At 66.2% G+C, this 57,671-nt stretch carries 50 protein-coding genes (1 of these 50 running past the window's edge); 23 read left to right on the top strand and 27 right to left on the bottom strand.

From position 1 onward, the window contains the following. On the top strand, positions 1-701 hold the final stretch of the coding sequence (locus tag BM125_RS11375) for a choice-of-anchor Q domain-containing protein (protein ID WP_175498042.1). Its footprint begins 817 nt before the window's first position; only the last 701 of its 1,518 coding nucleotides appear in the window; its start codon lies beyond the left edge, outside the window; the stop codon is at positions 699-701. A 65-nt stretch (positions 702-766) separates the two neighbouring features. Here the strand turns inward: BM125_RS11375 and BM125_RS11370 are convergent, their stop codons facing one another. From BM125_RS11370 to BM125_RS11355, 4 genes are all read right to left on the bottom strand, one after another. Further along, positions 767-1,414 (bottom strand): hypothetical protein, encoded by a 648-nt coding sequence (locus BM125_RS11370; RefSeq protein ID WP_092408036.1) that lies wholly within the window; start codon positions 1,412-1,414, stop codon positions 767-769. A gap of 19 nt (positions 1,415-1,433) precedes the next feature. Further along, entirely contained in the window at positions 1,434-1,802 is a 369-nt protein-coding gene (locus tag BM125_RS11365) for a hypothetical protein (RefSeq protein ID WP_092408034.1), read from the bottom strand. After that, a complete protein-coding gene (locus tag BM125_RS11360; RefSeq protein WP_092408032.1) occupies positions 1,799-2,458 on the bottom strand; it encodes a sigma-70 family RNA polymerase sigma factor in 660 nt (219 codons plus the stop codon). The genes BM125_RS11365 and BM125_RS11360 overlap by 4 nt, the downstream gene beginning before the upstream one ends. A 103-nt stretch (positions 2,459-2,561) precedes the next feature. Continuing rightward, positions 2,562-3,176, bottom strand: coding sequence for a hypothetical protein (locus BM125_RS11355; RefSeq protein ID WP_092408030.1), 615 nt, complete (start codon positions 3,174-3,176; stop codon positions 2,562-2,564). A gap of 139 nt (positions 3,177-3,315) precedes the next feature. Here BM125_RS11355 and BM125_RS11350 point away from each other — a divergent pair, with 139 nt between their 5' ends. Beyond that, positions 3,316-3,915, top strand: coding sequence for a YceI family protein (locus tag BM125_RS11350; protein ID WP_092408028.1), 600 nt, complete (start codon positions 3,316-3,318; stop codon positions 3,913-3,915). Positions 3,916-4,135: 220 nt separating this feature from the next. On the opposite strand, the gene BM125_RS11345 is transcribed toward BM125_RS11350, so the two are convergent. Together BM125_RS11345 and BM125_RS11340 are read right to left on the bottom strand one after the other, a co-directional pair. Beyond that, a complete protein-coding gene (locus BM125_RS11345; protein WP_139224968.1) occupies positions 4,136-4,867 on the bottom strand; it encodes a carbohydrate binding domain-containing protein in 732 nt (243 codons plus the stop codon). 338 nt (positions 4,868-5,205) lie between these two features. Beyond that, positions 5,206-6,774 carry a long-chain-fatty-acid--CoA ligase gene (locus BM125_RS11340; RefSeq protein WP_092408024.1) on the bottom strand — a complete coding sequence of 523 codons (1,569 nt, stop codon included), beginning with the start codon at positions 6,772-6,774 and terminating at the stop codon, positions 5,206-5,208. A 253-nt stretch (positions 6,775-7,027) separates the two neighbouring features. On the opposite strand from BM125_RS11340, the gene BM125_RS11335 reads away from it, so the two are divergent. Then, entirely contained in the window at positions 7,028-7,465 is a 438-nt protein-coding gene (locus tag BM125_RS11335) for a DUF3592 domain-containing protein (protein ID WP_092408022.1), read from the top strand. Positions 7,466-7,671: 206 nt separating this feature from the next. Here BM125_RS11335 and BM125_RS11330 read toward each other — a convergent pair whose 3' ends face one another. Next, positions 7,672-8,550, bottom strand: coding sequence for an energy transducer TonB (locus tag BM125_RS11330; protein ID WP_139224967.1), 879 nt, complete (start codon positions 8,548-8,550; stop codon positions 7,672-7,674). Positions 8,551-9,020: 470 nt separating this feature from the next. On the opposite strand from BM125_RS11330, the gene BM125_RS11325 reads away from it, so the two are divergent. Beyond that, positions 9,021-11,111, top strand: a complete 2,091-nt coding sequence (locus BM125_RS11325; RefSeq protein WP_092408018.1) for an Ig-like domain-containing protein — start codon at positions 9,021-9,023, stop codon at positions 11,109-11,111. Positions 11,112-11,666: 555 nt separating this feature from the next. Then, a complete protein-coding gene (locus BM125_RS11320; protein ID WP_139224966.1) occupies positions 11,667-14,012 on the top strand; it encodes a hypothetical protein in 2,346 nt (781 codons plus the stop codon). 53 nt (positions 14,013-14,065) lie between these two features. On the opposite strand, the gene BM125_RS11315 is transcribed toward BM125_RS11320, so the two are convergent. Then, a complete protein-coding gene (locus tag BM125_RS11315) occupies positions 14,066-15,967 on the bottom strand; it encodes a gamma-glutamyltransferase family protein (RefSeq protein ID WP_092408014.1) in 1,902 nt (633 codons plus the stop codon). 400 nt (positions 15,968-16,367) lie between these two features. Here BM125_RS11315 and BM125_RS11310 point away from each other — a divergent pair, with 400 nt between their 5' ends. The 9 genes from BM125_RS11310 (at position 16,368) to BM125_RS11275 (ending at position 26,098) form a co-directional block, all read left to right on the top strand. Beyond that, the gene (locus tag BM125_RS11310; protein ID WP_092408012.1) at positions 16,368-17,489 is read left to right on the top strand and encodes a DUF2855 family protein; all 1,122 of its coding nucleotides are present in this window, start codon (positions 16,368-16,370) and stop codon (positions 17,487-17,489) included. Between the two features lie 86 nt (positions 17,490-17,575). Further along, complete coding sequence (locus BM125_RS11305) at positions 17,576-18,013, top strand: hypothetical protein (protein ID WP_092408010.1); 438 nt, start codon at positions 17,576-17,578, stop codon at positions 18,011-18,013. Next, entirely contained in the window at positions 18,003-19,616 is a 1,614-nt protein-coding gene (locus BM125_RS11300) for a bifunctional AfsR/SARP family transcriptional regulator/alpha/beta hydrolase (protein ID WP_092408008.1), read from the top strand. The genes BM125_RS11305 and BM125_RS11300 overlap by 11 nt, the downstream gene beginning before the upstream one ends. Positions 19,617-19,824: 208 nt before the next feature. Next, positions 19,825-20,049: a hypothetical protein gene (locus BM125_RS11295; RefSeq protein WP_092408006.1), complete on the top strand. Its 225-nt coding sequence runs from the start codon at positions 19,825-19,827 to the stop codon at positions 20,047-20,049. Between the two features lie 74 nt (positions 20,050-20,123). Beyond that, the gene (locus BM125_RS20815; RefSeq protein WP_281243947.1) at positions 20,124-20,252 is read left to right on the top strand and encodes a hypothetical protein; all 129 of its coding nucleotides are present in this window, start codon (positions 20,124-20,126) and stop codon (positions 20,250-20,252) included. 129 nt (positions 20,253-20,381) lie between these two features. Further along, complete coding sequence (locus BM125_RS11290) at positions 20,382-21,629, top strand: choice-of-anchor Q domain-containing protein (RefSeq protein ID WP_092408004.1); 1,248 nt, start codon at positions 20,382-20,384, stop codon at positions 21,627-21,629. Positions 21,630-21,650: 21 nt separating this feature from the next. Continuing rightward, positions 21,651-22,562 carry an alpha/beta fold hydrolase gene (locus tag BM125_RS11285; RefSeq protein WP_092408002.1) on the top strand — a complete coding sequence of 304 codons (912 nt, stop codon included), beginning with the start codon at positions 21,651-21,653 and terminating at the stop codon, positions 22,560-22,562. Between the two features lie 268 nt (positions 22,563-22,830). Next, a complete protein-coding gene (locus tag BM125_RS11280; RefSeq protein ID WP_092408001.1) occupies positions 22,831-24,999 on the top strand; it encodes a tetratricopeptide repeat protein in 2,169 nt (722 codons plus the stop codon). Between the two features lie 76 nt (positions 25,000-25,075). After that, the gene (locus BM125_RS11275; protein WP_092407999.1) at positions 25,076-26,098 is read left to right on the top strand and encodes a DsrE family protein; all 1,023 of its coding nucleotides are present in this window, start codon (positions 25,076-25,078) and stop codon (positions 26,096-26,098) included. Positions 26,099-26,116: 18 nt separating this feature from the next. Here BM125_RS11275 and BM125_RS11270 read toward each other — a convergent pair whose 3' ends face one another. The 7 genes from BM125_RS11270 to BM125_RS20240 form a co-directional block, all read right to left on the bottom strand. Next, positions 26,117-27,799 (bottom strand): Mur ligase family protein, encoded by a 1,683-nt coding sequence (locus tag BM125_RS11270; protein ID WP_245778895.1) that lies wholly within the window; start codon positions 27,797-27,799, stop codon positions 26,117-26,119. A gap of 77 nt (positions 27,800-27,876) precedes the next feature. After that, positions 27,877-30,675 (bottom strand): cyanophycin synthetase, encoded by a 2,799-nt coding sequence (gene cphA, locus BM125_RS11265; RefSeq protein WP_092407995.1) that lies wholly within the window; start codon positions 30,673-30,675, stop codon positions 27,877-27,879. 5 nt (positions 30,676-30,680) lie between these two features. Further along, on the bottom strand, positions 30,681-31,523 hold the full coding sequence (locus BM125_RS11260) for a cyanophycinase (RefSeq protein ID WP_092407993.1): 843 nt from the start codon (positions 31,521-31,523) through the stop codon (positions 30,681-30,683). After that, a complete protein-coding gene (gene iadA, locus BM125_RS11255; RefSeq protein WP_092407991.1) occupies positions 31,524-32,744 on the bottom strand; it encodes a beta-aspartyl-peptidase in 1,221 nt (406 codons plus the stop codon). A 94-nt stretch (positions 32,745-32,838) separates the two neighbouring features. Further along, entirely contained in the window at positions 32,839-33,744 is a 906-nt protein-coding gene (locus tag BM125_RS11250; protein ID WP_175498041.1) for a CPBP family intramembrane glutamic endopeptidase, read from the bottom strand. Between the two features lie 167 nt (positions 33,745-33,911). Then, positions 33,912-35,072 (bottom strand): AraC family transcriptional regulator, encoded by a 1,161-nt coding sequence (locus BM125_RS11245; RefSeq protein WP_175498040.1) that lies wholly within the window; start codon positions 35,070-35,072, stop codon positions 33,912-33,914. Between the two features lie 55 nt (positions 35,073-35,127). Beyond that, positions 35,128-35,280: a hypothetical protein gene (locus BM125_RS20240; RefSeq protein WP_175498039.1), complete on the bottom strand. Its 153-nt coding sequence runs from the start codon at positions 35,278-35,280 to the stop codon at positions 35,128-35,130. A 189-nt stretch (positions 35,281-35,469) separates the two neighbouring features. Here BM125_RS20240 and BM125_RS11240 point away from each other — a divergent pair, with 189 nt between their 5' ends. Continuing rightward, complete coding sequence (locus BM125_RS11240; protein ID WP_092407985.1) at positions 35,470-37,032, top strand: M20/M25/M40 family metallo-hydrolase; 1,563 nt, start codon at positions 35,470-35,472, stop codon at positions 37,030-37,032. Here BM125_RS11240 and BM125_RS11235 read toward each other — a convergent pair. From BM125_RS11235 to BM125_RS11225, 3 genes are all read right to left on the bottom strand, one after another. Then, entirely contained in the window at positions 37,029-37,862 is an 834-nt protein-coding gene (locus BM125_RS11235; protein WP_092407983.1) for a DODA-type extradiol aromatic ring-opening family dioxygenase, read from the bottom strand. The genes BM125_RS11240 and BM125_RS11235 overlap by 4 nt on opposite strands. A 111-nt stretch (positions 37,863-37,973) precedes the next feature. Then, entirely contained in the window at positions 37,974-38,561 is a 588-nt protein-coding gene (locus BM125_RS11230) for a TMEM175 family protein (protein ID WP_092407981.1), read from the bottom strand. Between the two features lie 140 nt (positions 38,562-38,701). Next, positions 38,702-39,568, bottom strand: coding sequence for a pirin family protein (locus BM125_RS11225; protein WP_092407979.1), 867 nt, complete (start codon positions 39,566-39,568; stop codon positions 38,702-38,704). A 207-nt stretch (positions 39,569-39,775) separates the two neighbouring features. On the opposite strand from BM125_RS11225, the gene BM125_RS11220 reads away from it, so the two are divergent. Next, entirely contained in the window at positions 39,776-41,239 is a 1,464-nt protein-coding gene (locus BM125_RS11220) for a sensor domain-containing diguanylate cyclase (RefSeq protein WP_092407977.1), read from the top strand. A gap of 25 nt (positions 41,240-41,264) precedes the next feature. On the opposite strand, the gene BM125_RS11215 is transcribed toward BM125_RS11220, so the two are convergent. The 3 genes from BM125_RS11215 to arfB all read right to left on the bottom strand — a co-directional run bounded on the left by BM125_RS11215 (position 41,265) and on the right by arfB (position 42,915). Continuing rightward, positions 41,265-41,828 (bottom strand): NADPH-dependent FMN reductase, encoded by a 564-nt coding sequence (locus BM125_RS11215; protein WP_175498038.1) that lies wholly within the window; start codon positions 41,826-41,828, stop codon positions 41,265-41,267. A gap of 68 nt (positions 41,829-41,896) precedes the next feature. Continuing rightward, positions 41,897-42,454: a 1-acyl-sn-glycerol-3-phosphate acyltransferase gene (locus BM125_RS11210; protein ID WP_092408091.1), complete on the bottom strand. Its 558-nt coding sequence runs from the start codon at positions 42,452-42,454 to the stop codon at positions 41,897-41,899. Between the two features lie 35 nt (positions 42,455-42,489). Further along, the gene (arfB, locus tag BM125_RS11205) at positions 42,490-42,915 is read right to left on the bottom strand and encodes an alternative ribosome rescue aminoacyl-tRNA hydrolase ArfB (protein ID WP_092407975.1); all 426 of its coding nucleotides are present in this window, start codon (positions 42,913-42,915) and stop codon (positions 42,490-42,492) included. Between the two features lie 378 nt (positions 42,916-43,293). Between arfB and BM125_RS11200 the strand changes: the two genes are divergently transcribed. The 7 genes from BM125_RS11200 to BM125_RS11175 all read left to right on the top strand — a co-directional run bounded on the left by BM125_RS11200 (position 43,294) and on the right by BM125_RS11175 (position 50,242). Further along, the gene (locus BM125_RS11200; protein ID WP_139224964.1) at positions 43,294-44,073 is read left to right on the top strand and encodes a hypothetical protein; all 780 of its coding nucleotides are present in this window, start codon (positions 43,294-43,296) and stop codon (positions 44,071-44,073) included. Beyond that, on the top strand, positions 44,074-45,333 hold the full coding sequence (locus BM125_RS20810; RefSeq protein WP_281243946.1) for a collagen-like domain-containing protein: 1,260 nt from the start codon (positions 44,074-44,076) through the stop codon (positions 45,331-45,333). A gap of 201 nt (positions 45,334-45,534) precedes the next feature. Further along, entirely contained in the window at positions 45,535-45,828 is a 294-nt protein-coding gene (locus BM125_RS11190) for a cupin domain-containing protein (protein ID WP_092407971.1), read from the top strand. Positions 45,829-45,923: 95 nt separating this feature from the next. Beyond that, positions 45,924-46,448: a hypothetical protein gene (locus tag BM125_RS20235; protein WP_175498036.1), complete on the top strand. Its 525-nt coding sequence runs from the start codon at positions 45,924-45,926 to the stop codon at positions 46,446-46,448. Continuing rightward, positions 46,441-48,891 (top strand): serine/threonine-protein kinase, encoded by a 2,451-nt coding sequence (locus BM125_RS11185; protein ID WP_175498035.1) that lies wholly within the window; start codon positions 46,441-46,443, stop codon positions 48,889-48,891. The genes BM125_RS20235 and BM125_RS11185 overlap by 8 nt, the downstream gene beginning before the upstream one ends. Positions 48,892-48,893: 2 nt before the next feature. Then, positions 48,894-49,613, top strand: coding sequence for a sensor histidine kinase (locus BM125_RS11180; protein WP_092407967.1), 720 nt, complete (start codon positions 48,894-48,896; stop codon positions 49,611-49,613). Further along, a complete protein-coding gene (locus BM125_RS11175) occupies positions 49,610-50,242 on the top strand; it encodes a LuxR C-terminal-related transcriptional regulator (RefSeq protein ID WP_217647855.1) in 633 nt (210 codons plus the stop codon). Before BM125_RS11180 ends, BM125_RS11175 begins: the two co-directional genes overlap by 4 nt. Here the strand turns inward: BM125_RS11175 and BM125_RS11170 are convergent. From BM125_RS11170 to BM125_RS11145, 6 genes are all read right to left on the bottom strand, one after another. Next, positions 50,239-51,714 (bottom strand): hypothetical protein, encoded by a 1,476-nt coding sequence (locus BM125_RS11170; RefSeq protein ID WP_092407965.1) that lies wholly within the window; start codon positions 51,712-51,714, stop codon positions 50,239-50,241. The genes BM125_RS11175 and BM125_RS11170 overlap by 4 nt on opposite strands. 280 nt (positions 51,715-51,994) lie before the next feature. Then, positions 51,995-52,717 carry a pseudouridine synthase gene (locus tag BM125_RS11165; protein WP_281243945.1) on the bottom strand — a complete coding sequence of 241 codons (723 nt, stop codon included), beginning with the start codon at positions 52,715-52,717 and terminating at the stop codon, positions 51,995-51,997. 14 nt (positions 52,718-52,731) lie between these two features. Next, positions 52,732-54,396 (bottom strand): ubiquinone biosynthesis regulatory protein kinase UbiB, encoded by a 1,665-nt coding sequence (ubiB, locus tag BM125_RS11160; RefSeq protein WP_092407963.1) that lies wholly within the window; start codon positions 54,394-54,396, stop codon positions 52,732-52,734. Continuing rightward, a complete protein-coding gene (locus tag BM125_RS11155) occupies positions 54,393-55,052 on the bottom strand; it encodes a ubiquinone biosynthesis accessory factor UbiJ (protein WP_092407961.1) in 660 nt (219 codons plus the stop codon). Before BM125_RS11155 ends, ubiB begins: the two co-directional genes overlap by 4 nt. A 288-nt stretch (positions 55,053-55,340) precedes the next feature. Further along, complete coding sequence (locus BM125_RS11150; RefSeq protein ID WP_092407959.1) at positions 55,341-56,339, bottom strand: NAD-dependent epimerase/dehydratase family protein; 999 nt, start codon at positions 56,337-56,339, stop codon at positions 55,341-55,343. Between the two features lie 215 nt (positions 56,340-56,554). After that, entirely contained in the window at positions 56,555-56,944 is a 390-nt protein-coding gene (locus tag BM125_RS11145) for a DUF4156 domain-containing protein (protein WP_092407957.1), read from the bottom strand. Positions 56,945-57,671: the final 727 nt, after the last annotated feature.

Here is a 57,671-nt window from a genome sequence, read left to right as displayed (position 1 = left end):
GCAACCCGGCCTACGGCAACGAGTACGCGGCCGACGGAATCTACGTCGACGGCGGCACGCGCATCGTGATCGAGCGCAATATCGTCCACCACGTCGACATCGGCATCGAGGTTGCGAGCGAACACGCCGGGCGCACCAGCAGCGACGTGATCGTGCGCAGCAACCTCGTCTACGCGGGCAACTCGGTCGGCATCTCGATCGGCGGCTATTCCGCCAACGTCGGTGGCAGCGAACGCGTCACGATCGTCAACAATACGCTGTACGACAACGACCGCGCCGATACCTTCAGCGGCGAATTCCAGATCCAGTATCACGCCACGTCGAACATGTTCGCGAACAACATCGTGAGTGCGAGTGCGAGCGGCGTGCTCGTCAATGCCTTCACTGGCGATACGGCCCTCCCGGCCGACATGGACCGCAATCTCTATTTCGCCAGTGGCTCGACTCCGGCCTGGATCTGGAAGGGCGTCGAATACAACACGCTCGCCGGTTACATCGCCGGCAGCGGCGAGGATGCATCGGCGCTGTCGGCGAATCCGCAATTCATCAACACGACGACGCCGGACTTGCGCGTGCTGCCGGCCTCACCCGCGGTCGGAGGCGGTATCAATCTCGGTATGCCTATCGTCGGCGCCCACGATGTCGCCGGGCAGGCACGCATCCAGGGTTCGCAGATCGACATCGGCGCCTATGAGCAATAGGGCAAGGCGGCTCTCGATCACAAGAATGGACGAACGCGCATCGAGACGCCCTGCGGCTGCCGTGCCTATTCGCTGAAATCCGGATTGACCGGTGCCTGCGGCATCGAGGCGAGCGTGTCGGCGGTGGTTGCGACATCGCCGCCCACGGCCTGTAGACGGAAGTCCGAAGCCGCCAAGCGCCCCCAGCAACAGCCATCCTCGCCACCCGCAAGCAGGATTCCGAACGTGATCGATGCAGCCTGGTCCGGGACGTCGAGCACGATCTCCTGGCGCAGCCATCCGGTCCCGGCCGCGATCGACCCGGTCTGCATGTCGTCGAATGCCGTCACCCTGCCAGTCGCGTCATTGACCCGCATCCACAATGCGATGCGCCCCTTGGAGAGACTTTTTTCGGCGCTGACCATGGCCGAAAGGCGAACGCGCTTTCCACGGTAGGCGTCGGCCGAGATCGTCTGCATCAGGGTGCCGAATTCATTCTCGGCCAGCCTGTGGTGGGAGCGCAGCACGGCGGCGCGCTTGCCATCCGGTACGCCGCCGTAGAGCGAGCCGTAATCCAGCGGGGCGTTGCCGCCCGTGCTCCATCCCTTTGGAACCTCGGCGTTCCAGTCATTCGGGGAAGTGGGATGGTTGTTGACGTTGCCCTGTGCGGCGGCCATGCCCGCCTCGCCGATGAACAATGCCGCGATGACCAGAATCAGGGGTGAAATTCGCACGGTGCCTCCATGGGACCATTCAGTTGCCGATCGGCGCGTCGTGCGCGCACAGGTCGTTGCGGCGCAGGCACGCTGAAACCACCGAGGCATCGAGCCGCTCGACGCGCAGATTTCTCAGCGCATCGGCAAGTGGCGAGTAGCGGTCGATCGCTTTCACCGTGCCCGCTGGCTCAATAGGGTCAGGCCTGATCCATCGCGGCAGGGCGACAGCCAATCCGGCGACCACGGCAGCCAGGACCAGGATGCGCAGCCGCGTGTGGATCCTGCGCTCGCGCGCGTGCTGCGCGGCTGCCGCGAGAATGCGTGCGTCAAGCGAGGCCGGCGACTGTTCGTTCGCGGCATCGCGATATAGCCGCAGCAGTTCGGAATCGTGCTCGTCGCTGCTCATCGGAATTCCGCCATCGCTTGGCGCAGGCGCCGCATCGCATAGCGGAGGCGGCTCTTGACCGCCTCGCGTGCCGAGCCGGTGGCCTCGGCGATTTCCTCGAGGCTCATATCGCCCTCGGCCTTCATCAGGAACGCTTCGCGCTGCAGCGCCGGCAACTCGGCGATCGCAGCAAGCAACGCCTGAGCGTTTTGCGCGTCATGCGCGATGTGATCCGGTTGCCCTCGGCGCTGGTCCGGCTGCGATGAAGTATCCCCGTCTTCCGGTTCGATATGCGCCTGGCGCCCGCTGCGACGAAGGCGATCGATCGAGCGACGCTGCGCGATAGAAAACAGATAGGTAACGAAGCGCGCATTCGGCCGATAGCGGGCGCGTCCGTCGATCACGGCAAGCCAGGTCTCCTGGCAGATTTCCTCGGCTTCGGCGCGAGTCGCCGCCATGCGCAGAACGAAACGGAACAGGCGATCGGCGAAGCGCGAGTAGAGCAGCGGGAAAGACGCCGGATCGCCCGCTTGCCAGTCCTGCATGAGCGTCTCGTCGGAGCGGGGGTGCGGGTCCCCGGAGCCGGACGCAGGGCTCGACAGGCAGCGGCCGCGGCGCGGACCGGCAAAGGCCGGAAGCTCGAAAATCGTCTGTGCAAGTTCCATTATCGCGATCATTGCGTTTCCACCCACCAGTGCAGGCTTGATCGACGCAGGATGCCATTCGGGGTCAACCGCTGCCGAGCATCGCTTGCCGGACCGGCGTTCGCAAGCAGCAGGGTCAGTGCGGAACGCGCGCCCTGCGTCGCTCGACGTGCACCCGCTTTGACTCGCGCCACGCCCGAATCAGCGCCTCGGCGACGAAATAGGGCGTCCAGACGAGCGGGAAGATCCAGGCTGGCGAGGTACTGTGCACGCTGCCATCAGCATGCTGTGCGGTCTGACCCGGAACGACCAGGACCAGCACCATCGTGAGCACGAACCCCGCTCCCCAGAGCATGCCGGTCAGGCCGGCGCCCAATTGCAGCCATTCCAGATAGGGCTGGCTGCCAGGCACCAATCCGGGCGGTGGCCAGGCGCGGGCGATCAGCAACCACAACGCAATGGTCCAGATCTGCGGCGTGTCCGCATTTGCCCCGGTCAGCCAGGCAGCACCGAGGTAGACCGCGATGCAAAGCGAGCACCAGACCCAGCGGGCGCCCTGCGCACCGAACCCGGATGACCACCCGGTGAGGAATAGCGCGATCGCCAGATACATCTCGAAGATGACAGGCCAGAGCAACAGCGCACGCAGGGTGTCGTACTCGAAGCGGTCGCGCAGCAACCAGATTGCGAGAAAGGCAATCGCCGAGATCAGATCGAGGACGCCGATTCGGGGCAGGCCAGAGGTCTTCATGCGCGCAGCATAGGGAAGGCCGCCTTTTCATGCAGCGACCAGGGCGACTGCCTTCAGAGCCACTGGCAAAATGGTGCGCCGCCGCCGATCATTCGCCGTGTCGCCGACGACAGCCTCGATGGACGAAGCCCGGAGCCCCATGAAACGCATTCTCTTCTTCACGGCCTGCGTGTGCGGTCCGCTGGCGGCGCTCGCCGCGCCGGCGACCTACACGATCGATCCAACGCATACCTTTCCCAGTTTCGAAGCCGACCACATGGGCATATCGACCTGGCGCGGCAAGATGAACGGCAGCAGCGGTACCGTCAGCCTGGACAAGACCAGCGGCAAGGGGTCGGTGGACGTCACGATCGATCTCGGCAGCATCGATTTCGGCCTCGACGCGCTCAATACCTGGGCCCGGGGAGACGGGTTCTTCGACGTGGCGAAGTATCCCCGGGCGACCTACAAGGGCACGCTGAGCGGCTGGCTGCCTGATGCCGCGACGGCCTGGGTGGACGGCGAACTCACCCTGCATGGCGTGACCCGACCCGTGATCCTCGATATCCACTCATTCAAGTGCGTGGAGCATCCGGTGTTCAAGCGCGACTACTGCGGCGCCGATGCAACGGCCTCGTTCAAGCGCGACGACTTCGGTCTGGACGCCGGCAAGGACTACGGATTCCGCATGGACGTCAACCTGCGCATCCAGGTCGAAGCCCTGATCGACGCGAACGCGGAGGCCGCGCCGGCGCATTGAGCGTCGGCCGGCAACCGCAAAACGCGATTCCCCGCGCGGAGCCACGGTACGCAAGCCGAATGGTCTCGGATTCGCGAGGAATCTGCTCAAGGCATCAAGCCCGCTGTTTCGTCATTCCTGCGCAGGCAGGAATCGAGTGCCGTCAGTACTTCCCGGGGTCTTCAAAGTCGCCCGGACACGGCCTCCCGGCCCGCCACGACGCGGAGTCATTCGCGCTGCCTCAGGATCCGCGGAGCCGACGCGTGACGAAGGCCGCCGAGAGGGCCAGCAGGACCAGCAGCAGGACCAGCATGCCGCGCCCAAGCGTCGGCAATTCACGCGCTGGCGTAGCCGGAACTCCAAGCGGCTGCATCGACACGTCGTCGTGGTACGACGCGGCATCGAAGGTCGAGAAACTGCCTTGTTTGAAGGCCAGCGTCACGGTGCCGGAAGCGGCCGTGATCACGCCTGAAAATGGCTGCCACTGGAACTGGAAGACTTCGTTGTTGCCGAGGTCGATGCGCTCGATCTTATCGACCAGCTGATCCTGCGGACGCAGGCCCTGGTCGATGATGCTGTCGTCGACGATACCGTCATAGGCGACGACTTCCCACCAGGTGGCATTGCCCGGCGCGTTGCCGGTCACGCCGCCGCTCCATTGCCCGCTGATCCGGTACTGGCGTCCCGGCTGCACCGTGATCTGCTGGTAGATTCCGCCATGCGCGTTGCCCGCGCCACTGCCTTTCTTCTGTGAATGCGACGTAGTGCCTGCATACGGGCACACGGTCGGCACCCAGATATCGCAGTCGTTCGATTGCAGCCAGACACCGTTCCAGAACGGCGTGGGGGGCGCATTCCAGACCGTCCAGCCGGACAGGCCGGCTTCGAAATCACCGTTGACGACCAGTTCTTGAGCGTTCGCAAGCTGGCAGGAAAGGATCAGCCAAAGGCCGATACAGCAGAGAGGGCGCATGTTCGTCTCCAAAGGGGGCAAGCTTCGGAACAACAGCCAGGGAACGAGCGCCCGGAAGGCATGCACCCGGTCGCTCGTGAGCGCAGGCAATGTATAGCAGACCCGTGCAAAAGTGTTGAAAAAGCGAATCGGAGACTGTCGGCAGTGGGGGCGGCGGCCGCTGCCCCTGCGCGGACGCAATATCGGCAAAAAGCTCCATTGTTTCTTCGCTCCTGCACAGGCAGGAACCCGCTGACTTCCGCACTTCCGGGGGCGTCCATCATCGCTGCAATCGCCGTCCCTGCGGGGACGACAGGCCGAGGGCAATGCCCGTCGACCGTGGCCGCGGGGCTCCGGACCTATTGCCGGGCGATCGCCGCGCCGCCGCGGAGCAGGTATTTCTGGATCTTTCCGGTCGCCGTCTTTGGCAGTTCGTCGACGAAGGTGACGCCCTGCGGCACCTTGAAATGGGCGAGGTGCTCGCGAGCGAACTGGCGGAGCTCTTCGGCCGTCGCGGAACTGCCCGCGCGCAACACGACAAATGCCTGCGGTGCCTCGCCCCAGCGCTCGTGCGGCAGGCCGACGATGGCCACTTCCTGCACGGCGGGATGGCGCAGCAGCACGCCCTCGACTTCCACCGAGGAGATGTTCTCGCCGCCGGAGATGATCACGTCCTTGATGCGGTCGCGGATCTCCAGATAGCCGTCGGCATGGACCACGGCGGCATCGCCGGTGTGGAACCAGCCGTCGCGGATCGCTTTCGCGGTTGCCTCGGGATCGTTGTAGTAGCCGCGCATGACGACATTGCCGCGAACCAGGATCTCGCCCATGCTGGCGCCGTCGTGGGCCACCTCGGCGCCGTCGTCGTCGACCACGCGCAGCTCGGAAGTGAGCAGGGGCTCGACGCCCTGGCGCGCCTTGATCACGGCGCGTTGCGAGGCCGACAGCGCTCCATGCTCGGGCAGCGCTTCGCAGATGCAGATCAGCGGCGCGGTTTCGGTCAGGCCGTAGATCTGGGTCACCTCCCAGCCGAGTTCGCCCTCGATGCGCTCGATCGTCGCCGCCGCCGGTGGTGCGCCGGCGGTCATCACGCGCACGCCGCGCGGCGCGCCCTTGCGCAGCGCCTCAGGCGCGTTCGCGATCGCGATCAGCACGGTCGGCGCGGCGCAGAAATAGCTGATCCGTTCACTGGCGATGCGCTCGAAGATGGCGGGTGCATCGACCTTGCGCAGGCACACATGGGTTCCGCCCACGGCAGTCATGATCCAGACATGGGTCCAGCCATTGGCGTGGAACATCGGCAGGGTCCACAGGTAGCGATCGCGCACACCGAGATTCATGTGCAGCATCGTGCCGACCATGTTCAGCGCCGCGTTGCGATGCGTGATCATCACCCCTTTCGGGCGTGAGGTCGTGCCGCTGGTGTAGTTGATCGAGAGCAGGTCGGTCTCGGCGATCAGCGGTCGCTCGAAGTCGATACCGGATCGTGCCAGCAGGTCTTCGTAGTCGAGCCAGCCGTCGCGTGCGGCTTCCAGGGCAACGAAGGCGATCACACCGGTCAGTTGATTGCGCACGCTGTCGATCGCATCGAGATGGTCGCGATCGGCGCAGACCACGCGTGCGCCGCTGTGGTTGATCAGGTAGGCGAAATCATCGGAAGTCAGGCGGTAGTTGAGCGGCACGATCACCGCGCCGATCTGCGGCACGGCGTAGTAGCCCTCGAGGTTCCGATGCGTGTTCGGCGCCAGGTAGGCGACCCGGTCGCCCTGCACGACACCGAGCGCGAGCAGCGCCGATGAAAAGCGGTCGCAGCGCTCGAAGAATTGCCGGTACGTGAAGCGCCGTTCGCCGTCGACCACGGCCTCGCGGTCGGCATGCAGGCGTCGCGTGCGGCGGGCGAAGTCCAGTGGAGTCAGGGTGGTTTCCATGCTGGTCCAGGGTTCCCGCCGGGATGTTGCGAGCAGTCTACGCCTGGAGCCCGCTTCGGCGAGAAACTCCGCGACCCTACAGGTACCGGGGCAGCGGCCCGGACCTTCGGCAACAGGGGTGCGTGCGCGGACCTGGCGGCCATGCAGGCGGACAGGAAATGCGAACCGAACCTCGCCGCGGCGGCTTGGACTCCATGCCAGCCAGCCCCCCGCAAGCGCTACCATCGCCCTGCTCGGTGATTGCGGAGGTTGCTTGAACCGGTTCCTCTCCCTGGCTATCGGCATTGTCTGCCTGTGCGGCTCGGCCTACATGGCCAAGCGCACGATCGAGTTTCGACGCCATGGCGAAGTGGTCAGCGGCGAAGTCATCGCCGTCGACCGCCAGCTGACCCATGGCGAGGATGGCTTCGACCTGTCCGAAAGGACGCAAGTCCGCTACACGCCACGCTCCGGTGGGCCACCGCTGGAAATGCACACGCAATGGGGAACCGCGTGGATATTCCACAGCAAACCCGGTGATCCCCAGTCGTTGCGCTACCTGCCGGACAATTCAGTCGACGCCCGCGAAGACAGCTGGCTCATCGATCTACTGGGACCGGTCACATTCCTGCTGCTCGGAGTCGGTGGCCTCACGGGCAGCTTGACCTCGAGCCGGCCCGAAAGCGTGTTGTGGTCGAGCAGCGACGATTGATCGATGTCTCCCTTCTCCCGCTGGCGGGAGAAGGTCCCGAAGGGGGATGAGGGCGCTTCTGCTTCGCCGCATCCACGCTTCAATGGCGCAGTAGATGAAGCGAAGCGAGGTCGCTCGACTCAGGCGCTTGGCACGAGCGGCAACGACGAAACTGCACGCAGGCACCCGACCACGCTTCACAACCGTTTCAGGGCAAACGAAGCGCCCTAGCCGCCGTCGACCGTTCCCTGCAGGGGAGACTTAAGGCGCAAGCCACCGCCGGTGTACATGCTCCCATTGGCTGCCAGGGCGTCGGGCGCAAAACCGGGATTGTCTTCGACTGCTTCCCAGGAATTCGGATGGCGGGGCCCGGGGATGTAAGTCGCCCATTCGCCATACTTCCTCGGCTTGGCCGTCCTACTGCCATGGATACTGTATTCAACCGGTACGCGGGCAAGGAAGTAGGGCTGGTCTGCCGGCTCGCCCCGCGTCGGAACGGTAAACGTCCACTGCTTCACCGCCCTCAGCGCCGATGCAGCCAGGACGTTTCGCCAGCGTTCCATTTCCTTTTCAGTCGAGGCCACGGCACCGAGATTCACCTGTTCAGCCATCGCATCCTCGACCGTGCCGTCCCGACCCACCTTGACCAGCAGGTAGACCTTCCCGGTAACCCGGGCGCGAACGGCGTCGAAGGGGTAGGTCGGCGGCATATGGCGCTTGTACGCGAGTTCGGTGCCGGGCTGCTGATCCTTCGGACTGAAATACGAACCGGCCAGCCGCAGCGCATAGGCGTCGTTTTCGAGCTTCTTGGCCACGACCAGAATGCTCATCGAATTGACGATGGTGGCACTGGCGGGCAGGCCCTCCGGCACAGAGTCGACCTCGAACGACCAGCGCTTGACGTTGCGATCGATCAGCTCAAGCACGGGCGCATCGATCATTTCCGGATGATCCAGCCGGTAGCTCCGCAAGGAGCCGTCCGGAGCCACTTCCACGGTTCCGGTCAGCAGCACGCTGGCTTCGGCCTGCTTGCGCAGCTCGCTCGCACCGCCGGCCCAGGCGGAAGTCGCGACCCATGCCAACGTCACCATCAACACGAAGCGCACCGCTACCCTGCTTGCATTCATTGCACTATCCTCAAGTCGATCCATTCACGTACGCAGCCGAGAAATTGCCTGACGCTTTGTTGCTTCGTCCACATTATATCCAAACCTCCCGGCGAACCTGTTCCCGCAAGGTCAGCGCAGGAGGCGGGCGGATGGACTTGTCCGCTTCAGCCATGGTCTCCGCTCGAAATGGTACGCAGATAGACCTGACGCTGCCATCCACCCGGAGTTTGGGTCATTTGCTGCATTGGCAGCGGGGGAGACGAGGTCACGTTCGTGTGCGCTCCAGCCCCCATCCCGTCCTCACAACGGGCTCCGCTTGAAATGGTACTAAGGTAATCCTGATCCTGGAGTCATGTTGCCCACGGCCGGATGCTTGTCATCCTGCAAACTGCGTGCGAGCATCCGGGCTCTCACTGCGTGCGGGCATCCGGGCTCTCACTGCGTGTATCTCATGTATCAGGGGACAAATGAAGACGTTGCATCTACTTGGGTTCGTGGTGGCGGTCGTTATAGGCAACTTGTCGTCTACAGCGCATGCGACGGCGCTGCAGTTCGACGGCAGCAATGACTACGTCACGGCAGCAGTGCCTGCGCCATTCAGCAATTTTCCCAACGCCGACTTCACATTCACCGGTCGTATTCGGCCCGATGCATCTGCCAATGGCCGCGTTATGTTCGTGCAGATAGATACGACGCATTTCGTCAGCATTCTTATTTCGAACACTCGAGCGCTGTACTTTTACGTGACCGTCGGTGGCACGACCCACTCACTGGCATCCCAACCATTGACGTCTGGCCAGTGGTCCAGCTTCGCCGCGCGCTGGGATGCCGGGACACAGACGGTCAGCCTGATTGTCGAGGGAGTGGCCGCCACAGTGAGCGGAGGCGGCAGCACTTTCGGAAACGACAATCTCTTCACTCTGGGAGCGCGTACCGACGGCCTGCAGCCGATAAATGCAACCCTCGACGACCTGGCTCTGTGGCCGACCGCACTCACCGACCAGCAGGTTGCCGTCGTTGCAAGCGAGTTCTGCCTGGAGGGCGTAATTCCGGATCTTCTCTACGATTTCGAGGTCGGCACGCCAGGCGCTGACAACACCGGGTTGACGACGTTGCCAGATACTACGGGCAACGGCCTGGACGGTCTGCTCAACAACTTCGCGCTGACCGGCAACACGTCCAACTGGGTCGATTCGCCCTTTACAGGTTGCAGTGGCGCCGACCAGGCCATCAGCCTGTCGGCGACCCCGGATCCGGTCACGGCTGGCAACAACGTCACCTGGAACGCTGAGCTGGTCGCAACAGGGAATAATGACGCAAGCAACTCCCTCGTGCAGGGCGAAGTGCCTGCGGGCACCACGTTTGTATCGCTGGCTGCACCGGCCGGATTCTCCTGTTCGACGCCCGCGGCAGGCGCGACCGGCACGCTGACGTGCACCGCAGCGGCGGTTCCCAATGGCACCGGCAGCTTTGTGCTGGTCACTGCGACCGATTCCAATGTCACGCCGAACAGTACCCTGAGTGCAACCTGGACGGCCCATGCCGACAATGACTTCATAACAGGCAATGATTCGGCATCGGCAACCACCACAGTGGCCAATGCCCTGCTCCTGCAGGACGATGAGGCAAGCACGCCATTCGAGCAGGCGATCGTGATCGATGTCCTGCTGAATGACGGGACCGCCGCCGGCGGGGCACCGCTGGATCCTGGCACTCTTTCTTTGTTCAGTGCGCCCGTCAACGGCAGCGCAAACTGTACAACGTCGGGGTGTACATACACACCCGCAGCGGCGTTCACGGGTGTCGATCAGTTCGATTATGAGGTCTGCGACACGAGTGCGGCTCCGGTCTGCGATACCGCATTGGTTCGGATCGCGGTGGCGCCGAAGGCGAATGACGACTCGTTCACCATGGGGCAGAACGGTATCCTGACTGCAACCGTGGCAGGCAACGACATCTATCCGACTGGAGGCAACTACACGGTTTCCAGTTTGCCGACTTCGGGTTCCCTGTCGCTATCTGGCGATGGCAGCTTCACCTACACACCCAATACCGGTTATTACGGCAGCGACAGCTTTGGCTATGCGCTCTGCCTTCCGTCGCCCGATGACGCAATTTGTGACAGTGCGCTGGTATCACTGGATATCCAGGCTTCTGCGCTGTCGTTGTCGCCGGGCTCTGGGGCACTTCCCTTGGGGCTGGCTGGTCAAGCCTATGGGCCCGTCACGATCGCCGCTAGCGGGGGAACTGCACCCTATCAGTTCAGCGTCAGCGGAGCGCTGCCTCCCGGATTGACGCTGGATCAGGCCACGGGCGCGATTTCTGGTACGCCGACATCTCTTGGCGATTATGCATTCGACATCACAGTCACAGATAGCAGCGTCGGTTCCGGGCCACTGCAGGCAACCGGAAGCTTCACCATAAGCATTGCTGCCGGCGCAGCTATGGTGGTGGCGGTGCCTTCGCTTGGTGGCTTGGGTGAGCTGGCAATGCTACTGGGATGTATCGCACTGGCGATGTTCGCCCTGAAGCGCCGAAACCCGGCGGATTGCGCTTGATTCAGAGAGGGGATTGAGGGAATCACGAACGGAGTCAAAGACCGTTACTGATCTGATAACGGTCTCTGACCCCGACTCTGATCCCTCGATTCCAGAGATGGTACGAGAGTAGACCTGACCCTGGAGCCCCGCTCTCATCGAGCCAGATCGCCGTGATCGGGCTGAAGGTGCGCTCGAAGACTTCGACCTTGTAGCCCATTCGGGCGAGTTAGGTTGGGTGCCGTTCTGAAACGCGGCCGGTGAGCTGGAGGCGGCCCGATTCGAAAGGGTGGGTACCGAACGAGCTTTGCATCTGATAGCTCAGGATGCTGTGGGCTTCGGCGGCCTGTTGCACTGTCAGCATCGTTCGATGGGGATTGGAAATTCCAAGCTCCCCGCAACGGTGTTAGCCCTCGCTACCGCTCTCGACATTTTCATTGGCTGCGGTCCAACATAGAATCACGAATTGAAATCTGGGCTAGGCTAAGCGCCTTGAAGCCGAGAAGCGGGCCGCGACTGAGTCGATTTGTCTGCAAAGTTCACCTGGCAAGCAAGGGACCCCACAAAAATAGGGAGATGGCGATGTTCGTTAAAGCGAGTGTGGGCGCGTGGATCCGTGGGCTGGCCAGCCTGGTCCTGATAGGTGGTGCGGCAGCGGCCAGTGCGCAGCAGGTGGATATTCCCGGTCCAGCAGGCAGCGTCGACTTCGGCGCATCAGTTGCGCTGCTGCCCAATGGCAATTTCGTTGTCATTGATCCGACTGGGGGAGCCTCAGGTGCAGGTCGAGTCTACCTGTACAGTCCGACGGGCAATCAGATCAGCGTTTACAGCGGCAGCAATTCCGACGATTTGGTGGGTAGCACGATCACTGTGCTCGCGAATGGAAATTTCGTCGTGAGCAGCCCAAATTGGCGCAATGGCGCAAATGCGGCTGCTGGGGCGGTTACCTGGGTCAGTGGCGGGACGGGGATGTCGGGCGCAGTATCGGCGGCCAACTCCCTGATTGGCAGCTCCGCAGACGACAATGTCGGAAGTGGGGGTGTGATTCTGCTGAGCAATGGCAATTTCGTCGTATCCAGCCCCGAATGGGACAACGGCTTCAACACGAATGCCGGGGCGGTGACTTGGGTTAATGCAGAGACCGGCTTGTCGGGCGAGGTCTCGGCAGCCAACTCCCTGGTTGGGACCCAGGCAAACGACCGCATTGGCTACCGCTCTGGTTACTTGGCAGTAACCGCGTTGACCAACAGCAACTATGTGGTTTCCAGCCCCTTCTGGGACAACGGCACGATCGTCGATGCCGGGGCGGCAACCTGGGCCAACGGTAGTACGGGTCTGTCGGGTGAGGTTTCGCAGACCAACTCCCTGGTTGGTACTACACCTCAGGACTACGTCGGCGGAAATGGCGTGACCCCGCTCAGCAACGGCAACTATGTGGTTAGCAGCACTGCTTGGGACAATGGTGCCAGCACCGACGCTGGAGCGGCGACTTGGGCCAACGGCACCGTAGGCATATCGGGCGCGGTTTCGGCGGCCAACTCCTTGGTGGGGAGTTCCACAAACGATCGTGTCAGCTATAACTACGACGGCATCACTGCGCTCGACAGCGGACACTTCCTCGTGAAGAGCCCCTTTTGGTCGAACGGTGCCGTGGCAAATGTTGGCGCGGTGACGTGGGTGAATGGCAGCACGGGTCTGGTAGGCGAAATCTCGGAGGTTAACTCCCTGATCGGAACGCAAGCGGGAGACTCGGTTGGCGGCAGTGTGACCATGCTCAGCAACGGTCATTACGTGGTGTCCAGCCCCAATTGGCACAACGGTGCAATCGTGAATGGGGGGGCTGTGACATGGGCCAATGGCACCACGGGTCTGGTAGGTCACGTCTCGGTTGCCAATTCCCTGGTCGGGACGATAGAGGATAGCTTCGTCGGCAGCGGAGGCGTGACAGCGCTGAGCAACGGTCACTGTGTCGTAAAGAGCCCCAACTGGGACGACGGCGCGAATTTGGATGTCGGGGCAGTGACCTGGGCCAATGGAAACACGGGCCTGATCGGCGTAGTCACGGCGGCCAATTCTCTGACCGGCACGTCTTCGGAGGATATGGTTGGCACCGACGTGATTGGGCTCAACAACGGCAACTACGTCGTGCGCAGCGACGGTTGGGGCAGCGGAGCCGGGGCAGTCACCTGGGCCAACGGCAACACTGGCCTTTCGGGTCATGTCTCAGTGGCCAATTCCCTGGTCGGAACCCTCGCGGGCGATCGTATCGGTAATAACGTCACGCCGCTCATCAACGGCAACTACGTGATCACCAGTCCCTACTGGCACAACGGCGCGAGCGCCAATGCAGGCGCAGTAACGTGGGCCAATGGCAGCTCTGGTCTTTCGGGTGAGGTTTCTTCAGCGAATTCCCTGGTCGGGGTCAACACAGATGACCACGTGGGAAGTCTGGGAGTGAAACCGCTCAGCAACGGCAACTATGTGGTCAGTAGTCCGGAATGGAGCAACGGTGCCATCGTATTGGCCGGGGCGGTGAGCTGGGCCAATGGCAATACAGGCCTTTCGGGCGAAGTCTCGGCGGCAAATTCCCTGATTGGTACCCAGGCCGGCGATGCCATTGGTTGGGGCGGGGTGTTCGCGCTAGGCAATGGCAATTATCTGGTGGCCAGTTCGCTTTGGAACAACGGAGCAATCGAGATGGCGGGAGCCGTGAGCATGGGTCGAGGTTCCGTTGGCCTTTCTGGACCGATCTCGGCGCAAAACAGCGTCCGCGGAATGGAAGCGCAGGGTGGGCAGAAGATGGTGCAGGTCTATGACGCAGCCCGCGATACCCTGATCGTGGGACAACCCGCAGCCAATCTCGTCAGCCTTTTCAGAACGGATCTCCTGTTCAAGAACGGTTTCGACCAGGACGGTGACTGAGCGCCGTCGCTACGCGCGATCCAATCGCGCTACGTGAGGATGCAGGGGTCTGTCTACCAGGCAATCCCATAATCATCCCCCTGCTCACTTGCCCCACCCCACAGCGTCCCATGCTTCTGATCCAGCCAGATCGCGGTGATCGGGCTGTAGGTGCGCTCGACGACTTCGACCTTGTAGCCCATGCGGCCGAGTTCGGCGCGGTCCCATTCGGAGACGCGGGGCGTGACCTGGACGCGACCCGGTTCTGACTGGTGCGCGCCGAAGGAACTCTGCATTTGGTAGCTCAGGATGTTGTGCGCTTCGGCGGCCTGCTGCACGTTCATCTTGAACTCGACCATGTCGAGGAAGAACTGCAACAGGTTCTGGTCCTGGGTGTCGCCGCCCTGGACCGAAAAGGCCATCAGCGGCTTGCCGTCCTTCAGCGCGAGGCTCGGGGTCAGCGTGGCGCGCGGGCGCTGGCCCGGCTGGACCACGTTGAACGGATTGATCGCCTTATCGAGGACGAAGCTCTGCATGCGCTGGCTGAGGCCAATGCCGGTGCCCTCGGGAATGAAGGCGGGGATCCAGCCGCCGCTCGGCGTGACCGATACGACCCAGCCTTCGGCATCAGCGGCCTGGATCGAGGTGGTGCCGGCGAGGAAGGCTTCGTCCGGCGTCATCAGACTCGATTGCTGGAAGCCTTCGGCGCCTTCGGCGATCGCCTTGGGGGGATTCGGCTGCCACTTCTTGAGCAAGTCGAGGTAGGGGTTCTTGCCGTTCTGGAACGGATACGGATCGCCCGGCTTGATGCTGACGTCGTTGCGCTCGGGGTTGATCAGGGCGCGGCGCTGGTCGGCATACTTTTTCGACAGCAATCCGGCGATCGGTTCGACCGGCGGCACGTACGGGTCGCCGTAATAGAAATCGCGATCGGCAAAGGCCAGGTTCATGACCTGGTACAGCGTGTGGATGTAGCGCGCGCTGTTGTAGCCCATGCTCTTGATGTCGATCTTCTCGAGCATGTTGAGCGCCTGCAGCATGACCGGACCCTGCACCCAGGTGGTCAGCTTGTAGACGTCGATGCCCTTGTAATTGGTGGTGACGGGTTCCTCGATGTGGACCTGCCAGCGGTCGAGGTCCTGCATCGTCATCAGGCCGCCGAATTTTGCCGAACCGGCGACGAGTTGTTGGGCGATGTCGCCGCGATAGAAGCGGTCGTATGCTGCCTGGATCGCCTGCTTGCGCGTCTTGCCGGCGGCCAGTGCCTCGGCTTCGGCGTCGACGAGCTTCTGCAGCGTGGCCAGCAGCTCGGGCTGGCGGAAGATTTCACCGGCCTCCGGCGCGGCGCGCTTGCTCGTGTCGTTCGCGTCGAAGTGCGGCAGGAAGACCTTCTTCGAACCAGGCCAGGTGGCCAGCAACTCGCGTCGCGACTCGATGTTGTCGGCCTGCGACTTTTCGATCGGATAGCCCCGGGCCATCTCCATCGCCGGCGCCAGCACCTCGGCCAGGCTCAGCTTGCCGTACTCGGCCAGCATGACCATCAGGCCGCCCGGCGTGCCGGGCGTGACCGCGGCGAGCGGGCCGTACTCGGGCGGGTAGACCATGCCCTGCTTGTGGAAAAACTCGGGCGTGGCGCCGGTCGGGGCGACGCCGAGTGCATTGATGCCTTTCACTTCGCCCGTGTGCGGGTTGTAGATCAACGCCTGGGTCTCGCCGCCCCAGCTCAGCGTGTCCCACATCGTCGAAGTCGCGGCGAGCATCGCGCAGGCCGCGTCGACCGCATTGCCGCCACGGTTGAAGGTCAGCGCGCCGGCGGTCGCCGCCAAGGGCTTGCCGGTGATCGCCATCCAGTGCTCGCCGTGCAGGACCGGCTTGACCGTGCGCTGGGCCAGTGCCGTGCTCGAGGAAAAGGAGACCAGCGCGATCAGACCGAGGCCGATGCGTGCGCCGGAAAGGGTGGCCAGATTCGCTCTCATGACGTGCTCCTGCCGTTGATGGGAACAGGTTAGCAGAGGTTGCCTGCTGGCCTCGACGGCGGTGACCGGCGAGGCCAGGCAGATGGTCCCTGGATCAGGTCCGGGGCCGAACCACAGAAGGCTCGGCGCACAATGAATGTAAGCCGATGGTTCTTCGGCGGTACCGAATGCAACGATCCGTTCGTCCAGAGTCTGTCGAAGGATGAGCTCAGATTGCTTGCCGCTCAAGTTGAATCACCGGCCATTGTTCGCTTCGACAGGTTCAGGACAGACTCGGCTCACAACGAACGGAATCCTTTGGTCCACTCTGCGCGTCAGGAGGGAACAGGGTGGCCATGGCGCATTTCTCGTTGGACTGGAACGAGGCTAAGCTGCGCGACCCAATGTCAGGAAGGCCGACATGACCGCGATCGAGACCCTCATCCGCCTGCAATCGCGCAAGGGCGCTCTCGGCCAATCGCGCCTGGCCAGCGAACCGCTGCCGCCGCTGCCGGACGGCGAGATCACCGTGCGCATCGGCCGGTTCGCGATCACGACCAACAACGTCACCTACCTGACCTTCGGCGAAGCGCCGATCCACTACTGGTCGTTCTTCCCGACCGGCGATGCGGACTGGGCGCAGATGCCGGTCTGGGGATTCGCCGACGTGGTCGAATCCAGCGTGGCGGAGATTCCAGTCGGCGAGCGCTACTACGGCTTCTTACCGATCGCCAATGTCTTGCGCATGCGCCCGCAGCGCCTCAGCGAGCGCGGCTTCTTCGACGGCATGCCGCATCGCCAGTCGCTGACTTCGGCATACAACTTCTACACGCGCTGCAGCGCCGACCCGGCCTATTCGCCTGCGCTCGAAAACTACCAGGCCCTGTTGCGCCCGTTGTTCGTCACCTCCTGGATGCTGGCCGATTACCTGCAGGACAATGCTTTCTTCGGCGCGCAGCGGCTCGTTGTTTCGAGTGCGTCGAGCAAAACGGCTTACGCCGCCGCCGACTGGCTGCATGCACATGCCGATGTCGAATGCGTGGCCCTGACTTCGGCCGGGAATCTCGATTTCGTCGCGGCGCTCGGCTGCTATGCACGCGCGCTGGCCTACGATCGCCTCGGGGACATTGCGCCCGACCGACCCACCCTGTACCTCGATTTCTCAGGCGACGCCGCACTGCGCGCGCGTGTGCACGGCCATTTCGGCGAACAGCTGGTGCATGACTGCCTGGTCGGCTTCACCCAGACCACCGAGATGCAGTCCGGCTCCAGCACCTTGCCGGGGCCGCGGCCGGCGTTCTTCTTCGCCCCCGAGCAGATCCGCAAGCGCACGCAGGATTGGGGAGCGGCCGGCTACAACGAACGCTTCAGCGCGGCCGAGCGCGGATTCATCGGCAAGCTCAGCGACCCGGGCAACGACTGGATGCACGTAGTCGAACACGACGGTTTCGAATCGGCACAGGCGCTGATAGCCGACCTCGTCGCCGGGAACATGGATCCACGGGCGGGACATATCGTGCGCATGCCTTCGACAATGCCCTGACGCCTCCGGACGAGCGCAGCGCACCGCAGTCGGGCGTGTGCGGAATTCGCGAGGGCGAAGCGCAGCCCTCGCCCCAGACCGACCCTATGGGCAATACGATCGGCATCCATAGCGGCACCCGCACCGACAGCCGGCTCAGGCACCGAGTCGAGACTGAAGTTGCATGGTTGGCAATGGTAGATTGCAACCGCCCAGTCATCTCGAAGCCGCCAGCCAGAGTGTCGTCGCCTGGCGCCGCATCCGTCGTCGGTGCGGTTGCGTTCGCCGATCCTATCCTGGTCGACGGATTTGCCCAGCCATCCTTTCCGCGATTCCCGGATACGCGCATCGGGCGGAGGGACGACGCATCAATCAATCTGCATGCGGATGCATCGGTGGCCACCCGTCCCGAAGACAGATGCCGGGATGGATTCCGCATCCGGATGGAGGCATGCTTGCGGATCGGAATGGCCACGAAAGCTGCCGTGGTTGCAGGGCAGCACATGGACCCAGGGAAGAACGAGATCGCCCCCGATGACGACTGAGCCTTCGCTGCGCATCCAGACCCTGGGAGACCTGAAGGTCTTCGCTTCGGGTCGCGAACTGGCAATTCCGCCGTCACGGAAGACGCGCTCGCTGCTCGGCTATCTGGTCCTGTCCGGCGCGCCGCAACGCCGCGAACGGCTGTGTGAACTGTTCTGGGACGTGCCGGATGATCCGCGCGGTGCGCTGCGCTGGTCGCTGAGCAAGCTGCGTGGCGTGCTCGGACAGGATGAGGCCCCGTGCATCGTCGCCGATCGAGAGCGCGTCGCCATCGACATGGGTCACATCGAAGTCGACATCCACGCCATCGGACAGCGCGTGAACGACGAGAGTGCCGGCGCGGAAGCGCTCGAAGCCGCCTGGAAGGCCTGTCGTGAAACCCTGTTGCAGGACTGTGACCTGTCGAACCAGGACGAGTTCGGCGCCTGGCTCGTGCGCGAGCGCATGGAGGTCGTTCGGCTGCGCACGCGGATCGCGCGCAGGCTGGCGACCGACGAGAGTCTTCCGGTCGAGGAGGTGATCGGATGGGCCGATGCCTGGCTCGAGGACGCGCCGTTCGAACGCGATGCAGCGATCTGCGCCGTGACCGCGCGGCTGAAGGCCGGCCGCATCGAGGCGGCCGATGCCACGCGTGCAGCGCTCACGGAGCGCTTCGTCGGCGCCAATCTGCAGCCGCCGGCATGGCCGAGCGAGCCCGTAGCGACGGAGGTGTCGCCGCGTCAGCACCCGCTGTCCGACGAAGAAGCCGACCGCTCGCTGCGCATCCGCCAGCGCGTCCGCTTCGTGCAGGCCGGAGACGGCGTGTCGCTGGCCTGGGCCACCGTCGGCGCCGAAGACAATCCGCCGCTGGTCAAGGCCGCGAACTGGCTCTCGCATCTCGAACTCGACTGGGAAGCACCGATCTGGAGCCCGCTTTTTCGCGACCTTGCGCGGCATCGGCGCCTGATTCGCTACGATGAACGCGGCTGCGGGCTATCGGACTGGGAGGTCGCCGACATCGGTTTCGAAACCTTCGTCAGCGACCTCGAGGCGGTCGTCGATGCAGCGGGGCTCAAACGGTTCCCCTTGCTCGGCATCAGCCAGGGCGCATCGGTCTCGATCGAATACGCAGCGCGCCATCCCGAGCGCGTCTCCCACCTGATCCTCTTCGGCGGTTATGCCGCCGGTTGGCGCCATCTCGCCACGCCGGAGGAAACGCGCGAACGCGAGGCGATCATGGTGCTCACCGGAGCCGGTTGGGGCCGCGACGACCCCGCCTATCGGCATCTGTTCTCGCAGAGCTTCATGCCGAGCGCGACGAACGAGGAACTGACCTGGTTCGACGATTTCCAGCGCCGGACGACCTCTCCGAAGAACGCCGTCCGCTTCCTCGAGGCGTTTTCACGCATCGACGTGCGCCACCGGCTCGCCGAGCTGCACGTACCCACCCTGGTGATCCACAGCCGCGGCGACCAGCGCATTCCGCTCGGCGTCGGCCGGGAACTCGCGGCGAACATCCCGGACGCGGAGTTCGTCGGCCTCGAGAGTTCCAACCATCTGCTGCTCGGACGCGAACCGGCCTCGGACGCGTTCCTCTCGGCGGTGCGCGGATTCCTCGCCCGCTGATACGGGCCTGGCCGCACCGGCTTCGCACCGGTGGCGACGCCATGGCGGTCGCCAGGCCCTGCGGAAACGTCGCATTTCCCCCGAATCCTTCGATGGCCTGCGTTCAAGCGCAATTTCCACGCTCGTTCCCACGCTGGATCACACGGTGCGGGAGCCCAATGGACCGTGCATCGCCCGCTCATCGGGCTCCCTGATTCGAGGTAGCACCATGATTTCCTGCATCTTCGCCTATGCCAAGGGCGCCGAGAGCCAGAGCACCGCGGTGGAGTTCGTCGATCCGATGTCGGCCCTGTTTCTGGTCAAGAACGATCGTCGTGCGCGCGACGCCCTCAGCGCCTGGCTTGCGCAAGGGCGCGGCGATGCGCGGCACGGTCACGAGGACGGGTCCGATCCAGCGTCCTTTTCGAGCACACCCATACAGCGGGCGGCCTGAGCGCACGTCCAGCCGCCATCCTCGGGGTCGAAGTACCCGGCGCGGCAAATGGCGCGGGCGCGGCCGACGCGCCTGTGTCTCCCTCGCATGCGCCGGCCGACATCGCCTCGCGCATCGTTCGCGCCGTCGCCGACCTCGAAGCCGACGGTCGCGGCGATCTCGCAATCGCCTTCGACGGCGGCACGACCATCGGGGCGAAGTAACCGAGGCGCACCGATCGTTACCACGCTCGCTACCTCGCTGGCTCAAACGATCGAATGTTCCGATAGCGCCATCGGTCGACTGCGAGTCGCGGACGTTTCTTCTTCGATCATTCATTCCGGAGTTCCACCATGAACATGACTGATGCATCCCTTCCCACCGGCAGTGCGGACCGAGCCTCGACGACCTCGAACCGACGGACGCAGCCGTGTCACTCCCTCACCCTGCTGCTCGCTGCGACCTGCACGGTCGGCCTGTGGGCGCCCAGCATCGATGCCCATCCCGTGGGTGCCAACGATGGCGGAATGGTCGCATCCGCAAGCGTCACCGACGCTGGCGAGGGCGTCCTCGGTTGCGTGACCAACGCGATCGTGAGCAACGCCGGCGATTCAGGCACCGGCTCGCTACGCCAGGCTGTGACCGATGCGTGCGCAGGCGGCACGATCCGCTTTGCGTCCCGCTTTTCGATCCAGTTGGACAGCGAGATCGCCGTCGACCGGGCGCTGACGATCGATGGCAGCAGCGTATCGGATCCGGCGGCCGGCGCCGACAACGCACTCGTGCAGATCAAGGGCGGCGCGGACGTGCGCGGCTTCAACCTTGGCGTCAACGGTGAGCTGACGCTCGTGCGCGTGCGTATCAGCAACGGCGTCTTGTCTGGCAGCGGCATCGGCGGCGGCATCCTGAATGCCGGCACGCTCAATCTCAGCGAATGCCGCCTCGATGGCAATCAATCAGGGCCCAACAACTCGTTCGGTGGCGGCGCGATCCGCAACACCGGGGGTGCGGAACTCTACGTCGAACGCTCGACCTTCGACCACAATGTCTCGCATCGCGGTGCCGCGATCTTCAACAGCGGCGACGCCACGCTCGTAAACAGCACGTTCAGCGCCAACACGACCGACAACGGCGCCTCGGTCAGGGAAGGTGCCATCCAGAACCGGGGCACGCTGACCGCCGTGCACATTACCGTCACCGGCAACGGAAGCGGCGGCACGGCCGGTGGCCTGTTCGCGTTCGAGTCCGATACGACTCTCATCAACAGCATCTTCGCCGGCAACAACGGCGATGACTGCGTATTGAGTGGCGGATCGTCCTCGTACACCTCGATCGGCCTGTTGAGGGGGACCGGGAATTGCGGGAGTCAGATCTTCGGCGATCCCGTGCTCGGCACACTCGCCGACAACGGCGGCGTCACGGCGACACATGCCCTTCTGTCGGGAAGCGCCGCAATCGGTGCCGGGGACGGTGAGTCCTGCCTGGAGGCGGATCAACGCGGCGTCGAAAGAATCGGACCGGTCGGCTGCGACGCCGGCGCTTTCGAGCGCGACGACAGGCTCTTCAAGAACGGATTCGACCAGCTCCCTCCATCGAACTGATCGCGGACTCCGGAACCGCTGATGCCCCTGTCCGTCCTCCCGAGCGCAGCGAGTCTGGACCGAGACCGCGTCACTGGCCGCACCTTCCAGTACGGCCAGGACATCCGCTTCGTGCACGCGACGGACGGCGCGTCGCTGGCCTGGACCGCGGTCGGTCCCGCCGGCGGGACGCCGATCGTCAAGGCGGCGAACTGGCTCTCGCATCTGGCGCTCGACTGGGAAGCGCCAATCTGGAGTCCATTGTTCCGCGAACTCACCCGCGACCGTCGATTCGTTCGCTACGACGAGCGCGGCTGCGGGCTGTCGGACTGGCGCGTGCCCGAGATCAGCTTCGAGACCTTTGTCACCGACCTCGAGACGGTCGTCGACGCGGCCGGACTCGAACGCTTCGCCCTGCTCGCCATCAGCCAGGGCGCAGCGGTCTCGATCGAATATGCAGCGAGGCACCCTCAACGCGTGTCACACCTGATCCTGTTTGGTGGCTACGATGCCGGCTGGCGACACGGCGCGAGCGTCGCGGACATCCGCGAACGCGAGTCAATCCGCGTGCTGATCGAAGCGGGCTGGGGCAGTGACGATCCGGCCTATCGCCATCTTTTCTCGCAAACCTTCATGCCGACCGCGACCGATGCCGAGCTGGCCTGGTTCGACGACTTCCAGCGGCGCACGACCTCGCCATTCAACGCGGCGCGGTTTCTCGACGCGTTCGCCACGATCGACGTGCGCCACCGGTTGGCCGAACTGCGCGTGCCGACCCTGGTGCTGCACAGCCGCGGCGACCAACGCATTCCACACGCGACCGGTCGGCGCCTGGCGGCTTCGATACCGAATGCGGAGTTCGTGACGCTCGACAGCGCCAACCACCTGCTGCTCGAGCATGAGCCGGCGTCGCGAGTCCTGCTCGAAGCGGTGCAGCGCTTCCTCGCGCGCTGACAGATATCCTCGCCGACCCGGGTCGCCTGCGCTTTGCATGCTGGCGAAGCGCACGCGGCATGCGCTCGCGTGCCGGCGAAACCGGCAAGCCGATCCGTCATCGCGTCATGCCGGTGTACCATGCACCCTTCTCGGACCGGTACGCCCTTGTTGCGGCCAGCTCGGCGCCGCATCGCCAGTGGGAGTCCCGCACGGGATACTCCGGTACGTCACTGTCGAGCGGTGAGCCGATGCGAACGGCCGAATTGCTGCCGAACCATGGATACCAATGGAGCGCTCGCTACTCCGTGAAACCTGGGCCGAACTGAAGCGCCGCCGCGTGGTACGTGCCGGGATCGCCTACGCCGTCGTTGGCTGGGTGGTCCTGCAGGCCGCGGAAATCACCTTCGAACCGCTCGGTCTGCCGCCGTGGGCATTGACCTGGACCGTGCTTGGCGTGGTCCTGGGCTTTCCGGTGGTGCTCGTGATGTCGTGGTTCTTCGACGTGTCGACGCGCGGTGTGACCCGCGAGCGCGGCGTCACCGGACGTGCCGGTGCCGCTTTCGCCGTGGCCATGGTGTTGCTCGCCGTCGCTGGCACGGCCTGGTGGCTGTATGGTGTGTATGCGCCGGCGCGGCTGCAACAAGCGGCAGGCAGCGCAACGGAGTCCACTGTGATCGGTGCCGCGCCGATCAATTCGGTCGGCGTGTTGCCGTTTACTGACCTGAGCCCGCAGCGCGACCAGGGATTCCTCGCCGACGGCATCGCCGAGGAATTGCTCGACCGCCTGGCCCGCAACGAAGGCCTCAAGGTGGCCTCGCGGACCTCGTCATTTGCCTTGCGCGGTTCGTCCGCGGACATGCGCGAACTCGGTCGCCAGCTCGGCGTGCGCTGGCTGCTCGAAGGCTCGCTGCGCAAGGCCAGCGGTCGCGTGCGCGTCACCGCGCAGTTGATCGATGCCGGCAGCGGCTTTCACGTCTGGAGCGAATCCTATGAACGTCCAGACAAGGACCTGTTCGCGCTGCAGGACGAGATCGCCGTGGCCATTGCCGACGAATTGTCTTCGCGTATCGAGGGTGTCGTGGCTGAGGTACCGGCCGAGGCCGACACCGAAAACGGCGAGGCCCTGCAGGCCTACCTGAAGGGCCGCGAGGCGTGGCGCAAGCGCAGCGCGGCCTCGCTGAAAGAGGCCGAGACCCGCTTCGCCAAGGCAGTCGAACTCGATCCGCAGTTCGCGCGCGCCTGGTCCGGCCTCGCCGACACGTATCTCCTGCAGACCGACTACGGTCGCCGTCCGGTCGAGGAGGCCATCCGGCTGGCCGAACCGGCGGCGGTCAAGGCCGTCGAGCTGCGCCCGAAGCTCGGCGAGGCGTGGGCGTCGCTGGGCCTGCTGCGCCTGACTGCCGGCCAGTACAAGGCGGCGAAGAGCAGTCTCGAACAGGCCATGCGTCTCGATCCGCGCTACGAGATGGCGCCGATGTGGCTTGCCACCGTCTACGCCAACATGGGCCAGGTCGAGAAAAGGCACGAAGTGCTGCTCAAGGCCGTCGAGCTGAATCCGCTCGAGCCGGTGATCAACGTAAACCTGGCCGAGCTGATGGCCAGCAATGGCGATCCGCAGGGTGCGCGCGAAGTCCTTCAGCGCGTGCTCGCGATCACGCCTGACGAACCCACCTTGCTGCGCTCCGTGGCAATCCTCGAAATGGTCGAGCGCAACTATCTGGCGGCCTTGCGCGCTGCGCGCAAGGCGCTGGCCTCCGATCCGCAGGGACCAGCCAACCTTCATACGATGATCGATGTGGAACTGCAGATCGAGGATTTCGATGCGGCCAGCGAACTGGCCCGGCGCCTGCCCGATGACACGCGCGACCGCTACACCACGCAGCAGTGGATCGAGTTCCGTCGCGGCGGCCTCGAGATGCTTCCGCAAATGGCCGGGCTGGTCGACGAGCTGGCGCGATTCTCGTCCAGCTCGGGCAACACCGACATGCTGACCCTCGGCGGCATGATCGAAATGCGTCGAGGCAACATGGCACGCGCCGTCGAGTGGCTGCAGCAGGCCGCGGGCACGCCCGAGCAGCTCGAAAGCAATTTCGAGCTGATGAATCCGGCCAGCCTGCTGGTCATCGCCTTGACCGCGCTCAGCGAGGGCGAGCAGGCGCAACGCTGGGCACAGCCCTTGCTCGACACGGCGGATATCGTGATCCGGCAAGAAGGCAATGCCGTGCGCCGGCACATGATCGAAGCGATGGTGGCCGTTCATCGCGACGACCCCCAGGCGGCGGCGAGGGCCCTGCAGGCCGCCTACGATGCGGGCTATCGCGATCGTTGGCAGGTGTTGTATGACCCGCGCCTGGCGCCGCTGCAAGCCTATCCCGAGATGAAGGCCCTGCAGCAGCGCATGGCCGACGAATTTGCGGCCGCACGCGAGCAGGCGGCCCGCGCCGGCCTGGACTGAATCGTCCGTGTCCGCTCACAACACACCGAGGCCGTCCGGCCCAATGTCATCCCAACCAAAGTCAGCGAGGTTTTGCATGCGTCATGTCCTGTGGTTGATTGTCCTGCTTGCCGCGCCGGCCTGGTCCGCCGCAGGATTCGATGCCGAGGCGCTCGATGCGCTGCCGAACATGAGCCTCCACGCGCCCAACTTCATCGCCAGCGGCCGGCTCGAAGCTGCCGACATCGCGGCGCTGGAGAAGGCGGGGATCCGCACCGTCATCGACCTCAGCGACGATGAGGAGACCCCCGATTTCGACGAGGCCGCGGCGGTCACCGAGGCTGGCATGCGCTACCGCAATCTCCCGATCGACGGCGGCAGCGGACTCACGCGCGAAAACGTCGAACGCTTCGATGCGCTCGTCGCCGCAGCCGGTGATGCGCCAACCCTGATCCATTGCGGTTCGAGCAACCGCGTCGGTGCGATGGTCGCGATGCGTGCCGCGCTTGTGCAGGGGCGGCCGCTCGAAGCGGCGATCGAGAGCGGTCGCAGATGGGGCCTGAAAGGCCTCGAGCCGATCGTGCGCGAGCAACTGGCCGTCGTGTCTGCCGCCGCCAGCGCCGCTGGCAGCACGGCCGGCGACCCGCAGGCGCTGCGATTTCCGCGTATCGCCATGGCTGGCGGTGTCTACCCGATGCCGGCAGGGACCCTGATGCCGGCGGCCAACCTCGAACATCGTCTGGTCATCGATGCGGCCTCGGGCGAGACGACGGCGGCCGGCATCCTGCGCCGTCTCGACGCTGCCGCGCGCGCGGTCAATCTGTATGCGCTGGCCGGGGTTGCGCCGCAAAGGCTCAAGGTCGCCGTAGTCCTGCACGGCAAGGCGACCGCCGCCGCCCTCTCCGATGCGGCCTACCGCAAGCACCTGGACCGGGACAATCCCGATGCGGCGCTGATCGGCGCGCTGCATGAAGCCGGCGTCGAACTGTACGTCTGTGGCCAGGCGCTGACCCACGCCGGATATGCGAGCGGTGACGTCCGCGCCGACGTTCGCGTTGCGCTGTCGGCGATGACCGCCCTGACCACCTTGCAGGCGGACGGCTATTCGCTGATTCCGTAATCGCGGAACCGCTCGAAGTCAGTCGGCCGGGAGCGTCTCGCCGGCCGTCCACGCGCGGCCTTGCAGCGTGTCGAGCAGGGCGACCACGGCGGCCTTGGCTTTCAGCGCGTGCACGGGCAGCACAAGGAGGTCGCCATCGCGGGCCCAGGCCAGGGCGTGGCGCACGGCGGCAAGCTCGGTCGGCTGCGTCGGCAGGGCGCCGGGTGGCAGGCCCTGGGCCAGCAATTCGTCGCGCAGTACCGCAGCCACTTCGCCAGCGGCGCGGCCACGCAGGAAGCCTTCCATGTCCTTGAGCACGACCAGATCCGGATGGAAGCTGGCGGCCGCCGCGGCCAGCGCGCGGATCTCCGCTTCGCCACGGTTGCCGGCCTGGCCGAGGATCAGGCCGAGCCGACCGCGCGCACCGAGCGAGCGCGCGATCGAGAGCAGGCCGCGCAAACCTTCGGGATTGTGCGCGTAGTCGAGCAGCACGCGGATGCCGCCGAAGGACCATTGTTCGAGACGCCCCGGATTGTCGCCGCGCTCGCGACCGAAGTCGGCCAGCACCGCGGCGATGGTCGCTGCGGGAATGCCCAGTGCGTCGGCGAGCAGCACCGCGCCGGCCATGTTCGTGATGTTGTAGCGGGCCAGGCCGCCGGCGCTGAGTGGCATCGCCGCAATCGCGCCGAGATCGGTTCGTTGCGGGCCGTGGCTGAGCCAGAGATGGCCGTCGCGCAGGCCGCAACTCGTGCCGGCGCCGTCGCGCGTCGCGCGCAGAAGATCGTTGTCGTCGTCGAGGGCGAACCAGGCCTTGCGGCAGTCGAGGCGGGACGCGTGCGCGCGCAACTGCGCATCGTCGGCGTTCAGAACGAGCGTGCCGCGACTGTCGAGGGCACGGGCGACGATCAGCTTGGTTTCGGTCAGGCCATCGAGATCGTCGATGCCGTATTCACCGAAGTGATCGTCGCTGATATTGGTCACGATCGCGACGTCGGCACGCTCGATCGCGAGGCCGCGGCGGAGCAGGCCGCCCCGGGCGGTTTCGAGGACCGCGGCCTTGACTTCGCGGTGGCGCAGCACCGTGCGCGCGCCGGCCGGTCCCGAGTAGTCGCCGGTGGTCAGGGCCTGGTCTTCAACGAACACGCCATCCGTGCAACTGAAGCCGGTGCGGCGACCGTGCGCGGTCAGCATCGCGGCGAGCAGGCGTACCGTCGTGGTCTTGCCGTTCGAACCGGTGACCAGCGCGACCGGGATCGCATGCAGCCGATCCCAGGGCACCGATTCGACGCCTGGCAAGGCCGACAACGGCCAGGCTTGCGCAGTGGCACCGAGGCCGAGGCTGAGCGTGTCGTCGTCGAGCACGACCGGCACATGACGCCTGCGTGCGGCAGCGAGCAGGGCCATCAGCGCCGGATTGCGCTCGGCGGCCGCATGTCGCTGCAGCATCTGTTTGGCCGATTCGAGGTCGCTGGCCGAGGCGTGGCCCGGCGCGAACAGTTCGGCCACGCCACGCGCGGCCTGCCAGGCCCATTCGTTGACTTCGGTGGCGGTGAACAGCTGGTCGAGCGGTGCGGCGAAGGCCAGGGCGACGCCACCGCGATGCGCACGCACGCTGACCGCAGCGGCCGGCCAGCCGAGCGTACTGCGCATGCGCAGGACGTTGTCGCGCCATGCGGCGATCGCGCGCGTGTCGTCGGCACCGGGACCGACCGTCTCCAGCACCGCACCGGGTTCGCTGAAGTACAGATTGGGTCCGGTCAGTCGGCGCGAGTCCTCGAACGACAGGGTTGGCTGCGCGCTCAGTCGTCCTGCTCCCGCGACAGGTGGATGCCGCGCTGGTCGCGGACGACGCCGTCCCATTGGCTCGGTACGAACGCTTCTTCGGCTTGGACGGCGGGTTCGCCTTGAGGTGCAGGGATATTCTCGGGGGCCCTGGTTTCGGGCACTCCTTTTGGCTTGAACTTGATGACCTGCTTCCACGAGCGCACCAGCGCATCGGCGAAGATCAGCAACAGGTCGCCGGCTTCGCCCATGGCGAGTCCGGCCTCGATCGCTTCCTGTTCGTCCGGGATCACCGAGATCGCCGATTCGGCGACGCCGAGTTCGCGCAGGCGAGCGGCCTGCAGCTTCGGCACCTCGTCGCTGGCACGCCCGCGCAGGGCATCGTCGCGGCGGCAGATGTAGTGATCGAAGCGCCCGGCAACGGCATCGGCGATCTCGCGCAGGTCCTGGTCGCGGCGGTCGCCCGGTCCGGCCAGCACGACGATGCGCCGGCCACTGACATCGAGGCGCTGGGCGAGGTCGGCCATGACCCCGACCGCGTGCGCGTTGTGGCCGTAGTCGAACAGCACCTTGAACGGGTGTTCGCTGAAGACGTTCATGCGCCCGGGCGCCTGGAAGAAGGTGCTGTCGAAGGTGCGCAGGCCCTGGCGGATCGCATCGAGCTTGATGCCCATCGAGAAGGCCATGGCCGCCGCGACCATCGCGTTCTGCACGTTGTGCATGGCGCGGCCTTCGAGGGTGGCCGGAATCAGGTGCGTCCACAACAGCGGTATGTGGCTGCCCTTGTCGTACAGCGTGATCATCTGGCCATTGACGCCGGCCTCGAGCGCGCAGGCGCGACCGCCGGCCCGGATGTGTTCGCGCACGAGCCCGTGTTGCGGATTCATCGTCACGTAGCAGATCACCCTGGCATCGGTGTAGCCCGACATCTTGAGGACCTGCGGATCGTCGGCATTGAGCACCGCGCATTCCTCGGCCACCTCGACGACGATGCGCTTGATCTCGGCCAGTTGTTCGAGCGTCTCGATGCCCTTCATGCCGAGATGGTCGGACTGCACGTTGAGCACGGCGCCGACGTCGACCCTGGGCACACCCATGCCCGCGCGCAGCAGGCCGCCGCGCGCGGTCTCGAGCACGGCCAGGTCGATTTGCGGGTCGGCCAGCACCATGCGCGCCGAGACCGGCCCGGTCATGTCACCCTCGACCGTGCGCTGGCCGTCGATGTAGACGCCGTCGGTGGTGGTCAGGCCCGGCGTATAGCCGGCCATCTTGGCGATATGCGCGAGCATGCGCGCGGTCGTGGTCTTGCCATTGGTACCGGTGATCGCGGCGATCGGCACGCGCGACGGCGTGCCGGGCGGAAACAGCATGTCGATGACCGGGCCGGCGACGTCGCGCGGCTTGCCTTCGCTCGGCGCCACGTGCATGCGGAAACCCGGCGCGGCGTTGCATTCGCAGATGCCACCGCCGATCGCCTTGTAGCTCTCGGCGATGTTGGTGCTGAGGAAATCGACGCCGCCGACGTCGAGGCCGATCGCGCGGATCGCGCGCACGGCCATGTCGCGGTTGTCGGGATGGATGATGTCGGTGACGTCGGTGGCGGTGCCGCCGGTCGAGAGGTTGGCGGTCGAGCGCAGGTGGATCACCTCGCCTTCGCTCGGAACGCTCGCCGGAGTCACGCCGGCACGCGCCATCATCATCTCGGCCTGGGCGTCGAGCTCGAGACGGGTCAGGACCTTCTCGTGGCCGACGCCGCGGCGCGGATCCTGGTTCACGATGTCGACCAGTTCGGCGATCGTGTGCTGGCCATCACCGACCACGTGGCCCGGCGTGCGCCGGGTCGCGGCGACCAGTTCGCCGTTGACCACGAGCAGGCGGTGGTCGTCGCCTTCGAGGAAGGTCTCGACGATGACCGAGCGCGAATGCTCACGGGCCTTGGCGAAGCCGTCGGCGATTTCCTCGTCGCTGTGCAGGCGGATCGAGATGCCGCGACCGTGGTTGCCGTTGTAGGGCTTGGTCACCACCGGCGTGCCAAGCCGCCGCGCCGCGCGCAGAGCCTGCTCGACCGATTGCACGAGTTCCTGGCGCGGCACCGGCAGGCCGAGCGAGCCAAGGATCTTGTTGGTTTCCTCCTTGTCGCCAGCCAGCTCGACCGCGATGTGCGAGGTGCGCCCGGTGATCGTCGCCTGGATGCGCTGCTGGTACCTGCCGTGGCCGAGTTGGACCAGCGACTGCTCGTTTAGGCGCAGCCACGGAATGTTGCGTTCTTCGGCGGCCTTGACCAGCGATGCGGTCGACGGACCGAGCGCGCGGCGTTGCGCGTAGCGGATGAAGGCATCGCGCGCCTCGGGCCAGTTCCAATCCTCGGGCACGCTGTCGGCCGGGCGGATTTGCTCCGGCAGCAGCGAACAGAGCAGGCGCAAGGCGAGCTCGCCGGCCGCGATGCCTTCCTCGCGCTGGGCATATTCGTAGATGACCGAGTAGACGCCGGGGCGATCGTCGATGCTGCGCGTCTTGCCGAAGGTCACGTCTTCGCCGGCGACGTTCTGCAGTTCGATGGCCACGTGTTCGAGGACGTGGCCGAGCCAGGTGCCCTCGTCCTCCTTCATGCGCCGGATGAAGCCGCCCGGTTCGCGGTACGAGCAGCCGTGTTCGGCGAGGCCGGGCAGGGCCTCGACCAGGGCGTCGACATAGGCCGCGCCGAGCTTGCCGGTCGGCCACGCTTCGAGCGCCTCGAGGTCGAGGACCAGGCGGATCACCGGGAAATGCGCAAACGCCGAAGGGCCGACATACACCGAACGATCGAGGATGCGCATTCGAATTACTCCTTGGGAGAGATCAGCGTTCCGGCCCCGGCACGCCGCGTGTGCAGGTTGAAGGTCGCGCCGTGGACGAGCATGTGGACGCCGAGACCGAGCAGACAGACCGCGTCGCCCTCGTCGGCGCGATCCATCGACGAGAACTGCAGGTCGGCGGCATCGATCACGGTGACCGAACCACTGCCCTCGACCTCAAGCGTGTTGTCCGGGCCGATGAAGGCGGCGGTGTCCTCGTCGAGGCCGATGCCGATCGCGAATGGATTGAAGGCCAGCGCCGTGGCCAGGCGGCCGAGGCGATCGCGCTGGCGGAAGTGCTGGTCGATGATGAAGCGGTTGGTCAGGCCGAGCCCGGGCGCCAGGCGCACGCTGCCGGCGCGGGGCGACCCGCCTTCCTCGCCGAACGCGATCATGTGCTCGCTGAGGATGGCCGCACCGGCGCTGGTGCCGGCCACATGCACGCCCTGCGCGTTGCGCTGGCGGATCAGCTTGGCCACCGGGGTGCCGCCGATCAGGGTGGTGATGCGCAGCTGGTTGCCGCCGGTGAAGAACAGGCCGGTCGCACGCCCGATGCGTTCGAGGCGGCCCTTTTCCTCGCAATCGCGTCGCGTGTCGAAATCGATCGATTCCACTGCGGCCGCGCCGAGATCGCGGAAGATCTCCTCGTAGCGCGCGCCGGTATCGAGCAGGCGGCTTGCGGTCGGAAAGACGACGATGTCGGCATCCTCGCCGCCGCAAAGCTCGACGAATCGGCTCAGGATGCGGCGGTCGTTCTGCTTTTCCTCGGCACCGCCGATCGGGATGATCCAGCCGCGTTCGTCACCGTCGGAAACCTTGCTGGGACACATCTAGCGCAAACCATCTGGGGATTGGGTTGCGGATGGTAGCGGTTCGAAAGGTCCGCGTCGCACGGTCTGATCGCTGCGGCGGTGCCAGAGTCCGCCGAGCATGACGTCGCGAATACCGGACCGCTCATCGAGCACGACGAGATCGGCATCGGCGCCGGCCTCGATGCGTCCCTTGCGCGCCAGCCGCAGCAGGCTGGCCACATTGCTCGTGAAGGCGGGCAGCACGCGCTCGAGTGGCAGGCCGCCTTCGAGCAGCTCCTGCAAGGTGGCGGCCAGCGCGCCAGGCGCGCCGACCTCCATGTGACTGAGCTGGCCCTCGGCATCGAAACACGGCAGGCAACCGCCGGCATCCGAACTGACTGTCACGCGCTCGGCCGGCGCACCGGCATCGAGATAGCGCTGCAGGGCGTCGGCGGCGCTCCAGGCATCCTCGCCGTCCTCGACCGGAAAGGCCGTGATGTCGATATGGCAACCATGGCGGGCGAGCAACAGCGCCTCCTCGAACAGGGCGCGGCGCCGATTGACATGGGTCGGATTGAATACGCGCGCCGGCAGTTCGCTCTCCGACAGCGCGCGGCGCACCAGGTCGAGGCCGCGCGCGCCGTCGCCGAGATGCAGGTGGACGATGCCGGCCTTGCCGCTCATGAGGCCACCGACATGCGCCTCGGCGGCGATGCGCAGCAGTTCGTCGAGGGTCGGCTGGCTGCTGCGGTGGTCGCTGATCGCCAGTTCGCCGACGCCGATCAGCGGATCGACGAAGGCGATGTCGCCACGCACGCTGCCGGTCAACGTCGTGGGCGGCAGATGATAGCCACCGCAGTAGCCCCAGGCGCCGAGGCCCTGTTCGCGCAGGGCGTACAGCGAGGCGACCAGCTCGCGCGTGCTGCGCGCGCAGTCGTCGGTGCCGAGCAGGCCGATCACCGAGGTCACGCCGCTCCGGGTGTAGCGACTCAGTGGCAACGGAGAAATGCGCGTGGCGAAACCGCCTTCGCCGCCGCCGCCGGTCACGTGCACATGCCCGTCGATGAAACCCGGCAGCAGACGCGCGCCGTCGAGCTCGACGACCTCGAGCGCGAGACCGCCGGGCATGGCCTCGTCGGCCGCGAACAGGGCCAGAATTCGGCCGCCGCCGACCAGCACGTGACGGCGCCCCAGCGGCTGCGGCGCAAACACCGCGGCATTGCGCAGCAGGGTCAGGGCGGGGTTTTCGGCAACGGACATGGACGAACTCTAGCAGGTCGCCCCGGTCCGTTGCGGGCTTGCGCGAGCGCCTGGGCAGGCCCGCGGCGCAGCGCTTTGCGGTGCCGGAAACGACTCAGGTCGATGCGGGGGCGCCGGCAAGCCCGTCGGCCGCAACGGGGCGTCCACCGTGGCGGCGCCAGAGCCAGATCGCCGCAGCGATGCCGGCGCAGGCGATGCCGCCGACCATGAGCCGGAACGGCCACGGCGAGCCGTGGTTCATGGTCGGGAAAAGGCGCAGGCCTTCACCCCAGGCGTTGAGCGACTGATGCAGCAGATGGCAGACCAGGATGCTGCCGCGGGTGGCATTGAAAGCCATGCCCATGACCAGGCCGATGGCCAGGATCATCAGGGCGAAGGTCAGTACCCCATAGCCGCCGGGATGGCCGCCTTTCATCATGAAATACGGGCTGTGGAAGGCGCCCCAGATCAGCGCCAGCGACAGGTTGGCCTGCAGCGGCCGCAGGCGGGCCTGCAGTTGCGGAAGGGCGTAGCCGCGCCAGGCCAGCTCCTCGGAATTGAGCAGCAGATAGACGCCGAAGATCTGGGCCACCGCGAGCAAGGCCGATCCCTGCAGCGAGAACGCAGGCAGGCTGCCGTCGACCACGGGGCCGCCATAGGCGGCAGCGATGCAGATCAGGCCCGGCAGCGCGAGCACGCCGAGGTACCAGCCCATGCCGACGCGCCAGCGGACCAGGCCGCCAAGCAGTTCGCGCAGGCCCCGGCGGCCGTGATTGAGTCCGGTCGCGAGCAGCGTCGAGATCAACGCGCCGAAGAACATCAGTGGCTGCAGCGGCGTCAGCGCATGCAGCAGGGTCTGCCATGCAACTGGCGAATCGGCGTCAAGCCAGCTGGCCAGTACCATCGGTGCGGCGCCGAGCCAGGACAGGGCGAAGGTCAGGACGAGGAATCCGCCGAGGCCGATGCGCTGCCTGCCTTGGGTGGAATCGATGCGGACGATGCCGTCTTTGATCGCGTACATGGTTGTCATCTCCCGTTGCGGAGATGGCAGGGTGCCGCTGGCCCGGTCGGCAGTCGTCCGGCGACGCGTAATCGAACTGCAGACCTGCGCACGCATCCGCCAAGTTGTTGATCGACAACACCTCTACGGCCTGATCGGGCGGCGTCGCGGCACGCCCGACGGTACCTTCAGGAAACCGGACCGGTCCGCTGTGTCGATGCCGCGAGGCTCTGTCGGTAGGCGAGCGGAGTCATCCCGGCGCATTTCCGGAACGCCGTATAGAACGACGATTTCGACGAGAACCCACTGCGCGTCTGGACCTCGGTGACCGTCATCGCCGGCTGTTCGGCCAGCAGGCGCCGGGCATGCTCGCAGCGGTGCTGGTTGATGAAGTCGAAAAACGACAAGCCGAAGTGCCGGTTCAGTGTCTGCGAAATGTCGCGGGCCGTGATCGGCAAGCGGTCCGCGAGGTCGGCGATCGAGATCGTGCCTTGCAGGTGGGCGCCACTGTGCGCGAGGAACGCTTCGATGCGGGTTGCGTTGTCGAGCAGTTCGGCGTGGGACAGGCGATGCGGTCCGTACTTGTCTTCGCTGGCGTTCAGCAGGTTGACCGGCGCAGGCGCCTGCGCAGACTGGCGCAGCGCCTGGACCAGGAAGTAGAACCCGAACAGGAATGAGGCGGTCGCCTGGACGAGGACGAATCCGGTGTCCAGCCAGGCCAGCGGCCAGCGGCCGACCAGGAGTTGATGCAGCACTTCGACCACGGCGAGCAGCAGTGTCCCCGCCAGCGAAACGCGCAGCCAGGTCAATTCGGCCAGACCCGTGGTCGCCTGCTGCTGCTTGTACAGCGCCCGGTGCCGGAGCAGGACCCGCACGCTCAGCAACAGATAGACGAATACGTAGAAAAAGATCGCGGCTTGCAACAGCGGCGAGTTCAGCGCGCTCGAATAGCTTGCATCGTGCAGGATGGCCCGCTGAACCGGCGTCGACTGCCCGGTATAGGAAGCCAGGACGACACCGAGCACACCGAGCACCGGGGCGAAATGCAGTGCCGACGCCAGACGCAGCCGGAATCCGTCGACGGCCAGCGAGCAGGCATACAGGTAGAGCAGCGGAGCAGCGGCCAGGCCGAGCGTGTTGCCGAGAAAGGCATAGCGCGGTTCCTGCGCGGCCCAGCCACTCGTGACATAGAGGAAGTTGCCCAGCGATGCGGCCACGGCGAGCAGGAACCCGGCCAGCAGTCGCGCACTGGACTTGCGCGGCCCGGCGCTGAACAGGCTGAAGCCGGCGACCACCACGAAGGTGAAGATGGCCAGTATCAGACTTGCCGTGATCAGTGAAAGGCGCATGGCCGGACTGCGATCCTGCGGGCAGCCGCTATTATGAGCGGGCAGACTTGCCTCGTCAGCACGTGTCGGGAGACCGGAAAGTCCTGGTGTACGGCGGGCGCTCGAGCAGGTCATGCGCCGGCAGCACGGTCTCGCCGAGCGCGATGCGCAGGTCGACCACGGCAGGGCCTTGCGCACGGTCGTTGCGTTGCGCGCGATTCAGTGCCACGGGCTCGCCGGGAGAGGGTTGCACCTCCCTTGCCTCCCGGACTCGTTGCAGATCATTGCAATGAAAACTCGTGCTTTGTTCGGAACGATCGGATGTCCGTTTGTGCCATCGGGTTAGCGAACGCCGCTGTCGGCACAAGCCGGGTGCGTTCGGGGGTAAAGTGCAGTTCCCTTCCGAGAGGACTGCACGATGTCGCGAATGACCTGGCTGCTCGGCGCATGGGTATCGACGATCGCCTCGATGAGCGCGTTTCCGGTGCATGCGCAAACCGGCGAGCCGGCGGTGATCGCGGCCTGGACCGCGGCGCACCAGCATTCGCTGCTCGACGAGTTCGAGGCCTTCCTCGGCATGCCCGATGTGGCCACCGACAAGGCTGCGATCCGGCGCAATGCGGAGGTCCTGGTCAGGATGATGGACAAGCGTGGGCTCCATCCGCGCCTGCTCGAAAACGCCGATCGCAGCGCGCCGCCAGCGGTGTATGGCGAATGGTCGGTGCCCGGCGCGACGCGGACCCTGGTCATCTATGCCCACTATGACGGCCAGGCGGTCGATCCTGCCGAGTGGTCCAGCGATCCATGGAAACCGGTCTGGCGTCGCGGTCGCCTCGATGTCGCGCCTGAAATCGTCGAGCGCGATGCCTCGAAGCCGATCGATCCGGACTGGCGTCTGTATGCGCGCTCAGCTTCGGACGACAAGGCCGGCGTGTTCGCGATCCTCGCCGCGACCGATGCGCTGAAGGCCAACGGCCTGCTGCCGACAGCGAATCTGCGCTTCTTCTTCGACGGCGAGGAGGAGCAGGGATCGCCGCACATCGGTGAATTGATGCGCCTGAATCGCGCCAGTCTGCGCGCCGATGCCTGGCTGATCTGCGACGGGCCTGTGCACCTGAGCGGCCGCCGCCAGCTCGTCTTCGGCGTGCGCGGCGATGCCAACGTCGAACTGACCGTGTACGGACCGAAGCGCCCGCTGCACAGCGGCCACTACGGCAACTTCATCGTCAATCCGGCGCTCAAGCTCGCGCGCCTGCTGGCGTCAATGAAGACCGACGAAGGACGCGTCGCGGTTGCTGGCTGGTACGACGACGTTGTTCCGCTTGGCGCCGCCGAGAAGGCCGCGATTGCGGCCGCGCCCGAGGATGACGCCGGCCTGCTCCGCGACCTCGGCCAGGTCACGGCCGAAATGCCCGGCACCTCGCTGGCCGAGGCGATCAACCAGCCTTCGCTCAACATCAACGGCATCCGCGTCGCCGACGTCGGCGCGCAGGCGCGCAACGTCATTCCGACCGAGGCGCGAGCGACGCTCGACCTGCGCCTGGTCAAGGGCAATACGGTCGAAGGCCAGTTCGGGCACCTGCGTGCGCACATCGAGAAGCAAGGCTATCTGGTCCTCGATCGCGCGCCGACCGACGGCGAACGCACGAGCCACGCGAAGATCGCGACGGTCACCCTGGAAAGCGGCGGCTATCCGGCCTCGCGCACACCGATGGACTTGCCGATCGCGCGCGATGTCGCCGCGGCGATGCGCACGGTTGCCGGCGATTCGCTGGTGCTGACGCCGACAATGGGCGGCAGCCTGCCGCTGTACCTGATCACCGAGGTCACTGGCGCGCCGACCCTGGTCATCCCGCTGGCCAATCCCGACAACAACCAGCATGCCGAGAACGAAAACCTGCGCGTCGGCCACCTCTGGGACGGCATCGCCACGCTGGCCGCGGTGATGCGGCTGCCGTCCGCGGCGGCCGCCGGTGACTAGATCGCGTCGCCTCCGCCCTCGGACGCGCCGAATACATAAGCCGACTGCACGCTGCCGAGTACGCGATCCTCGAACACCTTGAGGCCCGAGTCTCCAGCGGCGGCGCCGGCGACCACGTGCAGCGGCAGCAGGTGTTCCTCGCGTGGATGCGATTCGCGGGCGCCCGGTGCCTCCGCCCAGTGCACCAGGCGCTGCTCGCGTTCGTCACCCGGCGAGGCGATCGTTTCGGCCAGCCACGCATCGAAGCGTTCGGAATCGGCATCGACCTGCGCGTTGTCGCGACGGAAGCGCTGCATGTTGTGATAGCTCATGCCGCTGCCGATGATCAGCACACCCTCCTCGCGCAGCGGGGCCAGGGCGCGACCCATGGCGAGGTGTTCGGCCGGGTCGAGCCCGCGGCGCAGCGACAGCTGGACGACCGGGATATCGGCGTGCGGAAACGCCAGTTTCATTGGAATGAACACACCATGGTCGAGGCCGCGACGATCATCCGCTGCGCTTTCGAATCCGGATGCAGCGAGCAAGCTGCGAATGCGTCGAGCGAGCGCCGGCGAGCCCGGCGCAGGCCAGCTCAGCCGGTAGGTGTGCTCGGGGAATCCGGAATAATCGAACAGCAGTCCGGGCGCGGCTTGCGTGTTGACCGTGAAGTCGGACGCCTCCCAGTGTGCCGAGACGACGACGATGGCTTTCGGCGCGACGCCGACCTGTCCCACCAGGCCGCGCAGCCAGTCGGCCATGCGATTCCAGCTATCGGGCGGCGACCAGTCCATGAAAAAGCAGGGGCCGGCGCCATGCGGCAGGAAGACGGTGGGCAGCATATTCGCGGGCATCGGATTGGCCAGTGTCGGATCGATATCTCTTACATGCGGCCCGATCGGCCCCTCGCCAGAGGCTCTGGACGAAACGGATCGTTCACGCCGGGGAAACCGTGTCCGGGCCGGTCAGGTCGCTTCGTGTCCGGCCATGACCCGTTCGATGCGTCGGTCCGGGATCAGCCAGGTCAGAGCGACCAGCACGTAAATGGCCAGCGAGATCCAGTGCTGGACGAAGGCCAGTGGAATCGCGATCGCATATAGCGCGGTCGATACGAGTCCCTTCCTGTCCCTGCCGATGGCACGCGCCACCAGCGAGGTTTCGCCTTCCGCGGCGATGATGCGCCGCGCCAGCGCCCAGTAGGCGATCGAGGCCATCAGCAGGACCACCCCGTAGAGCGCGGTCGGCATCGCCGCGAAGTGATTCTCGCCCATCCAGCCGGTGACGAACGGAAACAGCGAGAGCCAGAACAGCAGATGCAGGTTGGCCCAGAGCGTGCCGCCGCGAACCTGCTTCGTGGCATGCAGGAGATGGTGATGGTTGTTCCAGTAGATGCCGATGTAAACGAAGCTCATCACGTAGCTGAAGAACACCGGTATCAACGGCGTCAGCGCGATGAGGCCCTCGCCGTGCGGCACCTTCATCTCCAGCACCATGATCGTGATGATGATGGCGAGCACGCCATCGCTGAATGCTTCCATCCGGTTCTTGCCCATCACCGAGTCCCCGCCGTCTGCCTTGCCGTATGGCAAGTCACGGTGGACGATAACGCAGACGGGTCGATTCGGGGAGCTGCGACACGCTGCATTGCGGCGGCGAGCGCCGGGCCGCGTCCTTGCGGCCTGCAATGGCTGATTCAGCGCGCAATCCGACCGAAGCGCCCGTTGTTGAAGTCGGCCACGGCCTGCTCGATTTCCGCCTTCGTGTTCATCACGAATGGACCGTAGCCAACCACCGGTTCGTCGATCGGTTCGCCGCTCAGCAGCAGCACGGTCGCATCGGTGTTGGCCTCGATGGCGAAGGTTTCGCCGTCGCGACCGAACACGACCATCTGCGCCTCGCGGGCAATCCTCTCGGCGTTGACCATGACCGTGCCGTGCAGCACGACCAGGGCCAGGGTGCGGCCGGCCGGCAGGCTGAACGTACCGGCCTTGCCCGCGGCCAGGCGGATGTCCCAGACATCGATCGGCGTGAAGCTCTGCGCCGGGCCACGATGGCCGGCATACTCGCCCGCGATCACGCGCAGCGTGCCGGCAGCGCCGGGCAATTCGACGACCGGGATCGTGGCATCGAGCAGGGTCTGGTAGCGCGGTGGCGACATCTTCTCGGCCGCCGGCAGGTTGACCCAGAGCTGGACCATTTCGAGCACGCCGCCGTTGCGCGTGAAATCGTGCGAATGGAATTCCTCGTGCAGGATGCCCGAGGCCGCGGTCATCCACTGCACGTCGCCCGGACCGATCTTGCCGCCGGCGCCGGTCGAATCCTTGTGCTCGACTTCGCCCTGGTAGACGATCGTCACCGTCTCGAAACCGCGATGCGGGTGCTGGCCGACCCCGCGCGGACGGCTGGCCGGCTCGAAGCGCATCGGTCCGGCATGGTCGAGCAGCAGGAACGGACTGAGCTGCGCAGCATGGTTGTGATAGGAAAACATCGAGCGCACAGGAAAGCCGTCGCCGACCCAGTGCGGTGCGGGGGCGTCCTGGACGCCGAGTATGGTCTTCATCCGAAACTCCTCATGATCGACGTTCCAGCGGCCGTCGCGATGGCGACGAGGTGGGGGCGCGCACTCGACGCTGGAAGACCGTCCCGGGAAAACAATCTGTTCCGCCCGCGGAACGATCGTGCGGAATGTGGTGCCGGCTTCAGCCGCCCGCCTGTGCTGGCAGAGCCGCAGCGCAGGGGCTAGAGTCGCGCCAGGGGGATTCGAGACGTGCAGGAAAAGGCGGAACAAGCGAAGTCCGGGCCGAGCCGCATCGGTCAGATGCTGGCGCGCCTGGGGGGTGCCGATCCCGATCTGCGCTTCCGGGCCGAGGTCGTGCTCGGCGTCGGTGCGATGCAGATTCCGATCATTGGGCTGCTCTGCGTGACCGAACTGCTCTGGGGCACGAAGTTGGTCGGCATCGTTTGCCTGATCGGCCTGGCCGCGCTCCTCGCGATCCTGTTCGATCTGGTCCGCAGCGCCGAAGTGGTGCGGGCGGGCGTGCGCTTCATGACCGTGCTGTTCGTGGTATCGGCCATCCTCAACCTCGCTTCGGGCGGCCGCACGGTCGGGGTCAGCATCGCCCTTCCGACCCTGGTACTGATCGGCGCCCTGGTGCTCTCGCGTCGCGCGGCGATCGTGCTGTTCGTCATGGTCGTTCTTCAGCTCGGCATGGTCGGGGTCATCAATCCAGATTCCGCGATGTTCCCGATCCGGCCGGATCCGGACTGGGTGCGAACGTCGATCTTTCGCGTGCCCATGCTGATCAGCGTCGGCACGGCCTTCATCGGTCTGCTGGTGCGCCGCGCGATGCTTCGGCACAGGATGAACCTGGGCCGGGCCCAGGCCGAGCTGGCCGCCAATGAACGCAAGCTCCGCGAGGTCTTCGATTTCAGTCGTGGCCTGATCTGCACGCATTCGCTGGACGGCACCGTATTGACTGCGAATCCGGCCGTGGCCCAGTCGCTCGGCTACACCGTGGAGGACCTGGTCGGTCGCAACATCCGCGAACTGATGCCGGAGCCGACCCGGGCCCGGTTTGCCGAGTACCTCGAACGCGTCGCGGCGAACGGGGGCGACATGGGGCCGATGCAGGTGATCGCACGCGATGGCAGCCTGCGTTTCTGGGAGTACAACAATCACTTCTGTCGGGATGCGGCCGGCACCCCGTATATCCTCGGCAATGCGACCGACATGACCGAGCGGCGCAAGCTGGAACGCCAGCTGCGCGAGCTGAGTGTCCGCGATCCGCTGACCGGCTGTTTCAACCGTCGCCATCTCGAACTGGCGATCGAGAGATTCGAACCATCGCAGCGCTGGGGCTGCATCGTCGTCGACCTCGACAACTTCAAGCGCATCAACGATACCCGCGGCCATCGGGTCGGCGACGAGATGCTGATCGCGATCGGGCGGTTCCTCAACCGGCATGCGCGAGCGGGCGATTCGGTGATCCGCATGGGCGGCGATGAATTCCTGCTGCTGCTCGTCGATGGCGATGTGGCGACGGCGACGGTGGCCGAGCGACTGCGCCACGAGGCGAGGACCCAAGCCCCCTGCGATCTTTCGATCGGATTTGCCGAGCGGATCGGGGACGAGTCGCTGGAGCGCACGCTCGAACGCGCCGACCGGCACCTCTACCAGGTTCGCAGCGAGACACGCGTCCAGGAACGCCGCGACGCCGCGCCCGATTGCTGAGACGGTGCCGGCGGCGCAACGAAGCTCAGTGCGCCGATCCGGTGCAGTATTCGGCAAAGCCGCGCACGAAGGTCTGCAGCTGATCGCGCATCCGCTCGTCCACCAGATTGCCATCGGCGTCGAACAGGCCGCCGGCCCGCGACGCCAGCAGCCGACCGCCTGTCCAGAAACGCACACCGAGCGTGCGAAATACCGGCAGCCAGGCATTCTGCGAGAGGATCGTGCCGAAGCCGCCTGGTGAGGCGCCGATCAGGGCCACCGGACGGTTGCCGAATACCGCGGGGATTTCGGCGGCCGGACGAGACAACCAGTCGATTGCGTTCTTGAACACGCCGGGAATCGAGTTGTTGTATTCGGGCGTCGCCAGCAGCAGGCCGTCGCAACCGAGCACCCGGTCCTTGAGCGCGGCGACCGCGGGCGGAATCCCTTCCTGCTGTTCGAGATCGCCGTCGTAGAGCGGGATCCCATGCAAGGTGGCAATGTCGAACGTGCAGTCGGCAGGAATCACCGACCGGGCTGCCTTGAGCAAGGCGGTGTTGAAGGACTGCTTGCGCAGGCTGCCGGAAATTCCGAGGATCCTGATCGCCATGGCTGAGTCTCCGTGTGGACGGGGTGCATCGATTGTGCCGGAGCAAGTCGGGATCGTCCGGCGTGTCGTCAGTTCGTGCCGCGGTTCCTGCCCTTCCACGGGGCGTAGAAATCGCGCAGTCGCGCCAGGTCGGCCCGCATGTCGTCGCTGGTGTTAAACAGCGGACCGACCCCGATCGTGCGTTCCGGGTAGTGGAAGTAGACCGGCAGGATCGGCACATCGGCGGCGCGCGCGATATGCCAGAAGCCGGTGCGCCACTGCTTGACCGGCTTGCGCGTACCCTCGGGTGCGACCCCGATCCACAGGCGCTCGGCCACGCGCAGGCGCTCGGCCATCTGTTCGACCACGCCGTGGGTGGCGCTGCGCTCGACCGGAATGCCACCGAGCTTGCGCAGCACCCAGCCGAGCGGCCCGACGAACAGTTCGCGCTTGGCCATGAACGAGACATCGGCGCCGATCGCGATCTTGATCAGCAGGCCCCAGAAGCCATCCCACCACGAAGAATGTGGCGCGGCGATCAGGACCAGGCGCGCCACGTCGGGAAAGTCGCCGCGCAATTTCCAGCCACAGCGGGTGACGAACCAGCGTGCCAGGCGGCGGCCGACATGCGAGCGCAGTTGCGGCATCGAGGGCGGCAACTGCCGCGGCAGGGCTGGCGTGTTCAATCACCGCTCCAGTTCTGCGAGCCGCGCCCCGACTTTATCGAGGCGCGTTTCTTCTTGGCGGTGATACGACGCTCCTTGGAAGCCCGGGTCGGGCGTGTCGCCACGCGCTTCTTCGGCACGAACTGCGCAGCGCGGATGACCTCGGCCAGGCGCACCCGTGCGTCCTCGCGATTCTTGGCCTGGTCGCGGAACCGGTTGGCCTGGATGACCAGCACGCCGTCGTCGGTCAGGCGGCGGTCGCGGCGCGCCAGCAGCCGCTCGCGCAGGGCCTCGGGCAGCGACGGCGATTTCGCCACGTCGAAACGCAACTCGACCGCGCTGGCGACCTTGTTGACGTTCTGCCCGCCCGGGCCCGAGGAGCGCACGAAGCGCTCGACCAGTTCGTCGTCCGGTATCTGCAGCTGGCTGTCGATCTCGAGCATGCGGCCATTCTAGCGGGCTGGCGCACGTTCCGGATCGTTCGCCAGCCGAGCCCGGCGCAGGCTTGCTCCGCGGTGGGCTGGCTGGCCGCTGACCGGCTACGGCCGGATACGCGATTGCATCGGCAATGAAGATGTGGGCCGGGGTCGATGACCTGGCACCTGACGCGATCCGATGCCCGCGAATCGAAGGATGGGCGCGACAGACGGGCGGCACGCGAAGATGCCATGGTGTCCCGAGGCGCGGTGCGCGCCGCCGGGACCCGGGCCGAACGCGCCGTGGCAAGAGACAAATTGCATTTTGGGATTCTGCATGGTGCCTGGCACCCTTGCTGACGGTTCGGACGCTGTTGTAGAGTTCAGGCAACAGGGGAATATCACATGCATCCAGTTGCTTGCCGCGCGCTCGTGCGGCTGGGTTTCGTCGCCTTCGTTTCGGCCCTGCCGGCTTTGAGTCGGGCCGACCTGCAGATTCCGGCAGGCGCACGCCTGCAAATGGGTTCGGGCACTCTCGACGCGGGTGGCACCGATGCGGTCATTTCCGGCGAGGTGTGGATTCAGGCCGGCACGCTGCTGGGGTTGCGCAACGTCGATATCGAACCCGGTGGCACCCTCGACAACGGCAGCGGTCAGATCGCCCTGGCTGGCGACTGGGTGCCGGCCGGTGCCTATCTGGCCGGCACCGGGCGCGTCGATTTCGTCGACGGCGCCGGCCCGACCAGCGCGACGGTAAGCGGCGACAACGCCTTCTTCAATCTCGGTTTCACCAGCACCACCGGCAAGAACTTCCGCTTCCCCGTCGGCAGCGTGCAGTCGATCGTCGGCCAGCTCGAGATCCTGGGCACCCAGGCTTCACCGCTGCAATTCCGCAGCACCGTCGGGGGACAGGTTGCGTCGATCAACCTGCTGCCGGGCGGCACCCAGAACATTGCCCATGTCGGTGTCTCCGATGTCCATGCAATCGGCCAGCCGCTTGCGCCCGACCAGAGCAACGAAGGCGGCAGCGGCAACGATGCGGGCTGGTTCGGCAACGTACTGCTCGGTGAAATCAGGGACCTGCCGTCATCGTCGCCGTGGTCCCTCGCACTTCTGGTCCTTTCCCTCGCCATGCTTGCCTTGCGTGCGCGTCTTGCACCTCTACCCCGCCAGCGGAGTCTGTGAATGAAATTTTCGTCGATGCTCTGTCCGCTCTCCGCAGCGATCCTCGTGGCCCTTTCCGGTTCTTCGCAGGCGGCAGACGTGGAGATCGCGCCACCGGCAGGTGGCAATGTCGTGATCCGCGACAGCACCGGCGCGACCGCGCGCTTCATCGTCGCCGATGACGGCACGGTCACGATCAGCGGATTACCGAGCACTGTCCAGGAAGATGCGCCGGTCTGTTTCGATACGGTGTCCGGCCAGCTCGGCAGTTGTCCCTCGCTGCTCGGCGCGACCGGTCCGACCGGACCCGCCGGCCCGATAGGACCCACCGGTGCGACCGGCGCGACGGGTGCGGCGAGCATCGTGCCGGGACCGACCGGCGCGACCGGAGCCACGGGTGCGACCGGCGCCACCGGCGCCGCGAGTACGGTGCCGGGTCCGACCGGCGCGACCGGTCCGATCGGTGCCACGGGAGCTACCGGAGCAACGGGTGCCCAGGGCGCCACCGGCATCACGGGCGCCCTTGGTCCGACCGGCGTCACCGGCGCTGTCGGTCCAACCGGGGCCACGGGCGCGCCGAGCACGGTCCCAGGCCCGACCGGAGCCACTGGTGCCGCCGGTCCGACCGGGGCGACCGGCGCTGCCAGCACGGTGCCGGGCCCGGCCGGCGCCACCGGAGCCACCGGTGCGACGGGTCCGACCGGCCCGACCGGTGCGGCCAGCAGCGTACCGGGTCCGACCGGCCCGGCAGGCGCTGTGGGTCCTGTCGGACCCACCGGAGCCACGGGCGCTACGGGCGCGAGTGGAACCGGGCTGGTCGTGCGTGACGGCAACAATGTCACGCTCGGATCGATCATCGACATGAACGCCAGTTCTGATCCCGATGTGACCGTGATCACCTCGAACGGCTACTACGTCACGATCAATCTTGACGGCAGTCTCGGCACCGGCGCCAACATCTATTTTGCCAATACGACCTGCTCGGGCGCGCCCTACGCCGGAGCGAACATCGCCGGCTCACCCAAGTACGCCAAACTCCTGGTCTACTCGGCGCTGCTGAACCAAACCTACGTACTGAGTGGTTCGACGTCCAATGGCCAGGTCTTCCCTGTGAGCCAGGCCAGTCTCGGCATCACGGTCGGGTCGATCGACTCGAACGGCACCTGCGTCGTGCAGGGTTCCACCGCGCAAATGTTTCCGCTGACGGTCACGCCGCAGACGTCGATGGGACTGCCGGCACCCGGCGCCACGCGCATCGCCGTGCCGCTGCAGTTTCCGTAACGTCCGGCGTCGGCGACCGGCGCTCCCGGTTCGGCGGGATGCGCCGGGGCGAGCGGGATCCGTTCGACGACCGATGCCTTGGCCCGCCGCCGGTGCGACCCGCGCCAACGACCGGCGCCGGTGCGATCTTGTCGATCGCGCAGGAATTGCGCAGACTGCCGCGCTTGGCATGCCGCCACAACGCCCCTCGACCGCACGCCGATGAGCCTCGTCAACCTCAAGTCTGCCGTCGCCCAGTGCGATGCCTGGAAGTCGATCATCCTTGCCCGCGTGGGCGGTGCCCAGCTCAAGGTCATGCGCATGGATGCGGCCCCGTATCCGGATGAGACGCACGACTACCCGGAGGGCCTGCTGGTCGTCGACGGCCAACTCAACCTCACGCTCGGCGACGCGTCGGTGACGGTGCGGGCCGGCGAGGTCTTCATCGTCCCGGTCGGCGTCGCGCATGCGGTAGCCGCCGGCAGCCACGGGACGCTGGTCATTTTCGACACGTAGTCGAGCGGCCCGGGCGACACCACGGCGCGACCGGTCGGCCGGCCGGGAATCGGGCTCGCGGCGCGCAGGGCGGCACCGCAGCAGAGAAGGGGCGCATGAAGGAATTCTGGAGCAATCGCCTGTTCAGCATCGGCGCGATCATCGCCCAGATCGGCTGGACGCCGCTGTTTGCGATCGTTTTCCTGGCCATGCCCGGCCTGTGGCCGGACCCGAATCCGAATCCCATCGGCCCCGGTGTGCTGTTCTTCGTCTCGTTCTGGCCGGCGGTAATTTGTCTCGGTCCCGGTGCTGTTCAAATGTGGCGTCGTCGTCGACAGGCGGGTACTGCAGCGGCGTCCGGATACACGATGGATGCGTGCGCGCAGGCCCGACCGCTTGCCGCGCCCGTGGATGCCGGGCGTGCGGATTTGGCGTTCGCGCAACTGCGCGGATCGAGACGCGTCGCGGATGCGTGGCGAAGCAGCCGCCACCGAATGCGCAAACCGACTATCCTCGGAAAAACCGGGGTCGGTCCGAACCCGCGCCGGCGACAGGGCCCGGGGCGTGGCCAGCCCGGGCATCGAACGCGTCGAGCGGGGTTCGGCCAGGCATGGAAAAAAGGGGAATTGCCGAGTGACTGACAGCGGAGCCGAAACACGGCGCCTGAGTGAACCGGGCGAGGACGTCCCGAGCGGACTGGCGATCGGTCCGTACCGGATACTGCGCCTGCTTGGCCAGGGCGGGATGGGACGCGTCTATCTCGCCCAGCAATCGCACCCGCAGCGCCAGGTCGCGCTCAAGGTCGTGCGCGGTGTCTCGGCGGCCGTCATCGAACGCATGCGACGCGAGATCGACGTGCTTGCCCAGCTTGAACATCCCGGCATCGCACGTCTCTACGCGGCCGGCGAAGCACGGGTCGACGACGTCGAGGTGCCGTGGCTGGCGATGGAGTACGTGCGCGGCGTCGATCTGGCCAGCCACGTGCGCGAGCGCGATCTGGACATCACCGCGCGCCTGCGCCTGCTGATCGAGATCGCCCGGGCGGTCCACTACGCGCACGAGCGTGGCGTCATCCACCGCGACATCAAGCCCGGCAACATCCTCGTCGACACCGACGGACATCCGAAGGTGCTCGACTTCGGCATCGCCCGACTGCGCCACGGCGGCCGCGCGGACCTGACCCAGGATGGCCAGGTCCTCGGCACCCTGCCGTACATGAGCGCCGAGCAGCTGCTCGGTGACGGAAGCGGCGTCGATGCGCGCAGCGACGTCTACTCGCTCGGGGTCGTGGCCTACGAACTGATCAGCGGCCGCCTGCCGCACCCGCGCCTCGGCACGTCCACGGTCTTCGAGGCGCTCGACATACTGCGCAACGAGACGCCACCGCCGCTGGCCACGATCAACGCGGCCGCGCGCGGCGATCTCGACACCGTCATCATGAAGGCGCTGGCGAGCGAGCGGGGGCAGCGCTATGCAAGTGCGGCCGACTTCGCCGAGGATCTGCAGCGCTTCATCGAGCATCGTCCGATCGCCGCGCGGCCATTGACGCGCTGGTACCGCGCCCATCGCTTCGTGCGCCGCCATCGCGTGCTGACCGCAGCCATGGCCAGCATCGTGCTCGTCCTCACCGTCGCCAGCGCCATCTCGATCCGCTACGCACTGGCCGAGCAGCGCGCCCGCGCCGAGGCCGACCGCCGCGCCCGGGAATCGGCCGCCGTCAATGCCTTCCTCGAGCGCATGCTCGCTTCGGCCGACCCCGACCAGACCGCCGGCCAGCGCCTGACCGTGGACGCCGTCGTCGACCAGGCCGAGCGCGACTTCGAACGCCTCGATGCCGAACCAGGCGTGCAGCGCGCTGTCGCCACCACGCTTTCGCGGACGCGCAGGGCGCTCGGCGAGTTCGATGCGGCCCTGGCCCTCAATGCACGCGCACTCGCGCTCGGCGAAACGATCGGCGCAACCGGCGCCGAGCAGGCCGGGCTGCTGCACCAGCGTTCCTCGCTGCTCGCCGACCTCGGCCGCTTCGACGAGGCCGTGGCCGCGCTCGATCGCACGCGCGCCGCCTGGCCCGATGCCTCGCTGGCCCAGCGCCTTGCGCTCGATCTGACCTCGGCGCGCATCGACGAGGAAGCCGGTCGCCCGGAGGCGGCCGAGCGCAAGTACCGGGCCCTGCTCGAGTCCCTGGCCGGAGTCGACGCGGCGACCCTGGCCGCCAATGCGAGCCTCGGTTCGACGCGCGAAACGGCGCGCAGCAACCTCGCGGGGGTGCTGCGCGACAAGGGCGCGCTCGACGAGTCGGAAGCCTTGACGCGCGAGGTGCTCGCCTCGCGCCTCGAGCAACTGGGCGAGCGGGCACCGCTGACGCTGGCCAGCCGCAACAAGCTGGCCCTCGTGCTCGCCGCGCGCGGCGACATGGATGCGGCGCGTACGGAGGCCGCGGAAGCCCTGCGCCTGCAGCGCGAGGTGCTCGGCAACCAGCACGTCAGCACGCTCATGAGCATGCAGACGTTGGCCAACATCCTGATGGGGCAAAAGGCCTACGACGAAGCGGAGGCACTGACGAAGGAGTCGCTGGCCGGCATGGAGGCGCAGTTCGGCGAGGACTACGCGCAGACGCTGGCCTCGATGAACACGCTCGCCTACCTGTTCGAGGAACGCGGCCGGGTCGACGAAGCGGAGCGGCAATATCGTCGCATCATCGCGATCCAGACGAGCGGCGGCGTCGAGCACCCGACCACGCTGGCGCCGCGCAACAACCTCGCCATGTTGCTGATGAACGCCGGCCGGCTCGAAGCCGCGCGTTCCGAGTTCGCGGCCTTGCTCGCACACGCGCGCAGGACCGTCGGCGAGGATCACGCGATGACCGCGATCTTCATGAGCAACGAAGGCCTGTGCCTGGCCCGGATGGGCCGCCTTGGCGAGGCCCGTCGCGAACTCGAGGACGCCCATGCACGCTTGCTGAAGACCTTCGGACCTGAACATGTGCGCACGCGCGCGGCAGCCGAGCGACTTGCCGAAGTCTACCGACGCCTCGGACAGGACAGCAGGGCGGAAGCGTTGCTGGGCAGCGGGACGGACTCGTGACGATGCTCCTCGCGGCTGCCAGTGCGGTGTTCGCGGGTTCGACCTTCATGCTGTTGCTGCGCCTGCGTCGCCTGCGCCGTGAGCTGGCGGCCGAACGGGTCGAGTCTGCGACGCGAATGGTCGAGCGCGAGGCGGTCGCGCGCGAGCAGGCGGCGCTGGGCGAACGCGCACGCATCTACGATGACCTGCATGACGATCTCGGCGCGCGTCTGCTCGGCATGATCCACGCGGCTGAGTCGCCGCTGCAGGCCGACCTCGCCCGCGCCGCGCTGCAGGATCTGCGCGACGTCGTGACGCGCTCGCGCGGCACGCCGGGCACACTCCGGGACACTCTCGCCGAAATCCGCAGCGAGATCGCGCAGCGCCTCGCCGCGGCCGGCATCGATCTGGCCTGGGACGTCGATGAGCAGCTGCCCGACCCTGACCTCGACAGCGGTCGTGCCCTCCATCTGCACCGCATCGTCCGCGAAGCGATCAGCAACGTGATCCGTCACGCCCGTGCGACGCGCGTGCGCATCCGCGCCCTCGTGCGCGACGGCGCGCTCTGCCTCGACCTGACCGACGATGGCGATGGCGACGAAGCGCCGAAGGGATCCGGCGGGCGCGGCTTCACCACGATGCGCGAGCGCGCCGCCGAACTGGCCGGAAACATCGACTGGGGACCCGGCACGCAGGGCGGCACCAAGGTGTTGCTGACGGTACCGCTCGGCGGCGCCTCGTGAATCGCATCGACCGCGCGCTCGTCGTCGACGACCTCGCCGGCAGCCGCGATTGGCTCTCGTGTGCGCTCGAGCAGGCGTTCCCGGGCATCGTCGTCGCTAGCGCGGCGACGCTTGCGGGGGCATCGCTGCACCTCGATCCCGCTCCGCCGCTGGCGCTGATCGATCTCGGCCTGCCCGACGGCTCCGGCCTGCGCCTGATCGAGCGCCTGCATCTGCTCGGCACGCTGTGCATCGTGGCGACCGTGTTCGACGATGACGCGCATCTCTTTCCTGCCCTGCATGCCGGGGCCGGCGGCTACGTGCTGAAGGACCAGTCGACCGGACACCTCGCCGATATGCTGAGCGGCATCGCCGCCGGCCAGCCCCCGCTGTCGCCCTCGATCGCGCGCCGGCTGCTGCGGCATTTCCAGCCAGCGCTACCGGTTGGTGGCGAGGCCGCGCTGACCGCTCGCGAAACCGACGTCCTGCGCCTGATCGCAAAGGGCCACACCGTCGCCGAAGTCGCCGGCCTGCTCGGCCTCTCGCGGCATACGGCGGCCGGATACGTGAAGGACGTCTACCGCAAGCTCAGTGTCGGATCGCGGGCCGAGGCCACGCTCGAAGCGACGCGCCGCGGACTCGTTGGCTAGTCTGAAGACGCTGAGCCGGGCAGCCCGAGTTCCTCGAACGCATCGCAGAAGATGTTCTCCGCACCGAGCGCATAGCCACATCTGGCATAGGTCGGGACCTCGTGCCAGAAGCAGTTCGAGGCGCCCGGGTCGGCGACGCACGCGGAGAGCTGCGCAGCGGAGGGTGGATCGGACATGTCGATCGCACCGACCAGGGGCACCGGCCCGGGCACCTCGGTGCCGGCATCGAGGTGCACCCCGAAGCTCACGAACCCGTTGCTGGATGCCGGCAGGCCCGCGCCCTGGCAGGTCAGCAGCTGACCGTCGATGGACGCGCCACTGGCCACGCAGCTCAGGGCCGGCAGCGCACTGAAGCTCTGGGTGTAGGTGAACCCGGGCGGCAGCTTGATCTGCAGCGTCGTGCGCGCGGCCAGGCTGTCGCCGAGGTTGCGGAAATTGACCACGATCGGGCCGTTGTCTTCGCCGAGGGTGAAATAGGCCTGGCTGTGCTGCACCTCGGGGTCGGCGAAGGCAAGCACGGCGATGCTCGGTGGGCGCGTGTTCACAGCGAGTCGGCCGCAACCGCGTTGCTGTGGATTGGCGATGCAGTCGGTGGGCGGCGGCACGACATTGTTGCCGATCGCGGCATGGAAATAGTGTGGACCGGGCACCGTGACGTCATGTGCGAAATCGCTGCGAAACGAGACGAAGCCGGTCTGGTTCGGAAACATGGCTGGCGTCGTGCAGCTCAGAAGCTGCCCATCGGGCTGCTCCTGCGCCGCGCAAGTCCACGTTGGAATGCCCGATGCAGAGCCACTGTAGGTCACGCCCATCGGGAACTTGATGTTCAGCGTCACCGGCGTGTTCGAGGCGCCGAAGCCGATGTTGCGGATGTCGGCAACTAGGATGTTCTGCTGTGTGCCGGCTTCGATTGCAATCGGCCAGGTGGAGACGGGATTGCCACTGTTGCCCCAGCCGGAGATTTCGAGACTCGACTCGGCGACAGCGGGCGCCACCGTCGCGCATCCGGTCGCGCTGGGCGACGGGACGCACTCCGGCTGGGGCGGTAACGGAACGTCGGGGCTCGAGATCGTTGCCGTGATCGTCGTTGGGCCGAGCGGCGTGGAGGGGTCGGTGTAGCCGGTCAATGACAGGAAGTTCAGGGTCCAGGTTGGATCGGACAGGGTTGCATTCGAGGTGCAGACGATTTCGCGGGCATCCGGCGGCGCGATCGAGCAGGTCCATCCACCGCCGCTGCCAGACAGGAAGCGCGTGCCTGCCGGCAAGCTGGCATGGAACACGAAAGGCCCGGAATAGATGATGCCGTCGCCGATGGTGTTCTTGGTCACCGTGGCGCCGGAGTTGAACTGCGTGCCCGTGTACAGTGCAGGGGTCTGCAGTTCGAGCCTGAGTCCGGCCGCTTGTGCGAACGAGGCGAGGGCAAGCAGAACGAAGACCGCGGAGCGGCGGAGGAGCGATGCAAGGCTGGGCATGGCGAATTCGATTTGCGGAAAACGCAGGCACGTTAGGCAATTCGCGCATGCGCGGGTACCCCGCGAACAGGGGGGCTACCCCGCTGCCCAGGTCGTGCACGCGGCGGCGCTGCGCGCCTCTCGCGAGCGCGGTCCCGCCTGCGACCCTGCTTCGGAGTGATCTGCCTGTCTTGTCGGTTCGAACTGGAGTGAGCACCGTCGATTGGCCGGGCCCGACTCCTGCGGCATCGAGCCTGCGTATTGCCGCGTCATGCCCATCCACCCGACCGCAAGGTTTGATTCAGGTGCCGATTGGCATGCCAGCCACCGCGCGGATATCCGGCAAGGCCCATTCGAATCGCTCGAGCACGCCGGCGAACTCACTGTCCAGCGCCGCCTCGACTGCCAGGCGACGGCCGTCGAGTGGGTGGTCGAATGCCAGCCGCCACGCATGCAGGAGCAGGCGATGCACGCCGAAGTGCTGCTTGAACAGGCGATTGTGTTCGGTGCGGCCGTGGCTGGTGTCGCCGATCAGGGGGTGACGCAGGTGGGCGAAATGGCGGCGGATCTGCCGGTAGCGACCGGTCTCGGGTGACACCTCGAGCAGCGCATAGCGCTGTTGCGGATAGCGGTTGATCGGGATCGGCACCTCGGTCGTGGCCAGGCGCTGCCAGCGCGTCAAGGCCGGTTTGCGTTCGCTCTTCTCGCGCACGCCGGGCAGGGCGTAATCGATCTCGCCGGTTTCCTCGGGCCAGCCGCGGCAGACGGCCAGGTAGGTCTTCTCGACGTCGCGCTGCATGAACTGGCGGCCCAGTGTGGCGGCGATCTCGCTGCTGCGGCCGATCAGGAGCACGCCGCTGGTCGCGCGATCGAGCCGGTGGATCAGGTGCAGGGGGCCGTCGACGAGCTCGCGCACGACATCGATCAGGTAGACATCGCCATCATTGACCAGCCGGCTGCGATGCACCGGCATGCCGGCCGGCTTGTCGACGACGACGATGTGCGCATCGCTGTAGAGGATCACCGCTGCCGCCCGAGTCAGCGCGTGCAAAATGCGCGGGCGAACGCCCAGACCGCAAGCGCGGCGGCGCCGAGGCCGATCAGGCTGAGTCCGTGCCAGCGCGCGGTGCTGCCGTCGAACACCTGGAGCAGGGCGGCGCAGAGCGCCAGCGTGGCGCCGGCGGTCAGGTTGATGGCGAGACGTGGGCTGCGTCGCGAATGCGCTTCGAGCAGGCGCAGATCCTCGGACGCGATGCGCAGCTCGAGCTTGCCGTGGGTGACCTGCTCGAGATAGCCGTGCACGAGCTGCGGCAGGTCGGGCGCGGCGGCCAGCCATTCCGGTACGCGCCGACGCAGGCGCCGCAGCATGGCGCGCGGACCCGATCGCTTGAGCCAGATGCGCTCGAGTACCGGGCGCGCGGTGGCCCAGATGTCGATGGTGGGGTGCAGCAGGCGGCCGACGCCCTCGATGTTGAGCAGGGTCTTCTGCAGCAGGATCAGCTGCGGCTGCAGGGTCAGCTGGTAGCGGCGCGCCACCTGGAACAGCTTGACGACCACCTCGGCCAGAGAAATCTCGCTCAAGGGGCGTGTGAAATACGGCTCGCAGACGGCGCGGATCGCCGACTCGAGTTCGTCCATGCGCACATCGGCCGGCATCCAGCCGGCGCGCAGGTGCAGCTCGGCAATGCGCTTGTAGTCCTGCCTGAACAGGGCCAGGAAGTTTTCGGCGAGCCAGTACTGGTCCTGCTCGGGCAGGGTGCCCATGATGCCGAAGTCGAGCGCGATGAAGCGCGGATTGTCGCGCCGCGAAGCGTCCACCCAGATGTTGCCGGCGTGCGCGTCGGCATGGAAGAAGTTGTCGCGGAAAACCTGTGTGTAGAACAGCTGCACGCCCTTCTCGGCGAGCTGCACGCGATCGATGCCGGCCGCATCGAGGGCGGCGAGGTCGTCGACCGGAATGCCGCGCACGCGCTCGAGGGTGAGGATGCCGGCCGTGGTGTGCGACCAGACCACTTCGGGCACGTAGAGATCGTGCGAATCGATGAAGTTGCGTCGCAACAGGCTGGCGTTGGCACCTTCGCGCTGGAGGTCGAGTTCGTTGAGCAGGGTCGATTCGATCTCGGCGACCACATCGAGCGGGCGGATCTTGTCGGCATTCGGATGCACGCGGTTGGCCAGCTCGCCGAGGGCGCGCAGCAATTCGATATCGCGCTGGATGCGCGCCTGGATATCGGGCCGCAGCACCTTGACCACGACCTCACGGCCGTCACGCAATTCTGCGGCATGCACCTGGGCGATCGAGGCCGAGGCCAGCGGTTGCTCATCGAAGGCGGCGAAGCGTTCGCCGATCGCGGCACCGAGTGCGCGTTCGACGGCGAGACGCGCCTCGCTGCCGGCGAACGGGGTCACCTTGTCCTGCAGCGCGGTCAGTTCGTCGGCGATGTCGGCGGGCAGCAGGTCGCGACGGGTCGAGAGGATCTGGCCGAACTTGACGAAGATCGGTCCGAGTTCGGTCAGCGCCATGACCAGGCGCGCGCCGCGCGGCAAGGCCGCGACTTCGGCCGGTGCACGTGGCACGAACAGGCGCGCCCAGCGCAACACGCGAAAGCGGTGGGCGTCATCGATGACGTCATCGAGGCGATAGCGCACGACGACGGCCGCGATGCGCATCACCCGCGGCAGCAGACGCCATGAAGCGCTCATGCGCGCCGGACCGCGTTCAGGCGTCGGAAGCGGGCTTCGAAGCGATCGGCGCGTTCGCGCAGCTCGTCGACCTCGTCGAGGAACTGCTCCATCTCCGGCTTGGCGATCAGGTCGCGCCGCTCCTCGACCAGGTAATCGGCGGTGTCGCGAACCAGGGCCGAGGCCGAGCGCCGCGCCCCGCCGATCGCGCGCCGGAAACCACGCGCGATCTGGAATCCGATCACGTCGCCAAAGGCGCGCGCAAAGACCTCGTCGATATCGGGCTCGAAGCGCGTGGCCAGGCGCTCGAGTCGGCGGGCCAGCTCGGCATCGCCGGAGATCTCGACCTGGCCGGGCGGAATCGCCGTCTCGCCATCGCCGCGCAAGCGGGCGAAAGCCAGGCCGAGCAGGCTGCCCGGGGTCGCCGTCACGCGCAGCTGGTTGTCGCCGCCGAAGGCCGGGCCGACGACCAGGCGCTGCCCCTCGACGGCAAGTCGCATGGCCAGACCGGTGCCCTTGAACGCGATGCCGATGGCGCGCCCGTCCAGTGCGCCGAGTGCGTCGCGCGTATCGGCATCGAGGCTGAGGGCGCGATTGAGTGCCGATTCGAGGCCTCGACCGAGCACCTTGAGTATCGGGTTGGGCGCGTGCTGGCGATGGATTTCGGTCGTCGTCATCGGCGCATTCTAAGGCATCTGACCCGGGAGTCGGCCCGGCCAGAGTCGCGGCGCTTTGATGTGACGAAAGGGATCGATCCTGAAGGCTCTTCCTACAGGGTAGGGGCCGGAAGACGGGCGCGGGGCTCGATGGCTTTCCACGCGTTGCCGCTTCGTTGTTGCTTCAGCCGCGATGCCTTCTTCGCGAAGTGACGAAGGGCATCGAGCCTGAAGGCTCTTCCTACGAAGTGCATGGAAGTGCATGCGTGGCATGGATTTCGATTGCCGATCGCGCGCTGCTGCTTCAGCTCAGGGCGTGCGGCTTTGCATGCGCTCGCGCGTCAACGCGGTGAACAGGCGGCTCATGCCTTCGGCGGTGCTGAGTTTGGGCGCATAACCGAAATCGCGCCTGGCCGCGCCAAGATTGAACCAGCTGGCATGGCTGAACAGTTCAAGGATGTAGGGGTTAATCAGTGGCGAGGTGCTGTCCGCGCCGGCGCGCGCGGCGGTTGCCAGAGCGTGCGCGGTCAAGGAAGCGAGCCGCCGCTTTTCCGGCGGAAAGCCGCCGGCGCGCAGCAGCGCATTGAGAAAGGTCTCGATGCTCATCGGTTCGCCCTGGCCGACGAAATAGGCCTTGCCGGCAAGTGCGGAACCGTTTTCAAGCTTGCCCAGTGCCAGCGCGTGCGCATGCGCGGCGTTGTCGATGTGGCACGGATCGATCTTCTTGTCCGGCTCGCCGAAGAGGCGCAATTTTCCGCGTCGGGCCAGGTCGAGCAGGGCCGGCAGGATGCGCGTTTCGCCGGCGCCCCAGAGCAGGTGCGGGCGCAGCACGCAGGTGGCCAGGCGCTCGCCGTTGGCAGCCAGCACGCGCTGCTCGGCCAGTGCCTTGGTGTGCCCGTAGGCCGAGGGCCACTTTTGTGGATAGGGCTGGCGCTCATCGACGCCTTCGAGGTCGTCGCTGCCGATCACCGCATTCGCGCACGAGGTCAGCAGCAGGCGCGGCACGCCGACCAGCTCGCAGGCACCGAGCATGCAGTCGGTCGAACGCACATTGGCATCGTGGTATTGCTCGATGCTGGCCAGCGGGTCGCTGCAGCCGGCCGCATGCACGATCGCCTCGCAGCCATCGGCCGCTGCGCAGACACTTTCGAATTCGGTCGCCAGTCCGATGCGCAGCTCGACGCCGAGCGTGCCCAGCTCGCGGTTTTCCGAACGCACCAGGGCGCGCACGCGATGACCCTGTTCGAGCAGGGCGGTGGTGATGGCCCGACCGAGAAAGCCGGTCGCGCCGGTCAGCAGAATCTGCATACGCTCAACAATCGTTCTTCGTCACGCCACGTCGCGGCGTCCCCGGTACCGAGTGTGCAGTACTGCCGGGCCAATTTCGAGGGTATTCGATGTGGCCATGACGAATTTTCGCCGGTACTGCCCGTCCATGCGACGGTTATCCGATCCCATCCGATCCGAGCAGATGACGGCACGCCGTGGAACGCGGGGCGATAGCCGAAGCGCTGCAGCCGAACTCAGTTCTCCTTGACCGGAAAGGTCTCCACATCGCCGGGTTTCGGTTCGGCCAGCGAGGATCGCGCCGGGCGCGGGGCCTCGCCACAGGCATAGGCAGCCCAGCTCTGCTCGCCATTGCGCGCCTCGCCAAGAGGACGAATCGTGTCGGCCTGCAGTCCGGCCGCCTCGTTGCGCGCCATGACTTCAAGCTCGTCGTTGATCTTGATCGCGCTGCGGTCGACCGGCCCGACCTTGTCGAGCACCGAGACCGTGATCTTGCCCATGTCGCGACAGCCGCTGACATCGTCGTTCCAGGCAACGCGCACGTTCTTGCCGGCGCTGTCGAGCTTGATGCCCCAGCTGCAGGCGGCGAGGGGAAGGATCAACAAGGCTGGAATCAGGAGTTTCATCGCGATCGGGCTCGGTCTTGTCGGGATTCGGGAAGAGGTTGAGTTTAGTGTCGGGTTGCTGAATGGCGCTGGAGGAGGTTATGGGTTCGGTGGGTTTGTTTTCGCGCTGTCCGTTGTCGCTACGCGGCGCATCGGTGTTGTTGGAGGGGATCGCTCGCTGCCAGCCGGCGAGCCACTGTGGCTCCACTGTAGGAGCGCCTTCAGGCGCGATGCTCTCCTGCACGGTCCGAACTTCTACATCGTCGTCCCTGCTCTTCGACAGGCTCAGGACAGGCCGGACTTCGTCCGCGCCGTGACCCAGCGCCTTGGCTTTTCCGTATGTTCGTGCATCGCTTCGCGGCGCGAGACGTGTCGATCCAGTGCCAAGCTTTCACTCGCCTTCGGCGAGCGAGTCACTTTCTCTTGCGTGGCCAAGAGAAAGTAACCAAAGAGAAGGCCACCCCGATGCAGCGGTCTCCGGGCATCCTGCCCTGCGACTTCGCGCAGCGGCTCCGGGGTTGGCTGACAGTCCATCCGTGGACTGGCAGCCAACTGGCTCGCATCCTTGCGAGCCACCCTACGGGCCTTTTCTCCGCCGCTGCGCCACTGCATAGGGGCCCCAGTCACTGCGCCTCCTGCGCAGCCAAGACGAAGCAGATTCCCGCAAGCCTGCAGATGCCGCTTCGCTTCTGATTTCCCCTTCTCCCGCGCGCGGGAGACCAAACGGCAGGACTGCCGCTTTGCGCAG

The sequence above is a fragment of the Dokdonella immobilis genome (genome assembly GCF_900115085.1).
GTDB classification, from domain to species: Bacteria; Pseudomonadota; Gammaproteobacteria; order Xanthomonadales; family Rhodanobacteraceae; genus Dokdonella; species Dokdonella immobilis.
The sequence above is the reverse complement of the archived record's forward strand: the minus strand, read 5'-3'. Positions and strand labels throughout refer to the sequence as shown.

Coding starts and splice junctions, on each gene's coding strand:
- BM125_RS11155 (WP_092407961.1), bottom strand. CDS start 55,052: ATGACGACGACCGAAATCCATCGCCAGCACGCGCCCAACCCGATACTC.
- BM125_RS11250 (WP_175498041.1), bottom strand. CDS start 33,744: ATGTACGCGATCAAAGACGGCATCGTCCGCATCGATTCCACCCAAGGC.
- BM125_RS11300 (WP_092408008.1), top strand. CDS start 18,003: ATGACGACTGAGCCTTCGCTGCGCATCCAGACCCTGGGAGACCTGAAG.
- BM125_RS11290 (WP_092408004.1), top strand. CDS start 20,382: ATGAACATGACTGATGCATCCCTTCCCACCGGCAGTGCGGACCGAGCC.
- BM125_RS11285 (WP_092408002.1), top strand. CDS start 21,651: ATGCCCCTGTCCGTCCTCCCGAGCGCAGCGAGTCTGGACCGAGACCGC.
- BM125_RS11365 (WP_092408034.1), bottom strand. CDS start 1,802: ATGAGCAGCGACGAGCACGATTCCGAACTGCTGCGGCTATATCGCGAT.
- BM125_RS11235 (WP_092407983.1), bottom strand. CDS start 37,862: ATGCCCGCGAATATGCTGCCCACCGTCTTCCTGCCGCATGGCGCCGGC.
- BM125_RS11345 (WP_139224968.1), bottom strand. CDS start 4,867: ATGCGCCCTCTCTGCTGTATCGGCCTTTGGCTGATCCTTTCCTGCCAG.
- BM125_RS20810 (WP_281243946.1), top strand. CDS start 44,074: ATGAAATTTTCGTCGATGCTCTGTCCGCTCTCCGCAGCGATCCTCGTG.
- BM125_RS11180 (WP_092407967.1), top strand. CDS start 48,894: ATGCTCCTCGCGGCTGCCAGTGCGGTGTTCGCGGGTTCGACCTTCATG.
- BM125_RS11240 (WP_092407985.1), top strand. CDS start 35,470: ATGTCGCGAATGACCTGGCTGCTCGGCGCATGGGTATCGACGATCGCC.
- BM125_RS11315 (WP_092408014.1), bottom strand. CDS start 15,967: ATGAGAGCGAATCTGGCCACCCTTTCCGGCGCACGCATCGGCCTCGGT.
- BM125_RS11275 (WP_092407999.1), top strand. CDS start 25,076: ATGCGTCATGTCCTGTGGTTGATTGTCCTGCTTGCCGCGCCGGCCTGG.
- BM125_RS11360 (WP_092408032.1), bottom strand. CDS start 2,458: ATGATCGCGATAATGGAACTTGCACAGACGATTTTCGAGCTTCCGGCC.
- BM125_RS11355 (WP_092408030.1), bottom strand. CDS start 3,176: ATGAAGACCTCTGGCCTGCCCCGAATCGGCGTCCTCGATCTGATCTCG.
- BM125_RS11190 (WP_092407971.1), top strand. CDS start 45,535: ATGAGCCTCGTCAACCTCAAGTCTGCCGTCGCCCAGTGCGATGCCTGG.
- BM125_RS11325 (WP_092408018.1), top strand. CDS start 9,021: ATGAAGACGTTGCATCTACTTGGGTTCGTGGTGGCGGTCGTTATAGGC.
- BM125_RS11310 (WP_092408012.1), top strand. CDS start 16,368: ATGACCGCGATCGAGACCCTCATCCGCCTGCAATCGCGCAAGGGCGCT.
- BM125_RS11245 (WP_175498040.1), bottom strand. CDS start 35,072: ATGCGCCTTTCACTGATCACGGCAAGTCTGATACTGGCCATCTTCACC.
- BM125_RS11225 (WP_092407979.1), bottom strand. CDS start 39,568: ATGAAGACCATACTCGGCGTCCAGGACGCCCCCGCACCGCACTGGGTC.
- BM125_RS11320 (WP_139224966.1), top strand. CDS start 11,667: ATGGCGATGTTCGTTAAAGCGAGTGTGGGCGCGTGGATCCGTGGGCTG.
- ubiB (WP_092407963.1), bottom strand. CDS start 54,396: ATGAGCGCTTCATGGCGTCTGCTGCCGCGGGTGATGCGCATCGCGGCC.
- BM125_RS11305 (WP_092408010.1), top strand. CDS start 17,576: ATGGGCAATACGATCGGCATCCATAGCGGCACCCGCACCGACAGCCGG.
- BM125_RS20235 (WP_175498036.1), top strand. CDS start 45,924: ATGAAGGAATTCTGGAGCAATCGCCTGTTCAGCATCGGCGCGATCATC.
- BM125_RS11230 (WP_092407981.1), bottom strand. CDS start 38,561: ATGGGCAAGAACCGGATGGAAGCATTCAGCGATGGCGTGCTCGCCATC.
- iadA (WP_092407991.1), bottom strand. CDS start 32,744: ATGTCCGTTGCCGAAAACCCCGCCCTGACCCTGCTGCGCAATGCCGCG.
- BM125_RS11340 (WP_092408024.1), bottom strand. CDS start 6,774: ATGGAAACCACCCTGACTCCACTGGACTTCGCCCGCCGCACGCGACGC.
- BM125_RS11150 (WP_092407959.1), bottom strand. CDS start 56,339: ATGCAGATTCTGCTGACCGGCGCGACCGGCTTTCTCGGTCGGGCCATC.
- cphA (WP_092407995.1), bottom strand. CDS start 30,675: ATGCGCATCCTCGATCGTTCGGTGTATGTCGGCCCTTCGGCGTTTGCG.
- BM125_RS11350 (WP_092408028.1), top strand. CDS start 3,316: ATGAAACGCATTCTCTTCTTCACGGCCTGCGTGTGCGGTCCGCTGGCG.
- BM125_RS11215 (WP_175498038.1), bottom strand. CDS start 41,828: ATGGCGATCAGGATCCTCGGAATTTCCGGCAGCCTGCGCAAGCAGTCC.
- arfB (WP_092407975.1), bottom strand. CDS start 42,915: ATGCTCGAGATCGACAGCCAGCTGCAGATACCGGACGACGAACTGGTC.
- BM125_RS11295 (WP_092408006.1), top strand. CDS start 19,825: ATGATTTCCTGCATCTTCGCCTATGCCAAGGGCGCCGAGAGCCAGAGC.
- BM125_RS11145 (WP_092407957.1), bottom strand. CDS start 56,944: ATGAAACTCCTGATTCCAGCCTTGTTGATCCTTCCCCTCGCCGCCTGC.
- BM125_RS11280 (WP_092408001.1), top strand. CDS start 22,831: ATGGAGCGCTCGCTACTCCGTGAAACCTGGGCCGAACTGAAGCGCCGC.
- BM125_RS11260 (WP_092407993.1), bottom strand. CDS start 31,523: ATGTGTCCCAGCAAGGTTTCCGACGGTGACGAACGCGGCTGGATCATC.
- BM125_RS11210 (WP_092408091.1), bottom strand. CDS start 42,454: ATGCCGCAACTGCGCTCGCATGTCGGCCGCCGCCTGGCACGCTGGTTC.
- BM125_RS11200 (WP_139224964.1), top strand. CDS start 43,294: ATGCATCCAGTTGCTTGCCGCGCGCTCGTGCGGCTGGGTTTCGTCGCC.
- BM125_RS11170 (WP_092407965.1), bottom strand. CDS start 51,714: ATGCCCAGCCTTGCATCGCTCCTCCGCCGCTCCGCGGTCTTCGTTCTG.